This window comes from Thermaurantimonas aggregans (assembly GCF_003851885.1).
Taxonomy (GTDB): domain Bacteria; phylum Bacteroidota; class Bacteroidia; order Flavobacteriales; family Schleiferiaceae; genus Thermaurantimonas; species Thermaurantimonas aggregans.
This window is the reverse complement of record NZ_BHZE01000001.1, coordinates 57,672-115,342: the sequence shown is the minus strand read 5'-3', so window position 1 is coordinate 115,342 and position 57,671 is coordinate 57,672. Positions and strand designations below refer to the sequence as shown.

Below are 57,671 nucleotides of genomic sequence, written 5' to 3'. Positions count from 1 at the left end.
TATTAAATAAACATGTTTGAAAAATATTTTTTTTACATTCAGAAAAACTACAAAATATATTTAGATGAATTATCATTTTAAAATATAAATTATCTGAATCTAGCAATTTAGGAAATTAATTATGGCAAACATTCTTTTAATTTTTTGATCATTTAAAACACGAAAACATTTTTTAGGTCTGATAAATTATCAAAATGTTCATTGAGATGTAAATCGTGCTGTCTAAGATTTTTTAAATTTTAAGAGCAGAAATTGAAATTAAAAAAAGCCGGAATTTTTAGTTCCGGCTTGTTGTGTGTTTTGATTAGTTTATTTATTGTCAGTTACTTCTTCGTACTCTACATCAGATACCCCGTCAGTAGATGATGTGCTACTTGCACTTGACTGAGCCCCCTGAGTAGATGTTCCGGCATTGCTGTACATTGTGGAAGCAGCTTTTGACCATGCGTCGTTTAGCCGCTTCATAGCTACATCGATGCGTTCAATGTCTTGCACACTGTGGGCTTGCTTCAGCTCGGCAAGAGCGCTTTCGATTTCTGACTTCATAGCCGGATCGATCTTATCACCGTATTCCTTCAGTTGATTTTCAGTACTGAAGATGGTAGAGTCAGCAGCTACCAGCTTGTCAGCGCGCTCACGAGCCTTGCGGTCAGCTTCAGCGTTGAGTTCAGCTTCTCTGCGCATGCGCTCGATTTCTTCTTTTGTCAATCCAGAAGAAGCTTCGATGCGGATGCTCTGAGCACGGCCGGTTCCCATATCCTTAGCCGATACGTTCAAGATACCGTTGGCATCGATGTCAAAGGTCACTTCAATCTTAGGCACACCTCTTGGAGCCGGCGGTATGTTGTCGAGGTGGAAGCGACCGATGGTTTTGTTGTCTTTAGCCATTGGTCGTTCTCCTTGCAGCACGTGAATTTCAACAGAAGGTTGGTTATCTGTAGCTGTTGAGAAGATTTCGCTCTTGCGAGTAGGTATGGTAGTGTTTGCCTCGATCAGCTTAGTGAATACACCACCCAAGGTTTCGATACCCAATGAAAGCGGAGTTACGTCGAGCAGCAATACATCTTTTACATCACCGCTGAGTACACCACCTTGGATGGCAGCACCTATAGCTACTACTTCATCAGGGTTTACACCTTTTGAAGGTTCCTTGCCAAAGAATTTGCGTACGGCTTCTTGAATAGCAGGAATCCTTGTACTACCACCGACTAAAATTACTTCATCAATGTCATTTACAGTCAAGCCAGCCTTTTGAAGAGCAGTGCGGCATGGCTCGATTGTGCGCTGAATGAGGTGATGGGAAAGTTGCTCAAACTGAGCTCTTGTAAGTGTTTTTACAAGGTGTTTGGGGCCTGTATTAGTGGCAGTTATGTAAGGAAGATTGATTTCCGTAGTTGATGATGATGAAAGCTCGATCTTAGCTTTTTCAGCTGCATCTTTCAAGCGCTGTAAAGCCATCGGATCATTCCGGAGATCAATGCCTTCCTCTTGCTTGAAAGAGTCAGCCAACCAATCGATGATGACTTGGTCGAAGTCGTCACCACCTAAGTGTGTATCGCCATCTGTAGCGCGTACTTCAAACACGCCGTCGCCAAGCTCGAGTACTGATACGTCGTGAGTACCACCACCGCAGTCAAATACCACGATCTTCATATCCTTGCCTTTCTTATCAATACCGTAAGCAAGGGCTGCAGCAGTTGGTTCGTTGATAATTCGACGCACCTTCAGACCAGCAATTTCGCCGGCCTCCTTTGTTGCTTGACGCTGAGCGTCGTTGAAATATGCAGGTACGGTGATTACGGCTTCTGTTACGGTAGTTCCGAGATAATCCTCTGCTGTTTTTTTCATTTTCTGCAGAATCATGGCCGAAATCTCTTGTGGTGTATACTGACGGCCATCGATTTCCACACGAGGAGTGTTGTTGTCACCTTTTACTATTTTGTAGGGCACACGACTCGCTTCTGCCAGCGACTCATCATATGTGCGTCCCATAAATCTTTTGATGGAATAAATGGTCTTTTTGGGGTTGGTTATTGCCTGACGCTTAGCGGGATCACCCACTTTGCGCTCACCTCCTTCCACAAAAGCCACGACCGAAGGCGTCGTTCTCTTGCCCTCGCTGTTTGGAATTACTACCGGCTCATTACCCTCCATTACAGCGACGCATGAGTTGGTAGTACCTAAGTCAATACCTATTATTTTACTCATAATCCGATTGTTTTACAAAAATTTTTGTTTAAACTCGACAATACATGTGCCATCAGGTAAAATTTCAACAAAAATGACTTTTTGTCATCCGAATTGCTTTTTTGCCTTACAACCCTTGTCAGTCCTTTGCAGTAAAAAGTAATGGTCATCGGAATAGATAAAACAATTCAATCAAAAGCCGGTTTTTTTTCCAAAAAAATAGAAATGTTGCCTTTTAAGTCAAAAGCCCCTTTGTTCGAATTCACCAATCAACACAGCAAAAAATTGCATTTATCTGATTTTATAGGTCAAAAAATCATCGTGCTTTACTTCTATCCGAAAGATTTTACTCCGGGTTGTACCGCTCAAGCGTGTAGCTTTAGAGACGAATATGAAGAGTTTGTTGAACATGGAGCAGAGGTAATTGGCATTTCGGGCGACTCAAACGACTCTCATACTCAATTTTCAACCAGATACAGTTTGCCATTCCACTTAGCCACCGACGTCGATGGTTCCATTCGCCGAATGTACGACGTGCCAACTGGATTTTTTGGGGTACTTTTCTCCCGGATCACTTACATTATTGATTTAAATGGTCATATAGTCTGGTCTTATAAGAGTAACCTTGCTCCCAAATCGCATGTAGCTGAAGCGCTCAAGGTGATCAAATCGCTGAGCAAGCATCATTAAACAAATCTATCTCAAGTGTTAAAAATCTTTGAGGTGTCAATAAAAAAAGGGTTGGAACAGTTTTTGGCATAAATGCTTCAAAATTTCCAAAACTTTTTACTGCGATGAAAAAGACTCTTTTGCAGATTTCTTTTGCCATATTGACCGGAGCTGCTACACTGGCCGGATATAAACTCTTTTTCGAAAAGCCTGAAGTGCGTATCATTCGTGAAGAAGGATACAGTGGTGTAGTAAGGCCAGCTTCCGCTGCTCCTGAAGACGGCGACTTCATAGCAGCAGCTGAAATTACACTGCCAAGCGTGGTGCACGTAAAAACCTCTGCCACCATCCGCGGGCGTCAGCTCAGTCCGTTCGAAGAACTCTTTTTCGGACGCAGCCAGATGCCCGACCGCATACAGCAAGGTACTGGTAGTGGTGTGATCGTAACGAAAAATGGATATATAGTTACCAATAATCACGTAATCGCTAATGCCGATGAAATTACCGTTGTGCTGCACGACAACCGCGAATTAAGTGCTCGCGTGGTAGGTACAGACCCTGCTACTGATATTGCCTTGCTTAAAGTAGATGCTGACAATCTGTCATTTATAAAATTTGGCAACAGCGATGAGCTTCGCGTTGGCCAATGGGTACTCGCCGTGGGTAACCCCTTCAACTTAACAGGTACCGTGACTGCTGGTATCGTAAGTGCGAAAGGGCGCTCCATCAACATCATCGCCGACAAATTCCCCATTGAAGCTTTTATTCAAACAGATGCAGCAGTAAACCCAGGTAATAGCGGTGGCGCTTTGGTAAATACACGCGGAGAATTGGTCGGTATTAATACAGCTATTTCTTCTACTCGTGGTTCTTTTGAAGGATACAGCTTTGCAGTACCTTCTAACATTGTGAAGAAGGTAATGGAAGATTTGATCGAATATGGAAACGTGCAAAGGGCTTTTCTAGGAGTTTCTATTGCAGATCTGTCGCCTGCACTCGCGCGCGAACTCAACATCAAACAAACTAAGGGAGTATATATAAATGAAGTAAATGAAAACAGTGCCGCTGAAGCCGCAGGCATCAAAAAAGGCGACATCGTGATAGCTATGGATGGACGCGAAATCTCAAAAGTTTCAGAACTTCAAGAATTAATCGGTCGCAAAAGACCTGGCGATGAAGTCGTAGTAACCGTACTAAGAGACGATAAGCGCCGTGACTTCAAAGTAAAACTGCGCAACATTCACGGCAATACCAAAATTGTGAAAAAAGAAGATCTTGCTCTTGAAAACATTTTAGGGGCTAAGCTCGAAAACATCTCAAACGAAGATAAACGTCGTTTTAACATTCCTCATGGCGTTAAGGTAGTAAGCACTCAGCCAGGTGGAAAATTCCGCAAAATCGGGGTTCCTGACGGATTCATCATTACCTCTGCCAACAATCGCCCGGTGCGTTCCGTAGAGGAATTTAACTCTATGCTACAAGGTCTCAAGTCAGGTGAAGGTGTGCTAATTCAAGGCGTTCGCCCAGACGGAAGACCTGACTACTTTGGCTTTGGTTGGAATTAATAAATGACTTTTTCTTTTACTAAATTAGAGCCGCCTGATAGAGGCGGCTTTTCTTTTTCTCTTAAAGCTATGAAACCCACTATTATACTTGTGTTGTTTTTCTTTTTTACTCATGCTTCAGCCCAGCGTCTGACTCATATTGAACCTACCACTTCTCTACCCTATAAGGCCTTTACTATCGTGTACGATTCTATTAATCGAACAAGAAAACTACCGGTATTTTTTCCAAACTCGAACATTGGATTCACATATTGCAGCAATTATTACAAAAATGTTCCTGTAGCGGAACGCACGAAAGACGACCATGAACATCAACGCTCATACGTGCAAACTACCAGTGGTGCCATTTATTACTACGACGAAATCTATCGCATGGGCCGACGGTACTGAACAAATTTTTTTTCTTATCGCTTTAATGTAAAAGTGCAACTATGAACACCGTAGAACTAACTGCCATAGACTTCTCACACCTTCTGGAAAAACAAAAAAAGTACTTCTCTGAAGGTTACACCCTCGCCGTAAAAAGCAGACGCGAGGCTCTCTTGCGGCTTAAAAAGAGCATAGAACTCCATGAAAGTGAAATTCTTCGCGCGCTTCACACCGACCTGCGAAAATCGGAGTTCGAAGCTTGGGCTACAGAACTCGGCATCGTTTATCAGGAAATACAACTCCATTACAAAAACTTACCTAAATGGGCTAAAGGCAAACGCGTGCCCACTAATCAATTAATCCACTTTTGGTCAGTAAGTAGAATACTTCCACAGCCCTACGGACAAACCCTCATCATAGCCCCTTGGAATTATCCCTTTCAACTCGTAATGATGCCACTTATAGGCGCTCTGTCGGCTGGTAATACTGCAGTAATCAAACCTTCCGAATTTACACCTACCGTAGCATCCGTCATTGAAAAGATTATTTCAAAGACATTCGACGATTCCTACGTAAAAGTGCTCCCTGGTGGTCCGGAGGTATCAAAAGCACTACTGGAGTTAAAATGGGATAAAATCTTCTTCACAGGTAGCCCGCGAGTAGGTAAAATTGTGTACGAAGCAGCAGCCAAACATCTGACTCCTGTAGTACTCGAATTAGGTGGAAAGAGCCCAACCATCGTAACTGAAAAAGCAAACATCGATGTAGCAGCTCGCCGTATTGTTTGGGGCAAGTTTATCAATGCCGGACAAACGTGCATAGCACCCGATTACATCTTAGTACATCGTAGCATCAAAGAACCTTTAATCGAAAAACTCAAGGAGTATATACGCAAGTTTTATGGTCAAAACCCTGCTGAGAATGCAGAGTATCCGGCCATCGTAAACCGCAGCCATGCAGAGCGCATCACAAACTACATTCGTCACTCCAAAGTGCTTTACGGAGGACACGCTGACATTAATCGCCGATACATCGAGCCTACTGTAGTAGAAGCTACAGCCGATCAACCAGTGATGCAGGAAGAAATTTTCGGTCCAGTTTTACCTATTTTGACCTTTGAAACGGTTTATGAAGCCATTCAATTCATCAACGAAAGACCAAAACCACTGGCGCTCTACATTTTTTCTGAAGATTCAAAAGAGCAAGATTTAATCTTACAAAAAACCTCTTCTGGCTCAGCCGCCATTAATGAAGTAGTGATGCAAGTAGCAAACGACCATCTGCCCTTCGGAGGTGTAGGAAACAGCGGTATGGGAAATTACCACGGCAAGCGCAGCTTCGACTGCTTTTCGCACGAACGCAGCGTATTGTACAAATCTACCTGGATCGACATTCCCCTGCGCTACCCGCCTTTTGGCAACAAGATCAAATGGGTAAAAAATTTGCTGAAATAACGCTTAGCCCACCATCATACGAGCTTCGGGATATTTATAGGCATTGGCCCTGGTCTGCCTAAGTAGTGAATACGCAAGGGTCAATGGTCCTACCCTACCTATAAACATGGTAAACATTATGATGATCTTACCTGCTGTGCTGAGATGCGGTGTAATTCCCGTTGAAAGTCCTACCGTTGCAAAGGCACTTACCTGTTCAAATGATATCTGAATTAAGGAAAACTGTGGCTCAAACAACGAAAGGAGAAAAATACCCAGACTTATGATCGATATGGCGAATAGCATAATTGAGTAGGCCTTTAGTACTAAATCGTGCGGAATTGTACGCTTAAATAGCTCAAAGCGAGCACGACCTCTTATAATAGTGTATGTACCCAAGAATATGAGCACAAAAGTGTTAGTCTTAATACCACCCCCTGTAGAACCCGGTGAGGCTCCAATAAACATGAGAAAAATAAAAATGATTAGTGTGGACATCTGAAGCGACCCAATATCTACAGTATTAAATCCAGCTGTGCGCGTTGTAACTGATTGAAAAAAAGACGTAGTAATTCTAGCATAAAAATCCTTGTCAGAAAGGACATTTTTTTCTTCCAAAAAATAGAACAGAACACCTCCAAGAAGAATTAATATACTGCTTGCGTAAAGTGAAATTTTTGTATCTATTTTGAGCCCCAACCATGGCTTTTTTTGTTCTTTTCTGCGCCTTCTTATCGAGAATAAATCAAAAATATTTGAAAAGCCCAAACTACCAAAAATAATCAAAAAAGCTATCAGAATATGCAATACATATATGTTAGCAACTTCTTCTGAAGTAAATCCTCCAATATGGGTCGAAAAGCCAGCGTTGTTGAAAGCAGAAATGCTGTGAAAAAGAGCATTGAAAATATTGTTTCCCACACTTCCATCTGTACGTCCATAATATGATAAATACAACAAAGTAGCTCCAACCATTTCAAATAAAAACGTATAATAAAAAATCCTTTTTAAAAGACCCGAAGAGCTACTTAAAGAATCAGCTAACAGATTGTTTTGCATGATACTTTGCTGACGAATTCCAATATTATTTCGAGTAAAAAGTACCAATAATGTTGCAAAACTTATAATGCTCAATCCGCCAAATTGTATAAGTACCATTATAACAAATTGTCCCTTGACCGACCAAAATTCACCGGTATCAACCACCGTTAGGCCTGTAACACAACTGGCAGATATACTAGTAAAGAGGGCATCGATAAATCGGGGACTTTTGCCAACGGTATTCATCTCAGGCATCATCAGAAGGGCTGTACCGATGGATATTAAAATGATGAAGGAAAAAATAAAAAGTGTGCTAGGGCTTACATTTACCTTTTCAAGTACGGATGTTGCTTTGCCAACTTCTATTAAAAATACAATCAAAAAATACACCTGAATACCGACCTCAAAAAAGTGATTTATATCGCCGATATCAAACAAATTCCCCAGAAAAGTTAATACGTTAAAATTGAAAAAGTGTATGGTTAGCAAATTCACTAATATGAAGAGCATTAAAAAAGCCTCTGTAAGGGTACTTTTTATAAACTCAATAGGGTGAAAATCGTAGATAATTTTTACTATGTATTTCAACAAATAAAAAACCAAGGAAAAGCGAACGATTTGATACACCATTCGACGGTCTTCACCGCTGAGTTCGTAACCATAATTTATGACAAGAGCACATAAGGTAACGAGCGCTACAAAAAAGGAAGAATACCTCAAAAACAAAAGCACCCTTCTTTTGGAAGGGTACAACCGGATATTAATCCATTCACGTATTTGATTGAGAATCATCATTTTTATAGGGTATTCGAAACTCTACAACCCCATATTCACATAAAACATCCATTCGGAGAGGTCATCCGTATTTAAAAATTGATCAAACAACACTACCAAATCATCTAAAGAATAAGAGCTGAGTTTACGAACTTTCCGAAAGTGAATTTTTGCAGAGGCATTGTTGTCGTTGATCATGTATACAGCCGTTAAAACTATTCTAACATGGATATCGTCAGGGTGCATAGTAGTTAAAAATCGCAAGATTTTAATGGCCATTTTAAATCGGCTGGTGCCTATAAGCACACGTGTGAAGTAGAGCAATAGCTCTTTGTCGTGCTTCCGCTGGGCCATGAGTTCTTTCGTAAGCTTCATGGCCTCTACGTCAAATCGATGAGCAAAAAGGATTTTTGCAGCTAAGAGCTTGCTTTCAGCACTTGGCTCTAACTCCAGCAGCCTTTCTACGTGGGTTAAGAGAGCCTTGCGATTATAATCTTTATCCGAATAAAATTTTATTAAAGCAGCGTGTATTGCAGGGTTGTTTTCATCTTCTTCTAGGGCTTTTTTGTAGTAAAAAAGCGCTTTTTTATTGGAATTTAGAGCCTCGTAACACCTGCCAAGACATAAGTAGGAATGGGCTGTGAAGATGTCGATTTCTAAAGCTTGGTTGTAGATTTCAATGGCTTTTTCATAGTCGCCCACCGTTTCGTACGTGTAGCCAAGGTCGTAGTAGGGCGCTATGTAATTTTCATCGATCAGAATAGAGTATTCGTATGCCCAAATGGCTTTTTCGTAATTGCCCATTTTGGCATACATATTTCCCAAGTTGTGCCAGGCAACTTCGTTGTAAGGCACTCTGTCAATAATATTGTTTAACAGTTTAATCGCCTCCTCCTGGTCGCCCATTTCATCATAGCAAGTCACTAGATTGTGCAAGATGAAATGATCTTCTGGAAATTCATCTATCAGCTGACGATAGATGCTTATTGCTTGCTGATAGTTAGACACTACAGCATATTCACCAGCTAAAAAGGTCAATGCCTCTGTATCTTCAGGATACAGCTGTGTGAGTCTTTTCAGGTATTGAATGGCAAGCTGATGGTTGCCGGTTTTAGAATGTATTTCGGCGTGCAGATAAAGCACATCCGGATTATCAGGATCTATCTGTGCAGCTTTTTTCAATACTCTCCGCGATTCATCGATTCTGCCTAGATCCATGTAGATCTGTGCTTTGCGAATCGGAAACACTTCTGAAGAAGGAAATATCTCAGAGCCATAGTCGGCTACTTTCAGCGCTTTTTTGAGCTCCTCGCTGGCGTAGTAATAATCGATGATTATTTCAAGCTCATCAATGTCAAAGTACTCTTGACGATCCTCGGCAAGCATGCGCTCAAAACGCATCACTAAGCCGGTTGTTTCGTCGTATTCAAAATCAGGCATGGTAAGAAGAAGAAGTATTACTTCAAATTTGGCCACAAAATTACAACAAACACAGGGCCTACAGGCAATTTTATTAACAGGCCAAGAGCGGAAAAGTCCGGCATTATTGCCTTTTTTCTCTTAGGTTTGTCGGCAATTTGTTGAAATGAAACAATATTTTTTAACATTTTTAAAGGGAATGGGTATGGGTGCCGCTGATATTGTACCTGGTGTTTCGGGCGGCACCATTGCATTCATTACTGGTGTTTATGAAGATTTACTTGCGGGCATTAAAAATCTTGGTGGACCGGCTTGGCTCGAGTGGAAGTCGAATGGATTAAAAGCATTTGCTCAATCAGCAAGACTCGGTATTTTAATACCGCTTTTCCTTGGCATTGGCGTCTCCATAGCATCTCTGGCAAAAGCCATTCAATTCGCTTTGAGTGTTTTTCCATTGCTTACCTGGTCTTTCTTTTTTGGGTTGATTTTGGCGAGTTCCGTTTTGGTGATGAGAAAAATCAGAACCTGGACAGCTGCAGTAATCGCCTTATTCGTATTAGGATTTGCCGTCGCATTCCAAATTACACGGTCAATACCGGTCTCCTTGCCCGAGGGTAGTTTCTACATATTTCTAAGTGGATTTATTGCAATTTCAGCTATGATATTGCCTGGCATTTCGGGCAGTTTTATCTTGCTTTTGCTCGGAAAATACGAAACCATATTACAAGCGGTTACATCGCTTCAATTCGGAATTATCGTTCTTTTTGCTGTCGGATGTGGACTTGGGCTTTTGGTAATGGCAAACGTCCTTACTTGGCTCTTAAACAAATACCACGATGCTGCAGTAGGCTTGCTCAGTGGCTTTATGATCGGTGCCCTATACAAAGTATGGCCTTGGAAACAGGTATTACAGACGCGCATCAACAGCAAAGGCATAGAAGTTCCCTTTATCGAGCGCAGTATTTGGCCTACTCAGATGAAAGGCGATCCCATGATTTTAGAATGTATTGTGTTTTTCATTCTTGGAGCAGCTCTCGTAATTACCATTGAGATAATGGCAGCCAGACTGGTTAGCAAGCAAGGCAATGAGTAAAAAGGTAGGTCTGATAGGCTACCCCTTAAGTCACTCATATTCTCCAATGATTTGGCAAAAACTCTTTGAGCAAGAGGGTTTGACAGAGTTTTCGTATGAACTATTTGAAATTTCTGATATTCGACAAGTATTGAGGCTTCTAGATGATGAATCTGTTATTGGTTTTAATGTAACCATTCCATACAAAAGGGAAATCCTGAACTACTTGCAAGAACTTACTCCAGAGGCTCAGGGTGTGGGCGCCGTAAACACTGTTGTTAAAGCAACAGGAGGAAAGCTAATCGGTCACAATACAGATGCAGTGGCTTTTGAGTGCAGTCTGTTGAATTTTTTGAGCGGCAAAGTTCCAGCAGATGCTATGATACTTGGTACAGGAGGTAGTGCTGCAGCTGTAAAATATGTATTTGAAAAGCAGAGTATTCCTTATATTTCAGTGTCACGTTCAAAAAAGAGCACAAATGTCTTTACCTATGAAGAGATTAATCTAAGTGCATTTGAATACCCAAAACTCATAGTAAATACAACGCCCCTGGGAATGTATCCGAACGTCCATGAACATCCACCTATTGACTTTAAAAAAATCAAACCAAAAAGCTATTGTTTTGACTTAATTTACAATCCAGAGAAAACTCTTTTTTTACAAAAATGTGAAAACCAAAACGCCTTTGTGCACAATGGACTTGAAATGCTACATTTACAAGCCCGTAAAGCGTGGGAATTTATTTCAAAACATTCTTTGTAAAACATTGTTATTCTGATATTTACATAAAGACTATGAACAACGGACTGCACGAAAACGAAGTGGCTAAGACTGTAGATGATCAAAATGAAATAACCGTAACCTCTACTCCAGAAACGACTTCGATTCCTCAAAATGATGAATTGGATGACATAATCCAAGAGCATCATTCCGATGAAGATGACCATGAAGACGAAGCTTCGGAGTCAGATAGTCTATATAGTAAATACGCAGATTATACACCTGAACAACTCTATAAAGAAGCAGTTTCGCTACTGAAGCACAACCATGTGTCAGCCATCAAGCAGCACATGGAGGCCATAAAAAGGCATCTGCTCTACCATCTCGACGAAGAGCGCAAAGACAAGCTGCACGCCTTTATCGAAGAAGGTGGCAACGAGATTGACTTCAGCTATGAACAACCGCTTCGCATCAAATTCAAAGAACTTTACAAAGAATACAAAGACAAGCTAAACGCATATTATAAAGAAAAAAAGGAACAACTCGAAAACAACCTCCATCAAAAGCAGCTCATACTCGAAGAGCTCAAGGAACTTGCTATGAATGTAGATATTACGGAGGAAATTTTCGAAAAGGTCCGCACCTTACAAGAAAAGTGGAAAAAAATCGGCCCGATACCTTACAATATGGCCGAACACATCAATAGAACCTATTCTTTTTACCTCGACAGATTTTATGACAATCTCAAGCTAAATAAAGATTTTAGAGATCTTCACTTCAGAAAAAATCAAGAAATTAAGGAAGAAATCATTCAGCGAGCCCTCGAATTAGCAGATAAGACCTTTGAACGCATCGCTGACTTTAATAAAGCAGTAAGGGCGCTCGAAAAAGAGTGGAGAGAAACAGGACCTGTACCTTACGAAAATCGCGAAGCACTTGCAAAGGCTTTTTATGAAGCCATCGACAAAGTGCGTAGCAAAAAAAGTGAATTGGCTGAGCTCGTTAAAAAGGAAAAGGAAGAAAAAATCTCTCAGAAAAAAGCCATTCTCGAAGAGTTGCGCTCCATCAATCTAGATGAAATCAATACACATGAAGGCTGGCAGAATCTGACCCAAAGCTTGAGTTCGTACACCGAAAGATTTAAAAAAATCGGCAGAGTACTGCACGAAGAAAATGATAAAATCTGGGAAGAATTCAATGCAGCCATTCGTGAAATTAAAAAGCGCAAAAACGCTTTTTATAAGCAATTTAAACAGATACAGCAACAAAACCTTCAGAAGAAAAAAGAACTGATCGAGCTTGCCCGTCAGAATGCTGAAAGAACAGACTGGGAAGAAGGAGTAAACTTCTTCAAAAAATTGCAGGCTGATTGGAAAAATATCGGTCCTGTGCCGAGAAAATTTTCTGAATCAGTGTGGAATGAATTCAGAGAGTTTTGCAACTCTTTCTTCGACAGATATCATGCATACCTAAAAGAGAAAGAAGCTGAGCTTTACAAAAATTACGAAAACAAAAAGGCTCAGCTCGAAGAGTTAAAGACCACCCCATCAGACAACATCAGCGTCCCTTTCTTAAAAGAACAAATCGAAAAGTGGAAGGCGCTCGGAAAAGTACCCACTGAATATCGCGACATCGAAAAGGAATTTCAAAAACTAATAGACGCACTTTTTGAAAAACTCGATCTCGATAAGGAGAATATCTACCTGGTACGTTTCGAAGCAAAAATGCAAGCCCTCTGGGATGCTGACGACAAGCAAGCTGTGTACATAGAGCGCCAGAGACTCCTCCACCAGTACGACGACCTCAAAAAAGACCTTCAAAAACTGGAAAACAACATTAATCTTTTCTCCAATAAATCGAGCTCTAATCCCTTTATCAAAGAGGTTGAAAAAAACATTGCCCGACACAAAGCGAACCTCGAGCTCGTAGCTAAAAAATTGGAAATTTTAGACCAATTTCCACTTCATGAAGTAAAAATCGAACGCACTCAGAGAAGCGAAAGACAAAAACATCAGGGGAGAGATCGTAAAAACAAAAAGGGTAAAAGGCAAAACGACAAGAAGCGCTAATTACCCTTTTTTTGACCTTTCTGTTTAAGATTTACTGCGCATTGCAAGTCTAATTCCATTAGCAATCAGTAGCACAATTATAGTGGCAACCGATGCAAAGGCCATTGACCACTTTAGTATTTGCGCTGTTCGGGCTATTTGAAACAGTTGGTCGTCAAAATTGGGGTATTCGTAAGCGAGCAGAATAAAACCTGCATTCTCCACAAAATCTGAGAGCATACTGATAAGAGGCAAAAAAATCAGAATGCTCAATAAGCGCTTGCGGAAATTCCGAACCAGTAATGAAATGGTATAGGCAAAAAACAATCCATAAGAAAGCGGATAAAGCAAGTCGTATCTCATTAAAATGTTTGCATACGTCTCCCTACCTTCTTGACCGGCAATCTCATAGAAATTAATCAATTTCTCTTTTGAAATTCCAATGGATAAATCTGGCGGGTTTTTTCCATTTACCAAGGGTTTAAGGCGTTCTTCGCCTGCTGTACGAAGACTATTTTCTGAATAAATCAAAAAGCCCAATAGAAGTAACCAAATGGCTAGTCTCATAATTGCTGATTTTATCTTTGGACAAAAGTAAAATTTTGGCATTTTTTTAGAAGTTATTTGCACAAAGAAGTTTCTGCATGAAAATCAAAAGTGCCATTGCAATACTCTTAGTGCTCACTGCTGGGGCTCAATCATCCGTCCAAACCACTGAAAACACACCGAACATTCGCATCAGTTCAGTAAAACCCTTTGCCACAGGCGAGCGACTCGTGTATTCGATCTCTTACGGATTACTCACAGCAGGTGAAGCCATCATAAGCGTTGATAATATTCAGCAGCGCCAAGGGAAAAACATCGCCCATATGGTAGGTATAGGGTATTCAAAGGGAATGTTCGAATGGTTTTTCAGAGTGCGCGACAGATACGAAACCTACTACGATATCGATAATTTAGAGCCTATCGAATTCATAAGGGATGTGGACGAAGGTGGATACATCATAAAACATCACATCCTATTCGACCCCAAAACGAACACAGCTGTTGATATTCTGCTGGATAAAAATAAAGTCTTTCAGCTCGAAGAGCGCACACAAGACATTTTTTCCGCTTTTTACTATGCAAGGTTCACTGATATTAAATCACTAACGCCAGGAGCTGTCATCCAAATCCCAGTATTTCTCGATCATGAAATGTTTAAATTTCAGATCCGGTACATCGGAGAGGAAACCATTAAATCCAAATTTGGAAAAATCAATTGTCTTAAATTTAAACCGATTGTTCAAAAGGGACGTGTATTCAAAGAAAAAGACACAATGACCATTTGGGTGTCAAACGACGATAATAAGGTTCCTGTTTTAATTAAAACGGAATTATTAGTTGGTTCGCTGAAAGCTGAACTGATTCAATACGAAGGCTTAAAAAACAAAAGCATTCTTCCCTAAGGTCGAAGATTACCTTCATTACTCGCCTTCACCTTCCATGCGATTTACAAATCGGTTCATCTTGCCGCGGGTAGAAGTGGTATATGAGTAGGGCTGTTTGCCCTTCTCTTCCTTACGACGCGCATCGGGCTTAGTATTGGTAATCATGTCCATAAGCTCCTGGCGTGGAGAGTAAAACTCCATCAGATTGCGTCTGTACTGGAAGAAGTATACATCCTTGCTGCCCATATCTATATACAGTGTCACCTCGTCGCCACGGCGTTTTCGGGCAATTTCAAGTATGCCGTTAACGCGTTTATTGATTTGCACTTTTCCTATCGAACCTATACCGATGGGACCTTCAGAGTAGAACGAATTGGTCTCGGGATTCCACTTTAGCCTGATGTCGCTGAAGGTAATGGTGCTCTGAAAGGGTTTCGGCATTCGTTCGGGCAAGCCTGTTTTGCGCAGCTCATCGATAAATCGCTGGCGCTCACGGCCGTCAAGCATTTCGTTAACGGCCACTGTAAATGCCCTCCTGGCCAAATCAGCTGAGGGCAGATCAGCATCTTTTAGCGTCTGGGTAATGGCTTTAAGAACATCATCGTTAAAGTGAAAGTCGAAACCCATCCACATATCGATAGTAATTTCGTCATTGACCAGTTTATGGCGTATGGTTCCATAAGCATCTATTTCAACGAGGCCAGTGCGATCGCCAAATGAGAGACGGCCCTCGCCATACATTTCGCAAGTTTTGATGTTAAGCGCAAGGTAGTTTCCTTTTGCTTCCGGATTTTTTACCTTTTCAGCCGTAGTGATAATGTAACTGTTTTGAGCCTTGTCAAAATAGAGTTGACCTCCTGCCAAAATCAATTCGAGATCGGCTCTGCTACTTTCTTTAGACAGAAATGCGGAATAACCAGATGTAGAGTCATTTGCAATGTAAATTCCGTTAAAAATTCTGGCTCGGTTGAGTTCTTCAGCTGTTTCAGGTAAATCGATCACAATGTTTTTTGGATCGATGATTGACTTAAAGGGAAACCAGTCGGTTTGAATTCTGCTGCAGGTATGCTGAATGAGCGTATAGCCATCGAAAGTGAGTTGTTTTTCAGGCGCTGTTAATAATGCCTCGCCATAAAAAGCAAAATAGGTGCTGAGAAAGAAGGCATCGTCTTTTGAAATTTGAGCTCTGCCATTGGTTATACCCTGTCGGTTTACCTGAATTTGGTCGAAAAACAAAGGCCAAGCGGTATTGTCTTCATCTAAATATTGGTAATAGCCCGATCCTGTATAATTTTTCCTCGAGATGATGTTTGCGGTGGCTTTTTCAAAGGCGTGGTATTTCGTTTGGCGATTGGCGATGATTTTGGCATTTTTCAAAGTGCGCATTTGTGCCTGAGGATCGATTACCACGTAGCCTGTGTCGGGAAATATGGTAGCATCGGCCACCTCAATCTCAAAGGCTTTAAATACCTCTAAATAATTTTCAACCATTCGAAATTTCACACTGCCTGCCACAAACTGAAGGCTGTCTTGATCGCGATGGGTGCTAACCATACGCGATGATGGCAGAGCACTTTTCTTCATCACTTCGATAGACTTTTCTTTTATGTGCCAATCGGCATAATCCATATAAGCAATGTATTGATGCTCAGGAAAGTTCATATACTGAGCAGCTGAATGAAGGGTGAAGTTGCCCTTCATTTTGTCGAAATTCACATAAGAGGAAGCTGACAGTGTTTCAAACACCCACGGCCCTGAGTCATATGGGCGCACTCGGAAATTAGACGTATCAGCCGAAAATTCACGACGGCGGAAGGAGAAGTCGCGCGATTTCATCTCAGCGTTTTGAAAGGCTATAGCCGCATCACCTCTCAGCCCTTTAGGCGAAAGTGCCATTCTACCGTCAGCCCGCATGGCTATATCGTCATACATCGAAAAAGGGCTCAAGGTATTTTGTGTAAACATGATGTCTCTCTTGGGCTCCCAGTGAAGCACCACATTGTCGGCCAGTACATGTGGCACGTTGTATTTTGAATCTTCTGCAATTTCGTATGAGACATTCACTGCATTGGTAGAGTCTGGGAAGAAAAAGAATTCTTTTGCTTTAGCCACCGATGAGAGATAGTCTATTTGGCCATCACCGCGAAGGCCTTTATTAGAGAGAGAAAGTTTTTGAGTGAATTTTCCTTTGCCGCCATAAGCTGACAGTCCTGTGATGGGTGTTTCCATCTCAAAGCCCAAGGAATAGTCGCGCTGCACCTTAATGGTTTGTTGAATGTCGGGAAAGATACCTGCACTCACAAGCGTGCCGTCAAAGGATATGCCCTCTGTACGCTTATTGTCGAGACTGTCAATAGTAAAGGGTTCCAAGCGCACATAGAAGTCCTTTTTGTTGTACACCCCGTTGTGGATGCTTGGCTTATCGTAGTAGATGTAACTCTCTTTTAGAGATCTAAAAATGGGATATTCTGCATACGATTTCCGACCTGATTTGTTGTTCGGCTTGTCGATGTCAAGTTGACCGGTGAGATCGGCCAACACACTTTGGACATTAACCAAAGTGACTATTCCGGTGGCGTCTTTCTCAAAACTCTCAACAGCAAAGCGCATAGAGTCGATCGTAGGCATGTCTATGATAAAAGGCTCGTATTTAAACTTAAATTCTCGCCCCCAAAAGCTAAAACGCCCTGCCAAGATTCGACCCGTAAAATCGAAATTCAGATTTCGGTGCATTACGATTTTTCGATCAGCCGGAAATAGCCCAACCTGCTGCGAATCGCTCAAAGCAATACTGTTTACACCTTCAATCGTGAGATCGTACGAAAGCAAGCTAAGCGTAGCATTGGGTTTGCCACTCACTGACGATACAAACTGAATGACGTCGAAGTCTCTTTTGTCTAAATAATTGTTTACGTATTCATAGGTGCGCGGTAAGATGGTGGCTCTGTGGGTATTTAAATCGTATTTTAAAAAGCCTTCAACGGCCAAATTCATAAGAAATATTCTTCCGTTTTGAGGGTTGATGCGCAAGTATTCGGCTACTTTATCAGCATCGAGCACCTCTGAGCCGAAGTATTTGCTCATTTCAATGACTTCCATCAGAGGGTGTTTGTTACTGAGCCCTCTGAGTCGATCCATTCGCTCTTCGCGGTAGTATTGGGCTGATTCGAAAGTGGCAGGTATTTCCAGGCCCTGGTTCATGTTTGAGATCAAAATTTTCTCTTCGCCCAACTTCCACACCAAGGTCTGAAAACGCATGATCAACTTGTGGTACGAATCCACAAAAGGCGAAAGGCCAAGACCCTCTTCTTGACGAACCAAAGTGACTATTCGATCGTCAGGAATGAGCCTGTAATATAGTCGCGGATGATAGATGCTATCGCCATCCAACAACAATGAGAGCTGTACAGCCTCCGAAGTAAAAAGATTAGGTTTGAGTGAAAAGCGCTCACCTCGTACAATGAGCTGGGGTTTTTTATTGTGAAAATGGATAAATGATGCTGGTTTATCAGGCGTTCCTGAAGCATATACGCCACTACCCACTACTGAAAAACCGCCCACATAATCAACATCTTTAACTATATTTTTAATAACAATGTCTTTTCGATAGGCATAGAAACGCGGAAAATTCGCTGTTTCAGGGGTGTTCCTGCTGCTCAAACGTTCTTCCAGTCGACCTTTAACAGGTTCTTTCAAATAGACTTTAGTATAAAGAGTTACGCTGTCAGCCTCAAAAAAAGCTTTTGAAACATTGATTTGATATGTCTGAAAGCGAGCTGTGGCGGAATCTCGGCTCAGTCCAGTACGTTCCCAATAAATAAATCCATCCTGACCGTCCCAAACCAAACTTTTTGGATGAAAAGTTCCACGTGTTTTTTCGATAAAAGTGCTATCGCCTCTGAAGGTAGCATAAATGTCGGTGTTTGTGATTTTAAAAATAGGCTCTTTGTCGAACAAAAATTCAAAAGCACCGGTGTACACCCATCTCAGTTGACCGTCGTTGTAAAGCTCGCCTTTCAGAAAGACTCCGTGCATGACCGATAAATAGTCGCGTATGGCTTTGTTAGGATTCTTCTGCGTGTAGATTTCAAAATCTTGATGAAAGCTCAAGGCGTGTTTTGCATCTTCTTGTTCTGCAAGGTGAATTATCACTTTAAACCAGTCGTTCCATGCATCGAGGTCGAGTAGTCTTTTCTTAAGCAGTGTGTTACTAGTTTTAACGAGGTATTCAAAAGCTTCTTCGGATAGTTTCCCACTGTTTAGTACAGCACCAATATCACTAACCAGCTTAGCCGCCCTGTCTTTGTCTTGTTCTTTGAGAACTTCATAAACTTCAGTACGCCATTGTGCAGTATCGTTGATAAAAGAGCGAACTTTCTGCGATTGAGACAAAAAAGGCATCAAAGACAATAGACCAAAAACGTACCAGGCCAGTATGCGACTCATCCTAATTCTTTTTCTGAAAGTGAAGGGCAACCCAATCGTTCTTAGTAAAACGATCAACTAAGCGCAAATGGTGTGCTACACATACCGACTCAATGGCGGGAACATCATCTTGGTAAAATCCCGATACCAAAAGGCTTCCACCGTCAGACAAGTGCTTAACATACTCTGGTATATCAGCTAAGAGAACATTGCGCTGTATGTTGGCAAGAATTACGTCGTACACCCCAGAGATAGCGCGTACATCGCCTAGTTTTACCGGCATATCTACAGCGTTTAGGGTTGTATTTTCTTCGGTGTTTTGTACAGCCCATTCGTCGATATCGATGCCTTCAGCAGAGTGCGCACCCATTTTATAGGCTAAAATTCCCAGTACCCCTGTCCCACACCCCATGTCGAGCACACGTTTACCATTGAAATCGATATTTTGCATAAGCATGCACATGCCGTAGGTTGTAGAATGATGCCCAGTTCCAAAGGCCATTTTAGGCGCTATGACTATGGAATATTGAAACCCCTCTTTTGATTCGTGAAAGGGTGCCTGAATGCGCAAAAAGCCGGGAATCTCCACCGGATCAAAATTTTTTTCCCATTCCTGATTCCAATTTTGAACAGGAGTTTGCTCGACCCGAAGAGTGAAAGAAACTTTTTTTTCGTATGCTTCTAATAGCTTTAATGCTTTTGGTTGATCAATGTTTTCTTCTAAACCCCAGGCGACAAATCCATTATCTGTGTCTTCAAACATATCAAATCCCACTTCTCCCAGCTCACCTATTATCAAGTCTTTCCAAGGATGTACTTCAGAGAGTGTTACGTGAAATCCCAAATATTTCTGCTGTTTTTCCATGTAATGAGTTAATGTGAATGCCCGAAGACAAAGGTATTGAGTTTGAGTGGCTAAACTCCAGCAATAAAATAAATTAATCCATCGCTAAAGATTGACTAAGGATTAATTAAACGTTTTGGCACAAAACTTGTCCAATGTACAAAACGTTAACATATGAGAAATTTATTTGCCATACTAGCGGCCATTTTACTACCTGTGAGTGCTTTAATGGCTCAATTAGAGGAAGCGCCCACTCAATCACCTGAAAAGATTAAAGAGTTGGCGAAAAGAAACACTGATAGGCTCTCAAAAGAGCTCATGCTCAGCGAACAGCAATATCGGGAAGTTTCAAAAATCAACGATGAATTCGCTGAAAAAGCAATATCTTTAAATGAACAGCGAAAAAAGGCTATTCAAGAACGCGAAGAAAATCTGAAAAAAGTGCTGACTGAGGAACAATATAATAAGTTAAAAAGCGAACGCAAAAGCAGACGAGAAAAACTTAAAGAGCGGAGAAAAGCAAGAAACAAATAAGTAGTGACGCGTGATGAATAAAGGCCTGACCCGTGATGGTTTCAGGCCTTTTTCTTTATTAGGACAGTATGCTTTGTCGATACATGAATTCCAATTGTTCATTAATTCTTTGAAGCTTTCGCAGCAGTTCGGCGTTTTCTTTTTTAAGGCGATACATTTCATAAGCACTTTCAATGGCAGTGCGCATATCGTGCTCATGCCAGGGTTTGGTAATGTATCGAAACACATGACCCACATTTATTGCATCAATTACCGCCTTAATATCAGCATATCCTGTAAGAAGCATGCGTACAATATCCGGCTTTTTTTCATATAGAATTCCCAAAAATTCGGTTCCCTGCATTACGGGCATACGTTGATCACTTATTACCACATGTGCCTCATTTTCATCGAGCCACTCCAAAGCTTCAGTGGGATTAATAAATGTCTCTACCGTGTAGAAACGTCGAAAATTCGATTTAAATGCAGTGAGATTCGACATTTCATCATCTACATACACTACTTTGATGGATTTCAAATCTCTTTCGTTCATAGTATTTTGATTCAAGAATGCAAATAGAAGTACAATTTTTGATAATGACCTACTAGCTTTTCCAAACCACAAATAAACATCACAATTTTAAATTTAGATTAAATTTTTTAAACAAAAAACAGAAAGATTGAACAGTGTACTCCTTTGTCGAAAAAAATAATTTTTTTGCAAAACTTAGCTTCTTTTTTGTAAAATCGAAATTTTTCTATTTTAGCGCATCGCTCACAAGGTGGGCTTAAAAAAATTCCACACTATGAATTTAAATATTACTCCAATAGAAAATACCATCGAACATTGGCGTGCAGAATTTTTTACAAACGATGAATTTCAGAGCACACAAAAAGACTTTAAAAATCCCATTATTTACGACTTAAGAGAATCCATTTACCACGAATTATTTAAAATATTATATCCAGAAATCACCTCAAAACATCCTCTATTTAAACAAAAATCAAAAGATTTTATCCAACAAAAATTAGAAGAAAAATCAGATATTTGGGTATATTACCCTTGGAAAAACACAGCATGTCGAATTCCTTCAGAAGAAGACTTCGTTAAAGTACGAACATCGCGCAATCAGTACAAAATCACTCCACAAGAACAAAAAATTCTTTCATCTAAAAAAGTCGGAATCATCGGATTGTCAGTGGGACAAACAATCGCCATTACAATGGCTATGGAACGCTCAGCCACGGAATTCCGCTTAGCTGACTTCGACGAATTAGAACTGAGCAATATCAACCGCTTGCGTTCAGGCATAACCAACATTGGCTTAAAAAAGGTAATAATTGCAGCTCGAGAAATAGCGGAAATAGATCCTTTTATAAAAGTAAAAATCTACCCGGAAGGCATCACGCGTGAAAATCTCGATGACTTCTTACTCACTGATGGAAAAATCGACTTGCTCGTAGATGAATGCGACGGACTTGACATTAAAATCATCGCTCGTCATCGCGCCCGAGAGCTCGGTATTCCAGTATTGATGGACACCTCTGATAGAGGTATGCTCGATGTAGAGCGCTTCGACCTCGAACCTCTACGCCCAATACTCCATGGCCTGGCCGAAGGTCTAAATCCCGACACTATCACTGAACTCACAAACGAAGAGAAGATTCCCTATATACTCGATATGGTGAGCGCTGAACAGATGAGTGCTCGTCTGAAGGCAAGTATGCTCGAAGTGCAGCAAACCATCAACACCTGGCCTCAATTAGCATCGAGCGTATTTCTGGGCGGAGCTATGGGAGCTGATACGGCGCGAAGAATTTTTCTAAACCAATACACCCAAAGTGGTAGATACTATTTAGACTTTGAAGAGCTAATACCCGATAAATCAGCAGGCGAGGCAAAACCAACCATTCCTCAACCTCCTGACGAGCCAGATTGGAACCTCTACTTCCATCATTTTGTCAAACAATTGCCAAGGAAAAACGAGTACATAAGACTATCGACCGAAGAAATCGAATCCTTGATACGTGCAGCCGCAGTGGCCCCTTCCGGCGGAAACGTGCAACCCTGGAAGTGGTTGCTTTTCGAAGATACCTTTTATCTGTTTCTAAACCCAAAGAGAGCTTTTTCTTTCCTTGATGTCGATCATTTAGGCAGTTATTTGGCCTTAGGAGCAGCGCTCGAAAACTTTGAAACTGCTGCTAAGGCACTTCACCTTAAAACCCACCTTCAATTCGTTTCAAATCATGAATTCCCAAATCTGATTGCCTCCATACAAATTGTTGGGCGAACTGAAAACCATGATTTCACTTCAGTTGCTAAGGTGCATTATCTGTACGAGCGTCATACAAACCGATTAAAAGGAAGCATCGAAAAAATAGATGCTGACTTCCTTGAAGAAGCTGAAAATCAGCTTGCCCCCGGTCAAAAAATTAAACTCCTCACTCACAGATCCGACATCGAAGAATTTGCCAAGCTCGTCGGTCTTGCAGATCGCATCCGATTGACCCATCCGTGGGCTCATCACGACTTTATGAGCGAAACCCGTTGGAATGATGCACATGCCCGAGAAACTTGTGATGGAATAGACATCGAAACCTTAAATCCTACTGTAAGCGATAGAGCTGCCTTCAGAGTTCTACGCGATTGGAATGCCTTATCGCTTACTGCCGACTGGGGCTTAGGCAAAGGACTCGAAAAAATGAGCCGCGAAACCGTAGTGAAATCCGGAGCACTCATGATGGTTCAATCTCCCGGGTGCCAACGCGACCAAATGCTACAATTGGGCAAAACTGTGGAGAAAATTTGGATACTTGCAGCACAATACGAAATAGGCTTTCAACCAGTAAGTCCGATAACATTTTTGATGTACAGAAATAGATTGTACCCCAACACATACCATCGACCTTGGCAGAATGCCTTATTGACCGAGGCAGAGGATAAATTCAAAAAACTATTCCAATTGGATATAGATTACACCTTTGGATTTGTATTTCGATTGTTTAAATCTACCGATGTTGTGAAAAAATCCTATCGACTTCCAATTCATCAAATATTCACTCATTACACCGCATAAATCGATGAAGGAAGAAATCGACCTTAGAATTAGAGCCTTTCGTTCGATCGACGATCGAGAAGCCTGCATTAAATACGTAGAAGGTCACGAAAAAGTATTAGAGGAATACGGTGTTCCAAAAGTTACATCTGCCAAAGCCGAATGGGTAGATAATCCAGATGTGTATCCTATCGTGGCAGAGAGCAGTGATGGAATCAGAATATTTGGCGGAGCACGCATCCAAATAAAAAATGACTTTCAACCTCTACCAGTAGAAGAGGCTCTTCAGGATATTGAGCCTCGATTTCAAGAGTACATTCAACGAGAGCTTGATGCCGGACGTAAAGTAGCCGAACTATGCGGCTTATGGAACTCAAAAGCCATAGCCGGAAGAGGCGTATCTTGGTTGCTCACAAAGGCTTGCGTTGCAAAAGCTGGAGTAACTTTGGCTCAGCGTCTAAAAATAGACACCCTATTTGTATTCTGCTCCCCCTTTACAGTTCAAATGGTAAGAAATGTGGGCTTTGTGGTTGAAACATCCTTGGGTATGGAAGGAAAATTTGAGTACCCCAAGCCTGATATGCTCGCTACGCTTATGGTGTGCAACGATTTAGATACTCTAAAGGCTGCTGATGAAAACGACAGACAAGTTGTATTTTCACTAAGAGAAAAACCCAGACAAATACGCAAGGAAAAAGGACCAAAAGGAGAGTTATTTATCGAATATCAACTAGATTTTTAGTTATATGAAAACTTTTATAAAATTAGCGTTTTTAGTAATTAGTTTCAGTAGTATAAATAGTGCAAAATCAGAGCAAAATATTCCAATAATAGAATACCGAGGTGAAGATGTAATTGACATCAATAAGTTTTCACAATTTTACATTTCAAATGTGTATGGATTAAAATTAAAGGATGTTGTAAATAAACCTTTTGAATCACCAACAGATAATCGCATTAATTTTGGAAATATAAATGGAGAATTATGGGTGCGATTTAAAGTAAAAAATTACAGTACTCGGGATTCCATAAAATTAAGAATTGCAAATCCTATTTTACACAGCTCAAAAATTTACATACTTTCTGAAAAAGATACAATAGAAAAAACATGTAATACGCATATTACCATTGACAAAAGAGATGTGCGCAGTACTGACCATGTGTATCGTTTAATTTTTTATGATTCTAATGAATTAGAGGTGTATATTCAGATTCACAATGAAGAGCAAATGCTCGTGCCACTAAAGTTAGAATCGATTGAATACAACAGAGATATCGAGAGAAATTATTTGCTCATAAATGGTCTATATGTAGGGCTAATCGCTTCAATGTTTTTGTACAATCTCTTTCTGCTCATTACTATTCGAGATAAATCCTATTTATGGTATGTCATTCACACATTATTTGTGGGAGTGGCTCAATCGAGTTTTAACGGATTACATCTGCTGTATTTTCAATTTTCTCCATTTTTAATGGAGATTTCACCAACGCTTTTTTCAGCTCTGGCCAGTATTACCGGAATCCTTTTCATGATTAGCTTTCTCCATATTAAAGAATACAGCAAAAACTTTTACTTTATATTAAATTTATTTATATACCAATATGTTTTAGTGATTTTAATTACTCTCTTTTCATCGATTAAAATAGGCTATCAAATTCTACTTCCTGCACAGGGATTAGTAGCTATTATCATACTTTACATTTCAATCAGAATGGCCATTTCAGGTATACGTTCGGCCAAATTTTATCTAATAGCATGGAGTATTTTTATGGTGGGGATTTTTGTATTTTCCATGAAAGATTTTGGAATTCTTCCTTACAACAATTTTACAAAATATACCATGTTCATCGGCTCAGGCATTGAAGTACTATTACTATCATTTGCCCTAGCAGATAAGATAAAAGTTTTACAGCGAGAAAAAGAATATTCACAGCTTCAAGCCCTATTAAAAGCTGAAGAAAACGAAAAACTTATACGTGAACAAAACATCATCCTTGAAGAAAAAGTACAAAAACGCACAGAAGAACTCTCAAAGACCAATCAAAAATTGGAAAAAACCCTACAGGAATTAAAAGAAGCTCAATCGCAATTAGTGGATAAAGAAAAAATGGCAAGCTTGGGTCAGCTAACCGCCGGCATTGCCCATGAGATCAACAATCCGGTCAACTTTATCACAAGTGGCATTCAACCTCTCAAACTCGACATAAACGATCTGCTGGAAATACTTGAAGCATATGAAAAAACCTTTGACAACCATCCGGAAGCTAAAGAAATCGTTTCTTTAAAAAAGCAGGTCGATTTAGAATACATTAAAAAGGAAATTTACGACTTGCTTAAAGGAATTGAAGAAGGTGCCAAACGTACCACTGAAATTGTAGTTGGCCTTCGTACTTTTAGTCGTTTGGATGAAGACGCGTTAAAATTTACTAACATTAATGAAAATATTGAAGCCACACTTGTGCTGCTAAACAATAAAATTAAAAACAGAATTATTGTTGAAAAAGACTATTGCAAAGAATCAGACATCGAATGCTATCCTGGTAAATTAAATCAAGTTTTTATGAACATCTTTTCAAATGCAATAGATGCCATAAATGCAAAAGCTTATGAGGCAAACGATTTTGGAAAAATAACAATTAAAACATATCACGAAAATGAATATTTTGTAGTTGAAATTAGTGATAATGGCATTGGAATGACTGAAGATGTTAAAAAGAGAATTTTTGAACCCTTTTTTACGACCAAAAAAGTAGGTGAAGGGACTGGTCTTGGAATGTCAATCGTTTATAAAATCATTGAAAAACACTATGGACGAATTTGGGTTGATTCCGAATATGGTAAAGGTACTACATTCAAACTGTACATTTATAAAAAACTCGCAGAAATACCCGAAATACTTGAAACACAATGAGAAAAATAAAAATACTTTATTTAGACGACGAACTTGGCAACTTGCAGTCATTCCTTGCTGCCTTTAGAAGAAAGTATGAAGTTTTTGTAACACACGATCAGCAAGAAGCCATTGATATCATCAAAAGAGAAAAGCCAGAAATAATCATCACTGATCAAAGAATGCCCATTGTAACGGGTGTTGAATTCTTATATACGGCATCTCAACTACATCCAGATGCCATTAAAATTCTGACCTCTGCTTATTCTGATATCAGTGCAGTAATCGATGCTGTAAACAAAGGACATATTTACAACTACATAAAAAAACCTTGGGACCTGAACGATGTTGCTTTGATTCTTGATAATGCAGTGAAATATTATTTAGCCGGTGAAACCATACGCGAACAAATTAAAAAACTTGAGAAAACTAATGAAGAATTGAATAGATTCATATATTCTGCCTCTCACGATTTGCGAGCCCCAATTACTACGATTAAAGGGCTATTAAATATGGCTAGAGAGGATGTAACCGACCCGTTGAGTATCCAGTATTTCTCAATGATCGAAGATAGCGTCATTAGGCTAGATTCTTTCATTCGTTCAATAGTTCAATATTATCAAAACGGGAAGGATGTGTTCGATTACCAGGCTATTGATTTTAAGTGTTTTATTGAATCTGTTTTGAAAGAATTTTCTTTTGAAATACATCAAAACAACATAAAGACATCCGTCAGCATCTATTCTAAGTGTGACTTCGTTACGGATACGTTTAGATTGAGAATTATTCTCGGGAATTTAATTTCGAACGCCATTAAATTTAGACGCAAAGACATAACAAATCCCGAGGTAAATATCGAAGTATTTTCAGATGAAAAAGAGGCGAAAATCATAATACGCGACAATGGAGAAGGCATAGTGAATGAATTACAGGAAAAAGTCTTTAACATGTTTTTCCGCGTTTCACCAGAAATTTCTGGAAACGGAGTTGGGCTTTATTTAGTAAAAGAAGCTGTAGAAAAGTTGGAAGGTCACATAGAGCTGAGTTCAGAAGTTTCTGTGGGTACTACTGTTTGCATAACTTTGCCAAACAAAAAACATCTACTTGAAATTCAAGAACATTAAATTCATTATTAGCCTAAATTCGATAGCACTTTTTGGGGTGATAATCATTCAAGTTTTATGGATGAATGCTGCCCTAAAGCTATCAGAAACCAACTTAGATCGAGATGTAAACGAGGCATTAAACCGAGTAGCAGAAAAAATAGACAACAGCGAAAAATTTCGGAAAATCATCCAAAAACTCAATCTTCAAAAATCCACTGATGAAAATGAATTAGTAGAGTCGATCGACGAGGTATTTGAAAACATGCCTGGCACAGGTCAGTCGGGCTCAGAACAATTAGACAAAACTGATATCGCGCAGAGCTTTAATAAATCTTTGAAAAAATTTTATCAGCGCCGAATTCAAGTAGTCGATTCGCTTGTAAAAGAACTGATGATGACTGATTTTTTCACCTTTCAATCAATTGATGAACGATTGGAAGGAATCAATCTTGATTCGTTGATCAAAAGCGAATTAGCATTTAAAAACATCAATACTCCCTTTGAGTACGGAATCTATGAGAAACAACAATTGACTAAAATTCGATCAAAAAATTTTGACCCAGCTCGAGTAGAATACAAGACTATGCTCCTTCGATACGATGTGATGTCGCCACCTGTATGGCTTTTTCTTTATTTTCCAAAAAAGAAATCGTTTCTCTACAAAAGTGTATTTTGGCTTATTGCGTTGACTTTCTTTTTGATCCTGATCATAATTATTACTTTTTATATCACAGTCGATCAAATGCTTACACAAAAGGAAATCTCAAGGATTAAATCGGATTTCATAAACAATATGACCCATGAATTTAAAACCCCAATTGCTACCATAGGGCTGACTACAGATCTGATGAGCAATCCGAAAGTGATTTCCGATCCTGAGCGATTAATGAAATACGTCAATAAAATCAAAGAAGAAAATAAACGCATGAATCAGCAAGTTGAAATCGTACTTCGACTTGCTCAGCTCGACAGAAAACAACTTCAATTAAAACTCGAAAACTTCGACTTACTCGAAGTAACGGAAGAAGCTATACATCACATGAAGTACATCATTGAGAGCAAAAACGGAAACATTAGGTTGATCAACAATGCATCGAATACAAGAATTTTTGGAGATAAAGAACACATTAAAAATGTTATCATAAATTTGCTGGATAATGCAATTAAGTATTCACCTGAAATCTTAGACATTCAAATAGAACTCTTTACACCTAAACCAAACGAAGTTTCGATAGCAGTAAAAGACAAAGGAATTGGCATGACCCCAGAAGTACAAAAAAGAGTTTTCGATCGATTCTACCGACAAACCACCGGAAACATTCATGACGTAAAGGGTCATGGCCTCGGACTTAGCTACGTACAAGAAATCGTAAAACTTCACAACGGAGATATAAAAGTGAAAAGTGAACTCAACAAGGGGAGCATTTTCACGGTAACCTTCAAAAACAATTAAAAACACGACAAAATGAGCACAAAAAAAATCTTATTGGTAGAAGATGATACCAACTTCGGATTGGTACTAAAGGATTACCTTGAAATAAACAACTTTGAAGTGACCTTAGCCCGTGATGGAATCATGGGTCTTAATCTTTTTAAATCTAACAACTACGACATCATCATTCTCGATGTGATGATGCCAAAAAAAGACGGCTTTTCTCTCGCTGCAGATATTCGGGCGATCGACAAGGTAACACCGATCATTTTCTTAACAGCTAAGGCACTTAAAGACGATGTGATCAAAGGATATCAGTCAGGTGCTGACGACTACATCATCAAACCGTTTGACTCAGAAATTCTATTGCACAAGATCTACGCTCTGCTTAATCGCAAGGAAATCGACAACAAAGACAGCGAAATCCCCGAAGTGCTTACCGCTGGAAATTGCACTATCAATACCCGACTAAGAGAGCTCAAAATTTTTGATAAAGCCCGCACGCTTTCGCCTAAAGAAATTGCATTGCTTGCACTGCTTTTTAAGCACAAAAACGACCTCGTTAAGAGAACGGATGCGCTCTTGAAAATCTGGAAAGACGACAGTTACTTCACAGCTCGAAGCATGGATGTGTATATGGCAAAAATTCGCAAGTACATTAAAGAGGATCCAAGCCTCGAGATAATCAATATTCACGGCGAAGGTTTCCGCCTGATCGAAAAGCAATCCAACAACGGTTAGTGAACCTTTTTAAGCTTATTAGCGAATCTTCTTCGGTAAACTGCCGATGCTATAAAGAACAGGATTCCCTGTACACTGGCAATGGAGCCGCTGATGGAAACATCGAATACATCAGCGACTCCAGTACCCACTAAAGAACTCACAATTGCCACCATAACTGCTAATCGAAGCATTCCATTGATTCGGGCAGAAAATAACCACGCAATAGCTGACGGCGCTACTAAAAGCGATACAATTAAAACAGCTCCTACTAATTCAAAACCTATAACAACTACTACAGATATAAGAATGCTGTAGAGCTGCTGCCACTTTTTCGAAGGAATGCCAATCGCATTAGCATATTCTGTATCAAAAGTTACGACAGATAATAGAGACCTAAAGAAATGGAGAAATAAACCCACAAACACTAATAAGCCAGCTGAAATCCAAACTCCTTTAGCACCTAAATCTATTCCACCAACAATCCATCGCTCGAAGGGAACAAATGCAATTTCGCCAAAGAGAACGCACTCTTGGTCAAGATCTACTCCAGCAGCAGGACCACTTATAAAAATTATTCCCAAAGCAAAAAAAACTACAAAAACTGCTCCTATAGCTGCATCTGATGGTATTCCTCTTATGTGTTGAAGATGTTCAATCAAATAAGAAACTACTATTGCCGTTAGGATAGCTCCTACCAATGAACCCCCAAAAGAGCGCTCACCTGTGAGAAGGTACATGAGCACAATGCCCGGCAATACAGCATGTGAAAGAGCGTCGCCAAACATCGATCTTCCGCTCAGAACTAAAAAAGAACCGGCCAAAGCTGCAGCCGAAGAAAGGAACAATGCTGTGAGAAGAATCTCAATGTCCATCATAGGGTATGTTTTTGCCGTGTGGATCTTTCTGAGGCTGTTGGAGTTCTTGTATCAGCATTTCCTCCACGTTTTTTGGAATGATGTGCTCGATGGTTTCAGCGCTTGCATGAATGGCTTCCACTCTTTTGCCGAGTTTTGATGCTTGATACACCTCCCACAACCGGTGAAGGCGCACAATTCTCATTGCCTCCGATAGCCCCATATCTGTCAAGGCAATCAAGTTTCCTTTTCGGGAGATCATACCGCGGTCAATGGCGCGATGGATCGTTCGTCTAACTTCAGTTTTGTTTTTAAAAAGTCCTTTTTTACCCAATAGCGAAGAAATCAAAAGGTTGATTTCAACCCTAGTATTTTCTTCGATTTCGAGTTTGTACAAGTGTTTTAATAAATCCTCGAGCTGAATTTGTCTGGCGCTTCTTAGCTGCAATAGGTATTTTCTGATTTTTAAGCGCAAATTCTTTATGACAATTATGAGGATCAAAATACCACCGCCTACTATCACCATCACCGGACCTGTGGGCATATTTGAGTAATAATAACTGACTGTTGAGCCAACAAGGGCCATGAATACCCCTGAAAGCGCAGCAATTAGCTTCATTCGATTATAATTATCTACAAGCAACCGGGCAATAAAGGGTGGTAAGATTATAAATGCCGACATCAGCACTACACCCACTGCTTTTACACCGAGCACTACAGCACTGATGATCAAAGCCACGATAATGTTATGAATGGCATGGACATTCATACCGGCAGCTTCAGCAAATAGAGAATCGAATGAAATGGTGATAAGTGGACGTTCAATGATTCTTAGAATGCCTAAAATTATTAAAGCCAAAATGGCATAAGCCTGAACATCTCCAGGGGTAAGAGCAGCAGCTCTCCCAAACAAAAAGGTATCTAAACCGGCTTGATTGCCTAAAGGAAGCTTGTTAGCATACGTAAGCAGAACAATTCCAAAGCCATAAAAAGCTGTCAGTACCACTGCCATCGAAACATCCGGTTTAATGAAAGTGACGCTTAGCACCCATTGCATCACAACTACAGACAATAATCCACTTAAAAAGGAACCCACAAACAGTACTGTGAAACTCTTCTGACCAAAGAGCAAAAAAGCAAGAACCACCCCAGGCAATAAAGCATGTGATATTACGTCGCCCGAAAGAGATTTTTTCTGTAAAAAGTAATGCGTGCCAACAGCAGAAGAGGCCAAAGAAAGAAAAATGCTGCCAGCTGTGACCCACAAAAAATTAGGCTCAAGCATCTGCCACATCGCGATTGATTTCAGTTGTGGTGCGCTTTAACTCATCAGCCCCTATCAGTTCGCTGATTTTGCTTAAAATCGATAGCCTGCTTCCGTATGCTTCTTGTAGATACCTTTTGTTGAAAGCTTGTTCTTTGGGTGCAGCTACTACCAGCCGCGAATTCAGCATTACAATAAAGTCGAAAAAATCGTAAGCAGTCTGTAAATCATGATGTACTATGACAACCGTTTTACCTTCTTTTTTCATCTCCTGAAGAAGTTTTAAAATCGCATCTTCAGTAACAGCATCTACCCCGACAAAGGGCTCGTCCATGATGTATAGATCGGCTTGTTGTGCCAAAGCGCGAGCTAAAAAGACCCTCTGCTGCTGACCTCCGCTCAGCTGACTGATGTGTCGGTCTTTATATTCTAAAAGATTAACCTTCGCCAAAGCTTCTAAAGCAATTTCTTTATCGGCAGTAGTAATCTTTGAAAAGATGCTTTTTCTGGAATAAACGCCCATAAGGGCTACATCCATCACACTAACCGGAAAATGCCAATCAACCGACTCCCTTTGCGGAACATAGCTCACGCGCATTCGCACCTGATCAATTGGTTTACCAAAAACGCGAACACTCCCGGTATCGGGTTTTATCAGGCCCATAATTGTTTTCAGTAATGTCGATTTACCTGATCCATTCGGTCCTATAATGCCACAAAGTACGCCTTCAGGAATTCTCAAATCGACATCCCAGAGAGCAGGTTTATGAGTATAACTTACTGTTAGATTGTTTACCTCAATAGCAAAGGATGAGTCGATTTCCATTAAGAACCAGCTTTTAAGGATTGATAAATCATCTCTACATTGTGGCGAAAAGCTCCATATAAGGTATGATGGCCTGACCCCTTGGGTCCTAAGGCATCAGAATAAAGAGTGCCACCGAGTTTCAGAGTATGACCTTTTGATTTACAGCCTTCAATTACGGCTTTTACAGTGTGGTCTGATACAGTACTTTCGATGAAAATGGCTGGAATCTTTCGTTCGGTGATAAAGTGAATCATTTCTACCACGTCTTTCAGTCCGAATTCAGAAGCAGTACTTATGCCTTGTAAGCCAATTACTTCTACCCCATATACTCTGCCAAAATAATTGAAAGCATCGTGAGCTGTGATGACAACTCGCTGTTCCTGAGGTATTTCAGCAAACTTTCTCAAAGCTTCGTGATGTGCCTCTGTTAGTTCCAAAAAGTACTTCTCTGCATTTTTCTCTATAAATTGAATTTGCTGAGCTGAAAGTTGATTTTGAAAGCGCTTTAAAATTTCGTCTAAAGTGTTTCTAATGCAATACTGCCAAAGAGGCAAATCAAACCAGATATGCGGATCGGGAATAGTTCCATCGGTATAAATCAAATCCGACTCTTTCAAATATTTCGTCACAGCTAATGCTTTATCCGTTTTTGAAATTTCATCTAACGTTTCTGAAAATTTTCCTTCTAAATTTAAACCATTATATACAACTAAATCCGCTTTTTTCAGTTGCTTTAAATCTCCAGCTGAGGCCTTATAAGTATGTGGATCGATGCCTGGTTGCATCAATGTAGATACATACATTGTGGTATCGAGTATTTGCGACAGTGCGTCATAAATCATAGTAGTCGTACAAACTATAGATGGTTTATTCGCATCAGTCTGGTGATTAGAAGTACAGGAATAAATGTATGTTGCTACAATTATCAAAGTAATCCGATGCAATGCTTTCATATCCGTTCAATAAGTAACAATTCTGCAGTTTTTTGTGAAATATTTGTACTTTTTGTGCGATTTATCTCTATTTTTAAACTGCTATCATGAGGATATTTCTTTAAAATTTTTACTATACATCCAAGGCAAACATTTTCTGTATCCAAGTATTGAAGAAAATCGGTTGTATCGCACGTTACTGCCCGCAGTACACCTGAATCACCTTCGTTCATCAGGCTTAGCTTTTCGTAGTTATTTCGGGCGATGTTTCCATTGCGGTCAGGAATGGGTTCACCGTGAGGATCAAACTTTGGAAATCCTAAATATTCATCCAGTTTTTCGATGAGGGCATCGCTTTGAATGTGCTCCATTTGCTCGGCAATCGAATGCACCTCATCCCAGCCCATGCCCAGATTTTGTACCAAAAAGACTTCCCACAGGCGATGTTTTCGCACGATGCGCACGGCAAGATGCCTTCCTTGCTCTGTCAATAAGCAACCCTGGTATTTTTCATATACCGTAAGCCCTTTGTCAGTGAGTTTTTTGATCATTTCAGTCACTGACGGGGGCTTAGCATCTAAAGCAGCAGCGATGGCAGAAGTACTCACAGGCGTAGTACCTCCGTTGCTTAAATCAAAAATGGTTTTGAGATAATTTTCTTCAGAAAGACTGTACACCTTTGCCCCTTTTCAGAGCAAAAGTAATACGTGAATTTTAGCTTCGAAACTATTTTTTAGGTGAGCCTAAATAGTTTTTTATATGTAGCTTGTCGCTGATATACATGTGTACTTCATTAATTGGCAATCGGATTTGTTCTAACGAATCTCTGTCGCGTAATGTTACCGTGTTATCATCGAGTGTTTGGTGATCAATTGTGACGCAGAAAGGTGTACCTGTAGCATCCTGTCGTCTGTAGCGACGGCCGATGGAATCCTTATCGTCGTAAGCGCACATAAAATCCCATTTCAGTAGTTCGAGTACCTCTTTCGCTTTTTCAGGAAGTCCATCTTTTTTTACGAGCGGAAGTACGGCTACTTTAATGGGTGCCAATATATAGGGTAATTTCAAGTGTACCCGTGTACTTCCATCGGCTAGAGTTTCTTCACGAAGTGCGAAGCTCATAATTGCCAGGAAACTGCGATCGAGGCCGATGGATGTTTCAATTACATAAGGAATGTAGCTCTCGTTTGTTTCTGGATCGAAGTATTGAATTTTTTTTCCACTGTATTTTTCATGATTGGCAAGGTCGAAATCAGTACGTGAGTGTATGCCTTCGAGCTCTTTAAATCCAAACGGGAAGTTGAACTGTATGTCGCAAGCGGCATTGGCGTAATGAGCCAGTTTATCGTGGTCGTGAAAGCGATAATATTCAGCCGGAATTCCCAGCGAAAGATGCCATTTCATCCGCTCTTCCTTCCAATAGTGATACCACTCCATTTCAGTACCCGGCTTTACAAAGAATTGCATCTCCATCTGTTCAAACTCCCTCATACGGAAAATGAACTGGCGAGCAACGATTTCGTTTCTAAAGGCTTTTCCGGTTTGAGCAATGCCAAAAGGCACTTTCATTCTACCGGTTTTGTAGACATTAAGAAAATTAACAAAAATGCCTTGAGCTGTTTCAGGACGCAGATAGATAAGTGAAGCCTCTTCAGCCACAGAGCCCAACTTGGTTTCAAACATTAAGTTGAAATAGCGAACCTCTGTCCAGTTGCGCGTGCCTGAAATCGGACATACGATCTCCTCGTCTAAGATGATTTGTCGCAATTCCTCCAAGTTGTTCTCTTCCATAGCCTTCACATACCGCTTGTGAAGGGCATCGCGCTTGCTGGCAATTTCTTGTATTCTTGGGTTTGTCGAAATAAAAAGCTCTCTGTCAAAAGATTCGCCAAAGCGTTTCTGCGCTTTTTCTACCTCTTTTTTGATTTTTTCGTTGTATTTCTCAATCTGCTCTTCGATCAACACATCGGCTCTGTATCGCTTTTTTGAATCTTTGTTGTCGATCAATGGATCGCTAAAAGCATCCACATGCCCTGAAGCTTTCCAAGTGAGTGGATGCATAAAAATGGCGGCATCAATTCCGACAATATTTTGATGCAGCCTTGTCATGGCATTCCACCAATAATTGCGAAGGTTGTTTTTTAATTCAACACCAAGTTGGCCATAGTCGTACACTGCGGCCAGTCCATCGTAAATTTCACTTGATGGGAAGATAAAACCATATTCTTTACAATGAGCGATTAAATCTTTGAGAGCAGTATCTTGATTCATTCTTGTCTTTAATAAAGTCAGACGGCAAAACTATAAATTTAATGTGAGCCAATTACCAAAAGTGTTTTAATATTTGCATATTACATTCTTTTAAGACACCAAACATATCTATCAAAGTTTTTTATTTTTTTCATGTCAAAATTTTATTCTTCACATTTTTCCATAACTCTTTTACTGCTTTTACCAAATCTTATCAGTTTAAATCTTAAATCACAAATCCCCATACACGAGCGATTTGATGTTTCAAAAGGACTGCACGATAATACAGCATACGATATAAGCCTTGATTATAATGGATTTTTATGGATAACTACCGATGAAGGCATACAACGATTTGATGGAAACAAATTTTTATCATTTATCTACACCGATAATATAAATAAATCTGGTAGTTGTATTCAATTCGATTATAGAGGACGTGTATGGTATCAATCATTTGATGGTCATTTATTCTACGTAGAAAACGATACGGTTAAAACTCTTCAACATTTTAAAGCAAAAAATTTCACTACATTCAGGATAATTGATAGCATTTTAACATTTTACAATGGAAATTCATTGGTAAAAGTAAATTTAAAAACACTGAATATTATTGATCAACTATTTTTACCAAATGCGGAAATATCTTCAATAGTATTTTTTAAAAATTCTTATTATATTTCTGGAAATGGAATTTTTAGAATTAATGTAGATTTTAAAAAAATAGATACTTTAGATACACGGCCTGGAATCATCTCGATATTTACAAATGATAATGAACTTTTTTATCAAACCAAGTCGGATATATCATATGAAGTTTATAAACTAGCCGATACAACTAAAATACTTTTTTATTCAGATGTAGTTAGAATAAATTGGATTGATCTGAAAAACAATACTTATTACATTTCAACTAATCTCGGGCTTCAAATACAAGAAAGAAATAAAAAAAATTATTTAATGACCGATTATAAATTTTCGAAAACATTTTTTGACAACTATGGACAACTTATAGCAAGTACCCTTAACGCAGGCATTCTAATTATTCCCAATGAAAACGACATTAAATATTTCCATAACTTAAAAGAAAATTTCACAAGTACGATATTTACTCAAAATAAAATATTTCTTGCCACTGGATTAGGAAAGATATTTGAATTTGATATTACAAACAAAAAATCAAAATTGCTATATGCAGATGTGTATAAAAGGCAGATAAATCATTTTATTTTTAACCCAAATTACAATGAATTTGTAATAATTCTCAACAATGAAGTTAAAATTATTCATCCTGATGGTCGGGAGATATTTAGTGTTGAAAATGTAGCGCCTAAAAGTGTGACCATAATTGATGATAAATACTATTTTGTAACAGCGACAGGTGGAAATGGTTTTTTGGAACATGTATTTAATCCATTAAAAAAATCTATTTGGGATTCCTTATACGATGCATCTGAAAAAGTAAACAAATTTCGAAAGTTTACAAATTTGTATAGAAATAGAGATGTAATATTCTCATCAATTCATAAAAAAATTTTTATTTCAACAAACACTGGAGTAATAATAGCTGGAAGTAACGGTGACATTTCAGCACCCAACCCAAATTTATTTTTGAAAGAATTATTTCAAATAAAGGATGATATTTATGGAATTGACTTTAAAAATCAACTATACAAATACGATTATAAAAGAAATATCTTTAATCCGATTAAAATACCCTATTCGAAAAATGATGTTCGATTTATTCTTAGCAATAATTCCATATTTTTTTTAATTTTTAATCGGATTTATGAGTTAAAAGAAGGTAAGCCAGTAGAAACAGACCTTGTCTCAAATCAAAACATTAAATACATATATAAATTTAACGACATTTTTTTGGAAATTTCGAATTCCCACTTGAGTTACATAAACAACATAAGTGAAAGAAGAATAAATTTTCCAAAAAAAATCATCATAAACCATGTTAATGGGAAAAGGCCAAACGACACTGAAAACATTGAGATAAAATACGAGAAAGGACAAGATGTACGAGTAAACTACACTTTTCTGAATTTAGACAAACGCTCAACATCGAGGCTCTATTATCGCATCAACCAGGGGCAATGGAATCCGATACTTTCAGGTACTGATTATTTGCTTTTTCCGTCGCTAAAACCCGATAAATATACCATTGATTTTGCCATAAAAGAATTTGGGAAGTTAGATATCATAAAAGCCTTTAATATTATTGTTACAACGCCTATTTACAAACAAACCTGGTTTTTAATACTGTTTCAATTTTTTATTTTGATTTTGTTTGTTCTTTATGTACTATGGCAAATTCGATTGCTTAGCAAAAAAAACAAGCTTGTGACTGAAAAAGCAGAGATTGAAAAAAATCTGGCATTAATGACCTTAAAATCCATTAAAGCACAAATGAATCCACATTTTTTCTTTAATGCATTAAACACCATCCAAGCCTTTATTTACGCCAACGACAAACTAAGTGCTACCCAATATCTCTCAAAATTTAGTAAGTTAACACGTCTAATCCTTGAAAATTCAGAGGCCGAACAAATAGACTTAGCTAGCGAGCTGAAGACAATTGCTATATATCTTGAACTAGAAAAAATGCGCTTTGTAAACAACTTTGAATTTGACATCTGTACATGTGACGACATAGATACAGAAAGTATCTATATACCTACAATGTTAATACAGCCTTACGTAGAGAATGCTATAAAACACGGATTGTTACATAAAAAAGGTGAGAAGTTTTTGAGAATATACATTCAAAAAATTTCAGACAATCAAATAGCTGTTGAAATCACCGACAACGGCATTGGTCTAACAAAGAGTCAAGAAATCAATTCGAAGAAATCCTTTGCTCATAAGTCCTTCTCGTCTTTAGCAAATGATAAAAGAATTGTCTTGTTAAATAAAATTAAAGGGGGAAATTATAAAATTGAAATCGAAGAGCTTTTTGATCAAAACCATATTTCCAAAGGAACACGTGTTAGAATTTTAATTCCATATACTGCATGAGAAAGCCAATTCGGGCCATCATCGTTGACGATGAACCTATGGCCAGACAATTGTTACAAGGTTTGATAACTGAGAATACCCCTGATGTGCAACTCGTTGATATGTGCGAAGACATCCCTTCGGCTGTCAAGTCTATCAATAAATTAAAACCCGATTTGGTTTTTTTAGATATAGAGATGCCCGGCCACAGTGGATTAGAGTTGTTGAACTTTTTTAACTCAGACGAAATCGACTTTCACATCATCTTCACCACAGCGTATCATCAGTATGCCATTCAGGCTTTTAAACTCAGTGCCGTTGACTACCTCCTTAAACCCATCGAAGCCTATGAGCTCAAAGAAGCCGTGGATCGCTATATGGGATTGGAAGAAAAAATTTTCCGAAAGTACGACGTATTGGTTAGCAACTTTCAAAACAGCAATCCAAAAAAGTTAGCGGTAAGTACTACCTCGATTATACGCTACATCGATGTAGATCAAATCCACTACATACAGGCCGATGGGGCTTACTCACGCGTAGTGTACGGGAACAACGAAAGCATCTATTCAAGCAAGTCGCTGAAGTATTACGACGAAATTTTTTCGAAGCATCCGCACTTTATGCGTACACATAAGAGTTATCTGGTGAACCTTAATCACGTACACGAATACGTGCGGGCTGATGGTGGATCGATTAAAATGAAAAACGGAGATTCCGTTGGTATTTCTACCGAAAAGTTTTCGGACTTCATGAAGGCAATGAGCGATATAAAAACCACTTAAATAGCAAAGCCTAAATTCCTCTTAGTGCGAAGGTTTATCTGGCACTGGGGCTGAGGCGTGGTAGTGTTCTTTTACGATTGCTGCATATTTATCCAGAAGCTCTAAAACTCTACCTTGCTTTTCAGAATGTACGATGAGAGCCACATGGTGCTCTTCGGGTATGTGACAGTACACTTCAGGGTCATTGAAGGGCGACATATCTGGATGTTTTTGTCGGGCAAGAGAAATTAATATGCCTGAGTAGTGCTTTTTAACGGGAGGCAACTCATAGGTTTCACCACGCAGCAGGCAAGATTCTAATCTTGCCCATTCGCTCCAAAGATTAATGCCCGAGGCTGCTTCTACCATTGTACCTAAATGGGCGCCACCTACTCGAGCAGATGTTTCGAGAAAGTAAAATTGTCCGTCTTCATAGCACTTGATATATTCTGTGTGAGAAGCACTGTTTCGCATGCCAAAGGCTTTCATCACTTCTGAATTGAACTTTTTTAGCACCTTGTCGTCAGCAGAGTTGTGCTCTAAGGTCATCGAACGAAAGATTCCAGCTCCATGCGCTACGTCAAATGGGGTAGCGAGATATTTTGATGTCCAATTAAAGAGCATCTTGCCTCCTACAGTTAGAGCATCGACATGATAAACATCTCCAGGCTTAAATTGCTCTACAAGAAACATATGCCTGCGATCGCCTAAGTTGTTTATTACATCCCACAATTGTTGCTTATCGTACACTTTTTTGATGCCTGTAGCTGAAGCTTCGCTTCTAGGCTTTACCAACCAAGGTGCTGGAATGGTGTCTGCATAGTGATTGATTTCATCGTCGTTAAAAAGGGGGGAGAAGGCCGGAACTCTCAAACCGGCATCGCGGGCTTGTATCCGCATAGCCAACTTGTCTCTGAAATAGCGGGCTGTAGTCTGTCCCATGCCAGGAATGCGAAATTCCTCACGTATGGCTGCAGCCTTTTCTACATCAAAATCGTCAAGGGCTACGACGCGGTCTATTTTGTGCTTTCGCATGAGCCAGGCTACACCTAAAATGATGTTTGCAATGTTTTCAGGGGTGTTTTCATCGTTTTCCATATAAAAAACATCATCGATGCTCTCCCAAGGCCAAGGCTTGTTTTCGAGTTTCTTTTTGGTGAGCAGAAAAACAGTGTTGCCTTCTTTTTTACACTGTTTCAGAAATTCTACGCCTTTGTAGTAAAAAGTAATGCAGAGAAAGGTATACTTTTTCATTGTTGAGAATTTTACGCGTTTTCTGAAATGTTCTTAATCAAGTGATACAATAAAACCACCCCAAAACCAGATGCGTTTCGCTGCTTGCCGAATTCTGAAGAAGTGTAAGCCGTACCGGCAATGTCGATATGAGCCCAGTGCCGAGTCTTTTCTACAAACTCTTGTAAGAAGAGTGCTGCACTAATAGCACCAGCAGTAGGCTTGTTAGAGTAATTTGCTAAATCGGCGATATCAGAGTGCAAATCTTCACGATAATCTTCGTCTAGCGGCATGGGCCACACTTTTTCGCCGGTGTTCTTTCCGATCTGCAAAAGGGAGGCAGTTAGTTCATCGGAATTTGAAAATAGTGCTGCGTAGTGCTGTCCTAAGGCCCTGGCAGCCGAACCGGTGAGCGTAGCAATATCAATGAGATAATCTGGCGAATAATTTCTACACACATAACTTATCGCATCGGCCAGGCAAAGGCGGCCCTCAGCATCGGTATCAATGACTTCAATGGTTTTGCCGTTGTAAGAACCAATGACATCTCCAGGTTTGGTGCTTTTGGCATCAATCGCATTATCAGTAAGGGGCACAGCCACTAAAAGTCTAATGTTCAATTTCGAATGTGCCACAGCCTCTATTGCGCTGAGCACTGCGGCAGCACCACACATATCGCTTTTCATCAGAAACAAATTATCGGATGGCTTAAGATTAATGCCTCCGGTATCGAAAAGCACCCCCTTGCCCACCAATGCTACAAGTGGACGATCAGTAGCCGACATATTGTATTTGAGCAAGATAAATTTTGCAGGATACTCACTTCCTCTATTCACAGCTAGCAGCGCCCTAAAGCCTTCGATCTCAAGGCGTTCTTTGTGAAAAATTTCGATTTCGACACCTGTCTTTCTGGCCAATACTTCACAGTAAGCCGCCATGTAGTTTACATCTTTTTTGTTCGATGGAGCATTGCCTAGATTCATAGCAGTGAGGTGGGCCTTCGCTAAGTTTTTGAATTCTTCAGTCTTGGATTTTAATTGCTCAGAATACGCAGATACCACAGTTAATGAGGCATCCTTTTCACATAGGCTGTGCTCGAAGTCAATGATTGTTTTGTTTTTTCCAATGTTTTGGGTTGAAGTAATGAGACCGTGAATAAACGCCTGAGCAAGTTTTTCGCAAGTATCTGATGACTGTATGTGCAAAAGACTCAACACCCAGGATTTGGTAGGAAAATCCTTGTAATTTCTCGCAGCTTTGCGAAATTTTTGCATCACGGGCACAAACGCTTCTGATGCATCTGTCTTTAGAAAGACGTAAAGTACCGAACCTGTGACTGTAGTAAATTCTCTGGTCGTTTTCTTTGATAAAAATTCACTGAAATTAGTGCTGTTTATTCCGAAACGCTCTAAAAGAACTGTGAGATCTTGATCATCATTGCCTATTGGAACAAAACACAATGTAACTTCTGAAGGAAAATGATCAGAGAAGTGGACATTCATAACAAAACATTTCACATTAGTGGCGGTAAATCTAATGGAAATGTTTTAGATTTATTAATGAAATTTAAAAGCGGCTATGTCTTTTAAATCAAAATGCCTACAATAGTGGCAGTAAACATGGAGGCGAGGTTTCCGCCGATTAGCGCATAAATGCCCAACTTGCTCAAATCGCTCTTTCTGTTTGGGGCTAAGGCACCAATCCCGCCAATCTGAATGCCAATGCTTGCAAAATTGGCAAATCCGCACAGGATATAGGTGGCAATTACGATAGACTTCGGATTTGTAAAACCACCAGCCTGGATGATTTGGCTCATAGATACATAGGCTACAAACTCGTTTAAAATGGATTTTTCGCCGAGCAACTGACCCACCAAAACAATGTCAGGACCATTTACCCCCATGAGCCACGTGAGCGGTGCAAGGGTGTAACCTAAAATGAATTGTAGAGAAAGTCCTTTGTACTGGCCGTTGGTAAGCTTTTGAATGCCTTCATTAATTCCGCCGATTTCGCCAATGGCGTTCATCAGAATGTAGTTAAACAAAGCGATCATTGAAATAAATACCAAAAGCATCGCTGCCACATTTACAGCTAAGCGAAGACCATCGGTAGTGCCATTGGCTATGGCTTCAAGGGCATTTGATCCGATTTTGCTCTTTTCTATGTTCATCTCTTCCGAGAATTTTTCGGTTTCTGGAAGAAGCAATTTAGAAGCGACAATTGCTCCGGGGGCCGCCATTACAGATGCCGTAATAAGATGCTTGGCAAAAAACACCTGAAGCACTGGATCATTTCCACCTAAAAAACCGATATAAGCGGCCAAAACTCCTCCAGCAATAGTAGCCATTCCGCCGGTCATCACACAAAGCAACTCTGAGCGGGTCATTCGACTGATGTAGGGCTTTACAAGGAGGGGAGACTCCGTTTGACCCAAAAAAATATTGCCTGCTGCTGATAAACTTTCGGCACCGCTAAGCTTAAGTGTATATTTCATAAACCAGGCAAAGGCGTAAACGACTTTTTGTAAAATGCCGTAATAGAAGAGAAGACTTGTAAGTGCTGAAAAAAAGATTACGGTAGGAAGCACCTGAAAAGCGAATATAAAGCCAAAAGATTCTGTATTTTCTATAATGCTGCCAAAGAGAAATTTTGCACCGTTTTGCGTAAAAGACAGCAGCAATACAAACTTTTGACTAATAAAATCAACCGCCTGCTGCACCCATGGCAGCTTGAGTACAGATACTGCTATTACGATTTGTATAAAAAGGCCTTTAGCAATTAATGCCCAATTGATGTTCTTTCGATCCTTAGAAAATAAAGCGCCTATTATCAATAAAACAGTAAGCCCAAGAATACCCCTCGCAAGCGAAGTCAATGAAAAGCCATCTGATTCTAAGGACTTAATGGCTGACGATAAATCCTTTTTTTCCAATTTTTGACCTTCAGCTAGTGAATCTACTTCCTCTTGCTCTATGGTTTGAACAGCAATGGCAGAAGTATCTGAAGATCTACTAACAGCTGACTTGGGAACTAAAAACAAAAAAAATACAGCGAAAAGAATCGCTGTGATTTTCACAATACTTTTTTGCATTGGGCTGTGGCTCTTGTTCATGTAAAAACAGGAATGCAAAAGAAGGCAAAATATTACATTCCTGAATACCCTCTTTTACTCATTTCGTCTCTGATGCGGGCCGCATATTCATAGTCTTCAGCATCTACGGCCTTTTGAAGCATTTTTTTGAGTTGTTCGATAGATTTATTGCTAAGGTTTGAAGAAGACGATTCATCGCTAGTAGCCTTTTGAGCAGGTTTTGACTTGGGCTTGTCCGGATCGTCGATTACCACTCCGGCCTTAGCCAAAATTTCTTCTGTTGTGTAAATCGGACAATTAAAGCGTATTGCCAAAGCAACAGCATCTGAAGGACGGGCGTCGAGAATCTCTTCTCGGTCGCCCATCGTACAAACGATGTAGGAGTAAAATACCCCTTCTTCAAGCTTATGGATGACTACTTCGACGATTTCTATTCCAAATGTTTCTGCAAATTTTTTGAATAGGTCGTGTGTCAGAGGCCTAGGGACCTTCATTTCGTTTTCTACAGCCATAGCAATGCTCTGAGCTTCAAACCCGCCGATGATGATAGGCAGGCGGATGTTTTGCTCATCTTCGCCAAGCACCAGCGCATAGGCACCGGAGTGAGTCTGGCTGTAAGACAGACCTTTCAAAAAGAGCTGCACCTTAGTCATGGTGCAAAGTTAATTCATTTATTGTGCTTTATACTTTCTAATCGCTTCAGTCAATGCCGGTACTACTTTGAATGCATCGCCCACTACTCCGTAATCAGCCGCTTTGAAGAAAGGTGCCTCTGGATCGCTGTTGATTACTACAATGGTCTTTGAGCCACTTACTCCGGCAAGATGCTGAATGGCACCTGAAATACCAACAGCTATGTACAATTGAGGATTGATGGTAATACCCGTCTGTCCTACGTGTTCGCTGTGCGGACGCCAGTGCATATCGCTCACAGGCTTTGAGCAGGCTGTACTGGCACCGAGCACTTCAGCCAGTTCTTCAATCATTCCCCAGTTTTCAGGGCCTTTTAAGCCTCTACCGGCTGATACTACAATTTCTGCCTCTGGCAGAGGAATTTTTCCTTTTGCGCGATCTATTTCGACTACCTCAACTTGAACAGGCGTAGTGGGAGTGAAGTCTAACTTCTTCACCTCGCCTTTTCCACTGTGCTCGGTAATGCCCAATGCATTAGGAACTATGGAGATGATAGCTGTTTCAGCTAAACTTTCATAGTACACATACCCTTTGTTAGAAAAAGCACTGCGTTTAACTTTTAAAGGAGATGTGCTCTCAGGGTCGGCCACCGCATTTGTAATCAAAGCGGCCTTGTGGTGTACTGCTAGTAGAGGAGCTATCATTTTTCCGGTGAAAGTACCTGAAAGCACTAGGACTTTAGCTCCTGATTCCTTTGCTGCTGTTGTAATGGCCTCAGCCATTTTGTAATTGTTAAAACTCGAAAGCTCGTTGCTTTCAATTGCATATACAGTGTCGATACCATATTTTCCAAGTACAGATGCATCGTCAGCAACATTTATCACCACAGCATGGGCTTGCACACCAAGTTTAGCGGCAAGGCGTGCGCCGTATGAAGCAGCTTCATAAGAAGCTTTTTTGAGCTTTCCGTCCCAATTTTCTATAAATACCAAAACACTCATGTCTTCAAAAATTTATTGATTAAAAAAGAATTAGATAACCTTCGCTTCTTCGTGCAAAAGACGCACTAACTCATCCATATTTTCAGGATCTACCATTTTTACGGCAGCTTTTGGAGCAGGTTTTTCGTATGCTACTGCCTTGGTTAGGTAATCAGATGATGTAGGCGAAACCACGCGCAGCGGTTTTGTACGCGCTTGCATGATGCCTCGCATATTTGGAATGCGCAGATCGCTCTCTTCCACCAAGCCTTTTTGGCCTGCAATGACAGCTGGCAGCGAAACCACTGATTTTTCCTTACCACCATCAATTTCTCGGATTACTGTTGCTTTGTTTCCCTCGATTTCGAGTCCCACGCAAGCGTTTACGAAGGGCCAACCAAGCATAGCGGCTATCATTCCTGGTACTTGCGAACCGTTGTAATCGATCGATTCACGACCAGCAATGATGAGGTCATAACCACCTTCACGTGCTTGAGCTGCGATTTCAGATGCCACAAAATAAGCGTCGGTTGGTTCAGCATCTACTCTGATGGCATCATTAGCACCGATGGCTAAGGCTTTGCGCAGCGTAGGCTCGGTTTCTGCTTTTCCAACATTGATTACGGTGACGTGAGCGCCTTGCTTTTCTTGAAGCCAAATGGCTCGAGTAAGCCCAAATTCATCGTAAGGGTTTATTACGAAGGTCACTCCGTTTTTATCAAACTCAGTATTGTTATTGGTAAAGTTGATTTTCGAAGTTGTGTCAGGCACATGACTAATACATACCAAAACTTTCATTTGTCACACTTTTAATGGATTACTAATCGTTGCGAAGGTATTACGCAAGAAGGGAACTTCAAAATTTTATGCATGCATAATATTTTTAAAACAGCTTTTTATCGCTTTTTCAAATCGTGAACAGTGACCAGTACTGGCGCTAATCCGTAATACTGCACCAGCACAAAGAGTTCTTGCCCTTTGTCGTTAGAAATAAACGCATGAAGACGATCGGGGTCATACTTGCCCAAATTGGTGTAAAACTCAACAGCATCTTCATTGGCCTTTATGTGATAGGTTGTGAGTTTTTTCCAGCTGCCATCTCTTTTCCATGCAGTGAGTTCAAAGGCAGGTATAGAGGCTTTCAAAGAATCTTGTCTTTTGTAAATAGGGTCTTCGGGCAAAATGACACCCTCGTATTCTACCGTTCTGAAACCAGCCAGAAAAACAGCAGCCTTAATGCTATCAGCTTTCAAAGGCTGACCGGTTGCATTAGTCAGTTGATAACCGTTGTCAATGGTCAGTGTGAAAGAATTTTCGGGTGTATCAAAGTCTTTATACTCTACTTTTGAGATGTCGAGATTGTCAAATGCCCAAATTGTTTTTCGCAACCAAAGCGCCTCGTTTGCAAAAAATCGGGTGGACAAGAATCCGTTGAAACCGGGTATAAACATGGCATACGGATTTTTACCATCCTTCAACATCATGTAGGTACCCATTTCATCCATTGTTTCAGTACCGACATAGAAGTGACGAATAAGCTTATTGCCCGCATATACCTTCACTTCTTTTCCGGCACTGGCCATTCGGCGCAACACATTGTCACGAGCCGTTTCGGGCACAAAATTTTTTAAGCGCACACGATTCAGAGTTTCGAGCAGTGTTTGAATGGCATCCAATCGTACCGGATTGCCACTTTCAGTCTCCCAACCGTTTTTTGTGCGAACCAAGGTCACTGATTTAGGTGTTTTGTCAGATATAATGATTTTGGTGATGGAAGCAGTGTCTTCGATGTGGATAGTATAATCAGCTTTTAATGCCTCTAAATCGTCTTTTGGTCTATTAAAAATAAATAATACAACAACGACTACTATTAATGCCGCTATAACAAAAACAACAATTTTGTTTTTCACTTCTCTTGCCATTTTCTTCACTGGCTAAAATACGGCCTGTTAAAAGGTGTAAAATGCAAACACAATGTTAAGTGCAAATGCTATTTGTATCGGATAGCAATCTTTGCCTTGCCGTTGTTGAGAGTTCGTGTAGAATTATCAGAAACATTTATTAAAGTGCAAGAAAAGCTAATCTCAGCTTCGTAGTAAAATTTGTTGGAAATCTGAACTTTTCTAGATTGTAGAATTTTAATTTTATTTTGGAGATTTAAATTAGTTATTGAACTTGCTGTTAAAGTGCGATTTTCTAAAAATTCGATCACCGATTTACCGGATGATATATAATCAACAGTTTCAAAAAATATCTCCCTGTTCGACTGAAAAAGTTCTTCTAAATCTTGCTCTATTTGAACAGCTGATTTTTCGCTTGCAAGCGATATACGAATAAAGTTGTTGTCATTTATGTAAAATTCATGAACAAATACCCTATTTTCATCAGAATTTAATACAGTGAAACTTCTGGAATACAAAGCATTCTCGCCAACTTTATATCTATGGGATATTCCATCTTCATCCCAACTAATAGTCAGAGGCTCAAAGTAGGCATCTTGAGGTAGGCTATCTAATTTTCTACAAGAAAACGATAAAAAAATATATGCGAGAATCGAAGCAAAATATTTAAACATAAGGTATCAGAAGTAATATCGCCAATCTACACCCAAATCCCAACCGTAATTTCTTTGAATATTAGCATTTGGGGCTCCACTGTAAGGACTCACTTTTGAGAAGATATTTATTGAACTTTTTGGGTTTAAATAGACACCCGCTTCTACACGAATGCCAAAATTAATTTTTGGAATGCCTGATTCGTAATTCCAAGCTCTTTTTCTTTGTTCTTCAGTCTGAAAGCTAAAAGCTGGTACTACTGTTTTAACGCCCAATTCGGCTGTTTGGTGTAGAAAAATATCGGACGTGACGTATCCACCTACAAAAATTTTTCTATTTGGCAGGTAATATTGAACTCCAATCGGAATTTCTAACCAATGCGTTCCATTTACATAAAGGGTGTAAAGATTAATTTGTTCTAGGTCGTAAATTTCTTTGGTTTTTGAGTAGGCAGCGTAATCCATGTTACCTCGATGCAAATACCGAGCACCTGCAGTAATCTGTAGGTTTGGTTTAATGTTTTTTGAGACTAAGACTCCGATACTTGGCAAATTATTTCCCATAAAATCACCGCCAACAACCCAGTGATTATGTAATAGAAAACCAATTGTAAAAGTCCATTGAAAATCTGATTTATCCTTGGTTATTTCTTCTTCATCGTAAATCTGATATTTCAATAAATTTTCATCTCGAAGACAAAGATTTTTGTATTCAAAATAAATTTTTTGTTCATCTATTTTACTATTAACTTCAATCTCACTAAATGAAACATTATTTTCTATTAAAGTAGAAGGTTTATTTTGAAAAGTTGCTTCATTTGTTATTTCTATATCCTCTTTGTTCGAGTGTTCACTTTCTGCGATATTATTTGTGCTTTTTTCTACTTCAGACACGATTTGTTGAGCGCTTATTGTTTCACGATTATTTTCTTGTTGAAGCAACATCGGTTTAATAAAGCCTATAAATCCAATAAAGAGAATAAAATTTGCAAGAATATGGGTAACAAGTAGAAAAGTTTTTTGTCTCCTTTTAATGAGTTTATGCTGCATGCTACTCCAAGCCTGATTTACAGGTGGCGTTTCTCTTATCGCTTGTTCAAAAGCTTCTCTGAACAGATTATCTATGTCATTGTTCTCTCCTTGCATCGTCAAGCTTTTTTGTTCAATTTGCTCTGGAGAAATTTTCTTGCTTCATGAAGCAAAAGTTTGCTGTTGCTTTCTGAAATGTTCAATGTTTCAGCGATTTCTTTATGCGAAAATCCCTCGATGGCATAGAGCATAAAGACCATTCTTTTTCGCTGCGGTAGCTGATGAACTAATTGTATCAAATAGTCGTATTCAAATGCACTGTCAGCTGCAGCAGTTACTGGTATTTTTTTTAAATCATCTTCGATAGGCTGAAGATTGACTTTATGTCTTTTGTTGGTACGAAGAAAATCTAATGCCGTATTAATGATGATTTTCTTGATCCAACTTTCAATTTTCTCGTAATCGTCGAGTGATTTAATGTGTTTAAACACTTTAACCATGGCCGAGTTGAAAATCTCGATGGCGTCGTCATGGTTGTTTACATATCTGTACGCTACGGCGTATTGCTTTTGGTAAATGTATTTATAGATCTCTTCTTCAGCCCTGTACTCGCCTTTGAGCAAACGCTCGATCCAGCCCAATAAACCCGCCGAAGAGGATTGGCGCTGTTCGAGAACAAGATTGATGGATGTGCCGTCCAAATTTTCTTTGTTTAACTCAGCCATTAAATAGACGGTTGAAGGAGCTAAATGGTTAGAACAGTGTACAAAGTTAAGTCAGGCGTTTAGTCTTTTCATCATTATTTAGGATACGTAATTCGACTGTGGTAAATGTTGATTATTTTTTTCTTAAGCGTCTTTTTTACTTCGGATATTTCAGCGAGGGTAATGTTGGCATTGTCAAACTGGCGCTGTTCCATGAGCGACTCAAAAATGACATCTATTTGAGCTTCCATTTGAAATCTATCAGCGCCCATCTGCGCAAGGCTGCGACAAGCAGCCTCAACGCTATCAGCCAACATCAAAATGGCTGTTTCTTTTGAAAAAGGTGTTGGACCTTGATATCGAAAACGCTCTTCTACTTTAGGATCTTCAGGAAAATTTTTTAAGTACATTTTGTAGAAATACTGTACAGCAGTGGTTCCGTGATGGGTGCGTATAAAGTCGATGATGGATTCGGGCAGCTTGCGCTCACGAGCCAGGGTGATGCCTTCTTTTACGTGTTCGATGATTACCCGAGCACTTTCCTCGAAGGAAAGTTCATCATGTGGATTATAACCGCTCACCTGATTTTCTATAAAAAACTGAGGGTGTTTCATCTTTCCGATGTCGTGATACAAAGCTGCTGTGCGCACCAGCAATGTGTTAGCACCTATGACGGCTGCTGCACTCTCTGCTAAACTCGACACCTGAATACTGTGCTGAAAAGTGCCTGGTGCCTTTTCTGCAAGTTCCTTAAGCAACGGCATATTGGTATCAGAGAGCTCGAGTAAGCTGAGGTCTGACACCATGCCAAAAATTCTCTCAATGCCGTAAATGATGGGAAAAGCCAATAAAATGAGGAAGGAATTAATCGTTAATTTCAAATATGTATCGGTTGATGAAGCAAAAGATTGTCCAGTAGTGAGTTGTAGAGAAAAAAACACAAATAGATATACGGCTATAATTTTAAAAACGGATGTAAAAAGTTGACTTCTTTTGTAAATTGATTCAACAGTAATAATGGAAAAAACACCGCTGGTAAAATGCAATAGAAAAAACGTGTAAACATCACTAATGTAAATGCCTATAAGCAACAGCAATAAGAAGTGTGTAAAGAGAGCTAATCGCGTGTCATAAAAAGCTTTTAAGACAATAGGAACTATGGGCATTGGTACAAAGTAAATCCACTCTTCATTTCTTTTGGCCATCTGAGTACTTACGAAAAAAAAGATTAAGACAAAAGAAAGTATCATTAAGATTTTTGAGCTATCTTCAAACACATTAGGTCTGAAAAAAACCAAAAATTGGTACAACATAAATAATATGATCGACACCAAAATCCATTTGCCTAAAAATGAATAAAATCTGTTTAAACCAAACGGATAACCAGTTTTGTAAATATCTCGATAAAAACGCAATCTATAATGTGTCTTCTGATCGATTATCTGTCCCTTTTTTACGAGTACATCACCCTGCTGTATCAACTCACTTTTAGATACGTGTAAAAAATTTAATTCAGTTAAATTTTCTTGTTTAAATAATTTTAGATTAGGCAAGACTATAATTGAAACATCTTGAGGTGAAAAACCCTTGTATAAAAAAGCACTGTCTAGTGACTTTTTTAACTCCCTCTGAACATGTGATGCGAGCAAAATATTTTTGCAATCGATAGCAAGCGTGTCTGATTCTTTTAAAATAAAACATGAATTTTTTTCATTGCTTATTTCATTTATTTTTTCGTTGGCAATTAACTTAACTTCAAACGCTTTTATAATTTGATCTGAAATCTCATCACCGATAAAGTTTTTTACCGAAGAATCAGAAAAATGTAGTTCAATTTGAGGTCTTAGTTGTATTAGTTGAAAATACACTATTTTTTGATGGATGCTGTCCTGTTGTCCGAAAAGTTCATCGTCGGAGAGAGGCCTAACAAAGGAAAATTCAGCGATCAGATCATCGTATTTCCAAGTCGAGTTTTTTTTCCAATCGTGTGGAAATCTTCTTCCCTCTGGATAGAGCAACGCTATTAAAACAGACGCAATAAAAAACAGAACTAACTCTCTGTTTTTTACAAGGACATTTTTTAAAAATTTAAATACATTTAAAAGTATTTTCATGAATTATCGATCTGAGATTTGTTCGGTTAAAGAAGCGAATTGAATCTCAAACAATTTGCTGTAATAGCCTTTGTTTTTCAACAACTCTTGGTGCGTACCTTCTTCAATGATTTTTCCTTTTTTGAGTACAAGTATTTTATCAGCATGCAAGATGGTGCTCAATCGGTGGGCGATGATGATGCTTGTACGGCCGCGTGTAATGTGTTCAATGGCTCTTTGTACCATCTGTTCGGTTTGGCTATCAATGTTTGAGGTGGCCTCATCGAGAATAAAAATTTTAGGTCGGACCAAATACGCTCGCAAAAAGGCGATTAACTGCCTTTGACCTGTGCTGAGCGTAGCACCCCTCTCGCGCACATTGTAATCCCAACCACCAGGCAATGAACGAATGAAAGGCAAAATGCCAATTCTGTCTGCAGCTTCTTCTACCTCAGCAAGTGTGTAAGGCTGCCCGAGCGTAATGTTTTTGTAAATGGTGTCAGAAAAAAGAAAGACATCTTGAAGCACTACGGCCATCTGACTTCTGAGCGACTGAAGCGCTACGTGAGAAATATTGATATTATCTATAAAAATAGTGCCTGACTGCGGCTCATAATAGCGCGAAAGCAGCTGGATGATGGTGGACTTGCCAGCGCCGGTAGCGCCAACTATTGCCAGGGTTTTGCCCGCTTCGATGTCGAAGGAAATGTTGTGCAAGACCGTTTCGTCGGGCTTGTAGCCAAAAGTCACTTTTTCGAAACGAACATGGCCGACGATCGGTGGCATTGTTGCGGTTGAATCATCTACTTCTAAAAGTTTTACATCGTCGAGCAGAGCAAATACGCGATTAGAAGCCACAATACCCATTTGAAGCGAATTGACACGGTCTGCCAGCTGCCGAAGTGGTCTGAAGATCATGTTGATAAACATGATTAGAGAGGTTAATTCACCGAGAGAAATATCCTGTCCACTTACTGCCCACCATGATCCTGCACTTACTACTAATGCAATAGAAATAGCTGAAATCAGATCGAGAAGCGGTAAAAAGATGCTGAAGTACCATATGCCCTTGATGTTAGCATCTCGATGTCGAGCATTGATGATTTTGAATTTTTCAAATTCAGCTTTTTCGCGGCCAAAGATCTGAACGACACTCATTCCGGTGAGGCGTTCTTGCACAAAGGCATTCAAATTGGCCACCTCGTTGCGCACCTGTTGAAAGGAAATTTTTATGTTCTTCTGGAACCACCTTGTAGCTATGAATAAAAAAGGCAAAACGGATAGCGCTATGATATTCAATCGCCAGTCGATGAAATAAAACATGGCAATTAGCATAGCTACTACCTTCAGCATGTCACCAATGATAACAAGTAATCCCTCAGAAAAAATTTCGGAGATAACTTCAATGTCAGATATTGCCCGAGTTACGAGATTGCCTACGGGTGTGCGGTCGTAAAATTCAAGTTTAAAGTGCATCAAACGCTTGTAAAGCGAGGCGCGTATGTCTTTGATGATATTTTGACCTAGAAAATTTGCCAGATAGGAGTAAAAGTATTGGGCAATGCTTTCGAAAACCATCAAGGCTAATATTAAGGTGCTCAGCTGAATGAGCAATGTTTTGTCACGTATAAGGATGGATTCATCTATGGCCTTTTGGATGAGTACAGGACGTGCCGATGTGATGATTGACAAAAAAATGACCAACCCCATACCGTAAAAAAATTCCTTTTTATAAGGCCCTATGAATCTGAAAACCTTGCGAAGTGCTGAAATGTCTAAGGCTTTGGATGTTCCGGATGATTCACTCATTAGCAATAAAAATTGTGTCGGGATAACAAACTTGAGTCAGATAAAGTGCATAAGGCGGAACAGAAGCTCCTGCCTGACGGCGATCTCCGCTTTCGAGAATGGAGGCAAATTCAACTTCCGAAAGTTTCCCAGAGCCATAATCGAGTAGAGTGCCCACTATAGCGCGCACCATGTTTCGCAAAAAGCGATTAGCGCGAATTGTAAAACGAATACCCACATCCGTCTCTGTCCATTTTGCTAATCGCACCTGGCAAAAGGAGTGTTTGTTGTTACCTCCAGTTTTTTCGAAGCAAGAAAAATCCTTTTCGCCTAAGAGACGTTGGCTGATTCTATTAAGGTCAGCTACCTCAAATGGCTGCCAAAGCCATAAGAGGCTGCGCTGATAGAGAAAGGGATTGTGCTTGTAGTGAATATCATACTGGTACTCGCGTTCTGTAGCGCTGAATCGTGCATGAGCATCGTCGCGCACCCTCAGCACCTGATTTACTGCAATGTTAGGATAAAGAATACCATTCAGTGAGCGTGTCAACCTCTCAAGATCATCAATTGGCTCTGAGGTGTCAAAATGTGCAAACATTTGTCGGGCATGCACACCAGTATCCGTTCGACCGGCACCTACTGCATACACATCATGTCTCAGCACTGTACTCAATGCCTCGTTCAGGGTTTGCTGTACGGTTATGGAGTTGGGCTGAATTTGCCATCCGTGAAAAGCCATTCCATTATAAGCAAACTCTATGAAATATCGCAAGGCACACTTGTATTTACTTTTGCAAAGGTACATGTAATCGATAGCGGGTATTAAACGGATATTTTTACTTTCAGACACACATGGTTACGTGGATGATGCCATATGCCGATATGCAGCCCAAGCTGATGAAGTATGGCATGCCGGCGATATTGGCTCTGAAAATGTACTCGAAAGTCTATCGCAAAGCAGCATCACACTTCGTGCAGTATTTGGCAACATCGACGATACCTCTCTACGAAAAAAATGGCCTGAGGATGCTGTTTTTGAAATAGAAGGACTAAAGGTGTGGATCACGCACATCGGCGGCTATCCCGGCAAATACGTTAGACGTGTACAACAAAAGTGGAATTCCATCAAACCTGGACTATTTATTTGTGGACATTCGCACATTTTAAAAGTGATGTACGACTCTAAAAATGCATGCTTACACATGAATCCAGGTGCTGCCGGAATTCACGGATTTCACCAGGTTCGCACTGCTTTGCGTTTTCAAGTCAGGGCAGGAAAAGTGGAAAATCTCGAGGTCATCGAATTCGGAAAACGCGCTCAACCGCTGTGAAAATTGCTGTAGTTGGACCGGAATCTACCGGTAAATCCGTCTTATGTAAAAAACTTGCTCTGTATTACAACGGATTATGGGTGCCGGAATTTGCTCGATATTTCTTATTAACCCAATCAAATTCATATACCTACGCAGATTTAGAAAAAATAGCCGTTGGGCAACTCTTCTGGGAACGACTTTACGAAAGCTGTAATAAAAATACTTGGCTGTTTTACGATACTACACTATTGACCATTAAAATTTGGAGTGAGTGGAAATACGGTAAGACAGCTAAATTGATTGAGAATAACTATTGCAGCCCAAAGTATGATTTGATTTTGTTATCAGATATAGATCTACCTTGGACATACGATCCACAGCGCGAAAACCCTCACGATCGAAAGGAGTTGTTTGATTTTCACATAGAAACTTTAAAAAATTGCAACTATTCATTTGAAATAGTTTCAGGTTTCGGACAAGAAAGGCTTGTTAATGCCTTGAAAATCCTAGAAAATCTTAAATCGCCTAACATTTATTAGATTTTTTTTTATTGCTTTGTACAAAATTGGTTAGATATGAAAAAAATTTACCTCTTCGCAGTTGCTCTAAGCATAGGCTTATCGACACAGGCACAACAAAAAATTGCAGGAAAACCTGTTGTTAAGATTGCTCCTAATTTATCACATTATTTTTCAGCGGCAGGTACCGAAATTGTAAACGACACCCTCTCCCCTACGCTTCTTGCCGGGTGTACAGTTGGTCCACAGCTTCTTAGTTCAAGCAATGGTGGATTTGTAGCTGGTAGTAACGGATATGGAGACCTTGAGAAAGCTCAAAGAATTGCTACCAACACTTTGGGTAATATTCACTCAGTGCTTGTGGCTTTCGGAGCTAAAAGAATTGTTGGCACTGCTGATGACTATAACGTTATAATTTACAATGTAAATGCAGCAAATGGATCACCCTCTGGTACCGGTGTAGCCACTTCAGCCAGCGTATCATCATCCAATATTGATACTTCTGGTCAATTCACCAAATTCACCTTTACCACACCTGTAAATTACTCAGGACCTTTCTTTGCTAGTGTAGTTGTAGGTGGCAGTAATATAAACGATACTGTTGGCATCTTACACACAGGTGGAAATTGTGGTGGTGGCTCAGCATGGGAAAAATGGGATACAGGTCAGTGGTATGCTTTCAACGATCCACAAGCCTGGGGCACACAAGTCGATGTAGTACTTTATATTCTCGCTGAGGTAGAAAGAACTGGAACTATCGGCCTGGACAATGACTTCCTTCTTACTAAAAATACAGTGAAGGTGTTTCCAAATCCTGCTTCTGATATTGTAACCGTTTCATACAGCCTCGCACAAAACAGCAGAGCCCAGTTCAGCATTCATGACTTGACTGGCAAGACTGTACACAGCGAAGAACTTGTAGCTGTATACCAAGGAGCAAATGCTAAAAACATCCGCATTGGTCATTTGCCTGCAGGTGTTTACACCTACACACTGCGCACTGCTACTGAATCTGTAAGCGGCAAGCTGGTAGTTCGATAATTTTTTTGTTTTAGGGTTAGACACTCCTCTAAGACGAAGCCCGGGATTCGTTCCCGGGTTTTTTATTTTGGTGCAATTCGATATAAATAAACTCCCACTACAGCAAATATCACATTTGGCACCCAAAGAGCTATGAAAGGCGAAAGATTGCCATTGGTACTGAAAACGACCGATACCCTTTGAAAAAAAACATAAGTAACACAAAGTCCTAAGCCAAGAGCAATGTTTAATCCCATGCCGCCACGACGCTTCTGACTACTCAAACTTACAGCAATAAGAACAAGTATGACTGTGGCGAAGGGCCAAGCGGTGCGCTGATGCAGTTCAAGCAAATACATATTTATTTTTTCCGAACCCCTCACTTTTTCTGCTCGAATAAATTCTATCAGTCGTGGCGTATTCATCATGGTGACGCTGTAGAGCTTAGGGCTTAGTTCATTGGGTTTAAAATCAAAAACCGTATCGAGCTGCCTACCGATTACGAGCCGATCACCTTCCTCCTGTATAAATCGAATGGTGTAATTGTCGAGCCTCCATTTAGATTGGACAGTGTCGAAACTGATGAAATCAGAGGAAAGCTTAGAAATAAGACGCTGACCATCAAATACTTCATACGTAAATCGATACCCGCTCATACGGTCGGGGTTGTAGTTTTCCAGATAAATCAGGTGGCCAGGTTTAATCTGACGATGTAAGTCGTTGTTCCGCTCGCCTGATGTAACATTGATGTAGAGATTTTCGAAGTGAAGTCTGTGCACATTGCTGATGGGAATTACAAAATGCGCCAAGAGCATACTGATTACCGTGACAATGATGGTGCCTACGGCATATGGAAACATTAGCCGACGAAAACTCATTCCCCCTGTCAGAATAGCGACTATCTCTGTGCGATTCGTCAGCATGCTCGTGAAAAAGATGGTTGAAATAAACACAATCATGCTGGTGAACATATTGCCATAGTACACAATAAAGTTTAAGTAGTAATCGAAGATGATCTCGCGGGCTGAGGCTCCTTTTGTGATAAAATCTTCGATCTTTTCTGAAATATCAAAAACTATAGCAATGAGTAAAATGAGCACGAGCGTCAAAAAAAACGTGCCCAGA

47 protein-coding genes (1 of these 47 only partly in view) are annotated in these 57,671 nt (G+C 39.8%); 20 read left to right on the top strand and 27 right to left on the bottom strand.

The genetic code is table 11. From position 1 onward, the window contains the following. Positions 1 to 309: 309 nt before the first annotated feature. Positions 310 to 2,208 (bottom strand): molecular chaperone DnaK, encoded by a 1,899-nt coding sequence (gene dnaK / locus EIP89_RS00500; RefSeq protein ID WP_124396697.1) that lies wholly within the window; start codon positions 2,206 to 2,208, stop codon positions 310 to 312. Between the two features lie 141 nt (positions 2,209 to 2,349). Between dnaK and EIP89_RS00495 the strand changes: the two genes are divergently transcribed. The 4 genes from EIP89_RS00495 (at position 2,350) to EIP89_RS00480 (ending at position 6,244) form a co-directional block, all read left to right on the top strand. Further along, complete coding sequence (locus EIP89_RS00495) at positions 2,350 to 2,877, top strand: peroxiredoxin (protein WP_218019301.1); 528 nt, start codon at positions 2,350 to 2,352, stop codon at positions 2,875 to 2,877. A 104-nt stretch (positions 2,878 to 2,981) separates the two neighbouring features. Further along, entirely contained in the window at positions 2,982 to 4,421 is a 1,440-nt protein-coding gene (locus EIP89_RS00490) for a Do family serine endopeptidase (protein WP_124396696.1), read from the top strand. A 69-nt stretch (positions 4,422 to 4,490) separates the two neighbouring features. Beyond that, positions 4,491 to 4,811: a hypothetical protein gene (locus EIP89_RS00485; RefSeq protein WP_124396695.1), complete on the top strand. Its 321-nt coding sequence runs from the start codon at positions 4,491 to 4,493 to the stop codon at positions 4,809 to 4,811. 41 nt (positions 4,812 to 4,852) lie between these two features. Next, entirely contained in the window at positions 4,853 to 6,244 is a 1,392-nt protein-coding gene (locus tag EIP89_RS00480) for an aldehyde dehydrogenase (protein WP_124396694.1), read from the top strand. Positions 6,245 to 6,247: 3 nt separating this feature from the next. On the opposite strand, the gene EIP89_RS00475 is transcribed toward EIP89_RS00480, so the two are convergent. Then, on the bottom strand, positions 6,248 to 8,059 hold the full coding sequence (locus EIP89_RS00475) for a TrkH family potassium uptake protein (RefSeq protein WP_124396693.1): 1,812 nt from the start codon (positions 8,057 to 8,059) through the stop codon (positions 6,248 to 6,250). A gap of 21 nt (positions 8,060 to 8,080) precedes the next feature. Beyond that, entirely contained in the window at positions 8,081 to 9,514 is a 1,434-nt protein-coding gene (locus EIP89_RS00470) for a tetratricopeptide repeat protein (RefSeq protein ID WP_124396692.1), read from the bottom strand. Positions 9,515 to 9,623: 109 nt separating this feature from the next. On the opposite strand from EIP89_RS00470, the gene EIP89_RS00465 reads away from it, so the two are divergent. The 3 genes from EIP89_RS00465 to EIP89_RS00455 are packed head-to-tail and all read left to right on the top strand — an operon-like array spanning position 9,624 to position 13,319. Then, complete coding sequence (locus EIP89_RS00465; protein WP_124396691.1) at positions 9,624 to 10,550, top strand: DUF368 domain-containing protein; 927 nt, start codon at positions 9,624 to 9,626, stop codon at positions 10,548 to 10,550. Continuing rightward, positions 10,543 to 11,292 carry a shikimate dehydrogenase family protein gene (locus EIP89_RS00460; protein WP_124396690.1) on the top strand — a complete coding sequence of 250 codons (750 nt, stop codon included), beginning with the start codon at positions 10,543 to 10,545 and terminating at the stop codon, positions 11,290 to 11,292. Before EIP89_RS00465 ends, EIP89_RS00460 begins: the two co-directional genes overlap by 8 nt. Before the next feature lie 32 nt (positions 11,293 to 11,324). Then, on the top strand, positions 11,325 to 13,319 hold the full coding sequence (locus EIP89_RS00455) for a DUF349 domain-containing protein (protein WP_124396689.1): 1,995 nt from the start codon (positions 11,325 to 11,327) through the stop codon (positions 13,317 to 13,319). A 24-nt stretch (positions 13,320 to 13,343) separates the two neighbouring features. On the opposite strand, the gene EIP89_RS00450 is transcribed toward EIP89_RS00455, so the two are convergent. Continuing rightward, positions 13,344 to 13,865, bottom strand: coding sequence for a hypothetical protein (locus tag EIP89_RS00450; protein WP_124396688.1), 522 nt, complete (start codon positions 13,863 to 13,865; stop codon positions 13,344 to 13,346). Between the two features lie 77 nt (positions 13,866 to 13,942). Here EIP89_RS00450 and EIP89_RS00445 point away from each other — a divergent pair, with 77 nt between their 5' ends. Further along, a complete protein-coding gene (locus tag EIP89_RS00445; RefSeq protein ID WP_124396687.1) occupies positions 13,943 to 14,746 on the top strand; it encodes a DUF3108 domain-containing protein in 804 nt (267 codons plus the stop codon). 18 nt (positions 14,747 to 14,764) lie between these two features. Here EIP89_RS00445 and EIP89_RS00440 read toward each other — a convergent pair whose 3' ends face one another. Beyond that, entirely contained in the window at positions 14,765 to 19,174 is a 4,410-nt protein-coding gene (locus tag EIP89_RS00440; RefSeq protein WP_124396686.1) for a hypothetical protein, read from the bottom strand. A gap of 1 nt (position 19,175) precedes the next feature. Further along, positions 19,176 to 20,018 (bottom strand): 50S ribosomal protein L11 methyltransferase, encoded by an 843-nt coding sequence (gene prmA, locus EIP89_RS00435; protein WP_124396685.1) that lies wholly within the window; start codon positions 20,016 to 20,018, stop codon positions 19,176 to 19,178. Between the two features lie 153 nt (positions 20,019 to 20,171). On the opposite strand from prmA, the gene EIP89_RS00430 reads away from it, so the two are divergent. Continuing rightward, positions 20,172 to 20,531, top strand: coding sequence for a DUF4890 domain-containing protein (locus tag EIP89_RS00430; RefSeq protein WP_124396684.1), 360 nt, complete (start codon positions 20,172 to 20,174; stop codon positions 20,529 to 20,531). 58 nt (positions 20,532 to 20,589) lie between these two features. Here the strand turns inward: EIP89_RS00430 and EIP89_RS00425 are convergent, their stop codons facing one another. Then, complete coding sequence (locus EIP89_RS00425; protein WP_124396683.1) at positions 20,590 to 21,063, bottom strand: response regulator; 474 nt, start codon at positions 21,061 to 21,063, stop codon at positions 20,590 to 20,592. Positions 21,064 to 21,316: 253 nt separating this feature from the next. Here EIP89_RS00425 and EIP89_RS00420 point away from each other — a divergent pair, with 253 nt between their 5' ends. From EIP89_RS00420 to EIP89_RS00395, 6 genes are read left to right on the top strand one after another with little or no spacing between them, the layout of a single operon-like run. Beyond that, complete coding sequence (locus EIP89_RS00420) at positions 21,317 to 23,587, top strand: Rv1355c family protein (RefSeq protein ID WP_124396682.1); 2,271 nt, start codon at positions 21,317 to 21,319, stop codon at positions 23,585 to 23,587. 4 nt (positions 23,588 to 23,591) lie between these two features. After that, positions 23,592 to 24,308, top strand: coding sequence for a hypothetical protein (locus EIP89_RS00415; RefSeq protein WP_124396681.1), 717 nt, complete (start codon positions 23,592 to 23,594; stop codon positions 24,306 to 24,308). A gap of 4 nt (positions 24,309 to 24,312) precedes the next feature. Continuing rightward, positions 24,313 to 26,478: a sensor histidine kinase gene (locus EIP89_RS00410; RefSeq protein ID WP_124396680.1), complete on the top strand. Its 2,166-nt coding sequence runs from the start codon at positions 24,313 to 24,315 to the stop codon at positions 26,476 to 26,478. Further along, positions 26,475 to 27,581, top strand: a complete 1,107-nt coding sequence (locus EIP89_RS00405) for a hybrid sensor histidine kinase/response regulator (protein ID WP_124396679.1) — start codon at positions 26,475 to 26,477, stop codon at positions 27,579 to 27,581. Before EIP89_RS00410 ends, EIP89_RS00405 begins: the two co-directional genes overlap by 4 nt. Beyond that, a complete protein-coding gene (locus tag EIP89_RS00400) occupies positions 27,562 to 29,016 on the top strand; it encodes a sensor histidine kinase (RefSeq protein WP_124396678.1) in 1,455 nt (484 codons plus the stop codon). The genes EIP89_RS00405 and EIP89_RS00400 overlap by 20 nt, the downstream gene beginning before the upstream one ends. Before the next feature lie 12 nt (positions 29,017 to 29,028). Further along, positions 29,029 to 29,736, top strand: coding sequence for a response regulator transcription factor (locus EIP89_RS00395; protein WP_124396677.1), 708 nt, complete (start codon positions 29,029 to 29,031; stop codon positions 29,734 to 29,736). Here the strand turns inward: EIP89_RS00395 and EIP89_RS00390 are convergent. The 6 genes from EIP89_RS00390 to EIP89_RS00365 are packed head-to-tail and all read right to left on the bottom strand — an operon-like array spanning position 29,733 to position 35,847. After that, entirely contained in the window at positions 29,733 to 30,593 is an 861-nt protein-coding gene (locus tag EIP89_RS00390; RefSeq protein ID WP_124396676.1) for a metal ABC transporter permease, read from the bottom strand. The two genes, EIP89_RS00395 and EIP89_RS00390, sit on opposite strands and share 4 nt — an antisense overlap. Then, on the bottom strand, positions 30,580 to 31,857 hold the full coding sequence (locus EIP89_RS00385) for a metal ABC transporter permease (protein ID WP_160160467.1): 1,278 nt from the start codon (positions 31,855 to 31,857) through the stop codon (positions 30,580 to 30,582). The genes EIP89_RS00390 and EIP89_RS00385 overlap by 14 nt, the downstream gene beginning before the upstream one ends. Next, positions 31,850 to 32,662 carry a metal ABC transporter ATP-binding protein gene (locus EIP89_RS00380; RefSeq protein ID WP_124396674.1) on the bottom strand — a complete coding sequence of 271 codons (813 nt, stop codon included), beginning with the start codon at positions 32,660 to 32,662 and terminating at the stop codon, positions 31,850 to 31,852. The genes EIP89_RS00385 and EIP89_RS00380 overlap by 8 nt, the downstream gene beginning before the upstream one ends. After that, entirely contained in the window at positions 32,662 to 33,597 is a 936-nt protein-coding gene (locus EIP89_RS00375) for a metal ABC transporter solute-binding protein, Zn/Mn family (RefSeq protein WP_124396673.1), read from the bottom strand. The genes EIP89_RS00380 and EIP89_RS00375 overlap by 1 nt, the downstream gene beginning before the upstream one ends. Next, entirely contained in the window at positions 33,594 to 34,253 is a 660-nt protein-coding gene (locus EIP89_RS00370; protein ID WP_124396672.1) for a metal-dependent transcriptional regulator, read from the bottom strand. Before EIP89_RS00370 ends, EIP89_RS00375 begins: the two co-directional genes overlap by 4 nt. Before the next feature lie 49 nt (positions 34,254 to 34,302). After that, positions 34,303 to 35,847, bottom strand: coding sequence for a glycine--tRNA ligase (locus EIP89_RS00365; RefSeq protein ID WP_124396671.1), 1,545 nt, complete (start codon positions 35,845 to 35,847; stop codon positions 34,303 to 34,305). Positions 35,848 to 35,979: 132 nt separating this feature from the next. Between EIP89_RS00365 and EIP89_RS00360 the strand changes: the two genes are divergently transcribed. Then, positions 35,980 to 38,850, top strand: coding sequence for a sensor histidine kinase (locus EIP89_RS00360; protein WP_124396670.1), 2,871 nt, complete (start codon positions 35,980 to 35,982; stop codon positions 38,848 to 38,850). Continuing rightward, a complete protein-coding gene (locus tag EIP89_RS00355) occupies positions 38,847 to 39,611 on the top strand; it encodes a LytR/AlgR family response regulator transcription factor (protein WP_124396669.1) in 765 nt (254 codons plus the stop codon). The genes EIP89_RS00360 and EIP89_RS00355 overlap by 4 nt, the downstream gene beginning before the upstream one ends. Before the next feature lie 21 nt (positions 39,612 to 39,632). Here the strand turns inward: EIP89_RS00355 and EIP89_RS00350 are convergent, their stop codons facing one another. The 13 genes from EIP89_RS00350 to truA all read right to left on the bottom strand — a co-directional run bounded on the left by EIP89_RS00350 (position 39,633) and on the right by truA (position 54,500). Next, positions 39,633 to 40,844, bottom strand: a complete 1,212-nt coding sequence (locus EIP89_RS00350) for an ATP-grasp domain-containing protein (protein ID WP_124396668.1) — start codon at positions 40,842 to 40,844, stop codon at positions 39,633 to 39,635. Positions 40,845 to 40,855: 11 nt separating this feature from the next. Beyond that, complete coding sequence (locus EIP89_RS00345; RefSeq protein ID WP_124396667.1) at positions 40,856 to 42,325, bottom strand: leucyl aminopeptidase family protein; 1,470 nt, start codon at positions 42,323 to 42,325, stop codon at positions 40,856 to 40,858. A gap of 83 nt (positions 42,326 to 42,408) precedes the next feature. After that, the gene (locus tag EIP89_RS00340; RefSeq protein WP_245966073.1) at positions 42,409 to 43,899 is read right to left on the bottom strand and encodes a NupC/NupG family nucleoside CNT transporter; all 1,491 of its coding nucleotides are present in this window, start codon (positions 43,897 to 43,899) and stop codon (positions 42,409 to 42,411) included. Between the two features lie 68 nt (positions 43,900 to 43,967). After that, complete coding sequence (locus tag EIP89_RS00335; protein WP_124396665.1) at positions 43,968 to 44,567, bottom strand: bifunctional nuclease family protein; 600 nt, start codon at positions 44,565 to 44,567, stop codon at positions 43,968 to 43,970. An 18-nt stretch (positions 44,568 to 44,585) separates the two neighbouring features. Beyond that, entirely contained in the window at positions 44,586 to 45,548 is a 963-nt protein-coding gene (locus EIP89_RS00330) for an electron transfer flavoprotein subunit alpha/FixB family protein (protein WP_124396664.1), read from the bottom strand. A 30-nt stretch (positions 45,549 to 45,578) separates the two neighbouring features. Continuing rightward, a complete protein-coding gene (locus tag EIP89_RS00325; RefSeq protein WP_124396663.1) occupies positions 45,579 to 46,325 on the bottom strand; it encodes an electron transfer flavoprotein subunit beta/FixA family protein in 747 nt (248 codons plus the stop codon). 98 nt (positions 46,326 to 46,423) lie between these two features. Continuing rightward, positions 46,424 to 47,437, bottom strand: a complete 1,014-nt coding sequence (locus EIP89_RS00320) for a hypothetical protein (RefSeq protein WP_124396662.1) — start codon at positions 47,435 to 47,437, stop codon at positions 46,424 to 46,426. A gap of 80 nt (positions 47,438 to 47,517) precedes the next feature. Next, positions 47,518 to 48,102 (bottom strand): hypothetical protein, encoded by a 585-nt coding sequence (locus EIP89_RS00315; RefSeq protein WP_124396661.1) that lies wholly within the window; start codon positions 48,100 to 48,102, stop codon positions 47,518 to 47,520. A 6-nt stretch (positions 48,103 to 48,108) separates the two neighbouring features. Further along, positions 48,109 to 49,227: a hypothetical protein gene (locus tag EIP89_RS00310; RefSeq protein WP_124396660.1), complete on the bottom strand. Its 1,119-nt coding sequence runs from the start codon at positions 49,225 to 49,227 to the stop codon at positions 48,109 to 48,111. A 2-nt stretch (positions 49,228 to 49,229) separates the two neighbouring features. Further along, positions 49,230 to 49,835, bottom strand: coding sequence for an RNA polymerase sigma factor (locus tag EIP89_RS00305; protein WP_124396659.1), 606 nt, complete (start codon positions 49,833 to 49,835; stop codon positions 49,230 to 49,232). Positions 49,836 to 49,909: 74 nt separating this feature from the next. Continuing rightward, positions 49,910 to 51,928 (bottom strand): HD family phosphohydrolase, encoded by a 2,019-nt coding sequence (locus tag EIP89_RS00300; protein ID WP_124396658.1) that lies wholly within the window; start codon positions 51,926 to 51,928, stop codon positions 49,910 to 49,912. Positions 51,929 to 51,931: 3 nt separating this feature from the next. After that, complete coding sequence (locus EIP89_RS00295) at positions 51,932 to 53,716, bottom strand: ABC transporter ATP-binding protein (RefSeq protein WP_124396657.1); 1,785 nt, start codon at positions 53,714 to 53,716, stop codon at positions 51,932 to 51,934. Beyond that, positions 53,709 to 54,500: a tRNA pseudouridine(38-40) synthase TruA gene (gene truA, locus EIP89_RS00290; protein ID WP_307718660.1), complete on the bottom strand. Its 792-nt coding sequence runs from the start codon at positions 54,498 to 54,500 to the stop codon at positions 53,709 to 53,711. The genes EIP89_RS00295 and truA overlap by 8 nt, the downstream gene beginning before the upstream one ends. A 7-nt stretch (positions 54,501 to 54,507) precedes the next feature. On the opposite strand from truA, the gene EIP89_RS00285 reads away from it, so the two are divergent. The 3 genes from EIP89_RS00285 to EIP89_RS00275 are packed head-to-tail and all read left to right on the top strand — an operon-like array spanning position 54,508 to position 56,567. After that, positions 54,508 to 55,026, top strand: a complete 519-nt coding sequence (locus EIP89_RS00285; protein WP_307718661.1) for a metallophosphoesterase family protein — start codon at positions 54,508 to 54,510, stop codon at positions 55,024 to 55,026. After that, positions 55,023 to 55,547 (top strand): AAA family ATPase, encoded by a 525-nt coding sequence (locus EIP89_RS00280; RefSeq protein ID WP_160160466.1) that lies wholly within the window; start codon positions 55,023 to 55,025, stop codon positions 55,545 to 55,547. The genes EIP89_RS00285 and EIP89_RS00280 overlap by 4 nt, the downstream gene beginning before the upstream one ends. Before the next feature lie 36 nt (positions 55,548 to 55,583). Then, positions 55,584 to 56,567: a T9SS type A sorting domain-containing protein gene (locus EIP89_RS00275; RefSeq protein WP_124396653.1), complete on the top strand. Its 984-nt coding sequence runs from the start codon at positions 55,584 to 55,586 to the stop codon at positions 56,565 to 56,567. A gap of 62 nt (positions 56,568 to 56,629) precedes the next feature. Here EIP89_RS00275 and EIP89_RS00270 read toward each other — a convergent pair whose 3' ends face one another. Further along, a protein-coding gene (locus EIP89_RS00270; protein ID WP_124396652.1) for an LptF/LptG family permease crosses the window boundary here: on the bottom strand, positions 56,630 to 57,671 show its 3' portion. It continues 41 nt past the right edge of the window; only the last 1,042 of its 1,083 coding nucleotides appear in the window; its start codon lies beyond the right edge, outside the window; the stop codon is at positions 56,630 to 56,632.

Coding starts and splice junctions, on each gene's coding strand:
- dnaK (WP_124396697.1), bottom strand. CDS start 2,208: ATGAGTAAAATAATAGGTATTGACTTAGGTACTACCAACTCATGCGTC.
- EIP89_RS00495 (WP_218019301.1), top strand. CDS start 2,350: ATGGTCATCGGAATAGATAAAACAATTCAATCAAAAGCCGGTTTTTTT.
- EIP89_RS00490 (WP_124396696.1), top strand. CDS start 2,982: ATGAAAAAGACTCTTTTGCAGATTTCTTTTGCCATATTGACCGGAGCT.
- EIP89_RS00485 (WP_124396695.1), top strand. CDS start 4,491: ATGAAACCCACTATTATACTTGTGTTGTTTTTCTTTTTTACTCATGCT.
- EIP89_RS00480 (WP_124396694.1), top strand. CDS start 4,853: ATGAACACCGTAGAACTAACTGCCATAGACTTCTCACACCTTCTGGAA.
- EIP89_RS00475 (WP_124396693.1), bottom strand. CDS start 8,059: ATGATGATTCTCAATCAAATACGTGAATGGATTAATATCCGGTTGTAC.
- EIP89_RS00465 (WP_124396691.1), top strand. CDS start 9,624: ATGAAACAATATTTTTTAACATTTTTAAAGGGAATGGGTATGGGTGCC.
- EIP89_RS00460 (WP_124396690.1), top strand. CDS start 10,543: ATGAGTAAAAAGGTAGGTCTGATAGGCTACCCCTTAAGTCACTCATAT.
- EIP89_RS00455 (WP_124396689.1), top strand. CDS start 11,325: ATGAACAACGGACTGCACGAAAACGAAGTGGCTAAGACTGTAGATGAT.
- EIP89_RS00450 (WP_124396688.1), bottom strand. CDS start 13,865: ATGAGACTAGCCATTTGGTTACTTCTATTGGGCTTTTTGATTTATTCA.
- EIP89_RS00445 (WP_124396687.1), top strand. CDS start 13,943: ATGAAAATCAAAAGTGCCATTGCAATACTCTTAGTGCTCACTGCTGGG.
- EIP89_RS00440 (WP_124396686.1), bottom strand. CDS start 19,174: ATGAGTCGCATACTGGCCTGGTACGTTTTTGGTCTATTGTCTTTGATG.
- prmA (WP_124396685.1), bottom strand. CDS start 20,018: ATGGAAAAACAGCAGAAATATTTGGGATTTCACGTAACACTCTCTGAA.
- EIP89_RS00430 (WP_124396684.1), top strand. CDS start 20,172: ATGAGAAATTTATTTGCCATACTAGCGGCCATTTTACTACCTGTGAGT.
- EIP89_RS00425 (WP_124396683.1), bottom strand. CDS start 21,063: ATGAACGAAAGAGATTTGAAATCCATCAAAGTAGTGTATGTAGATGAT.
- EIP89_RS00420 (WP_124396682.1), top strand. CDS start 21,317: ATGAATTTAAATATTACTCCAATAGAAAATACCATCGAACATTGGCGT.
- EIP89_RS00415 (WP_124396681.1), top strand. CDS start 23,592: ATGAAGGAAGAAATCGACCTTAGAATTAGAGCCTTTCGTTCGATCGAC.
- EIP89_RS00410 (WP_124396680.1), top strand. CDS start 24,313: ATGAAAACTTTTATAAAATTAGCGTTTTTAGTAATTAGTTTCAGTAGT.
- EIP89_RS00405 (WP_124396679.1), top strand. CDS start 26,475: ATGAGAAAAATAAAAATACTTTATTTAGACGACGAACTTGGCAACTTG.
- EIP89_RS00395 (WP_124396677.1), top strand. CDS start 29,029: ATGAGCACAAAAAAAATCTTATTGGTAGAAGATGATACCAACTTCGGA.
- EIP89_RS00390 (WP_124396676.1), bottom strand. CDS start 30,593: ATGATGGACATTGAGATTCTTCTCACAGCATTGTTCCTTTCTTCGGCT.
- EIP89_RS00385 (WP_160160467.1), bottom strand. CDS start 31,857: ATGCTTGAGCCTAATTTTTTGTGGGTCACAGCTGGCAGCATTTTTCTT.
- EIP89_RS00380 (WP_124396674.1), bottom strand. CDS start 32,662: ATGGAAATCGACTCATCCTTTGCTATTGAGGTAAACAATCTAACAGTA.
- EIP89_RS00375 (WP_124396673.1), bottom strand. CDS start 33,597: ATGAAAGCATTGCATCGGATTACTTTGATAATTGTAGCAACATACATT.
- EIP89_RS00365 (WP_124396671.1), bottom strand. CDS start 35,847: ATGAATCAAGATACTGCTCTCAAAGATTTAATCGCTCATTGTAAAGAA.
- EIP89_RS00360 (WP_124396670.1), top strand. CDS start 35,980: ATGTCAAAATTTTATTCTTCACATTTTTCCATAACTCTTTTACTGCTT.
- EIP89_RS00355 (WP_124396669.1), top strand. CDS start 38,847: ATGAGAAAGCCAATTCGGGCCATCATCGTTGACGATGAACCTATGGCC.
- EIP89_RS00350 (WP_124396668.1), bottom strand. CDS start 40,844: ATGAAAAAGTATACCTTTCTCTGCATTACTTTTTACTACAAAGGCGTA.
- EIP89_RS00345 (WP_124396667.1), bottom strand. CDS start 42,325: ATGAATGTCCACTTCTCTGATCATTTTCCTTCAGAAGTTACATTGTGT.
- EIP89_RS00335 (WP_124396665.1), bottom strand. CDS start 44,567: ATGACTAAGGTGCAGCTCTTTTTGAAAGGTCTGTCTTACAGCCAGACT.
- EIP89_RS00330 (WP_124396664.1), bottom strand. CDS start 45,548: ATGAGTGTTTTGGTATTTATAGAAAATTGGGACGGAAAGCTCAAAAAA.
- EIP89_RS00325 (WP_124396663.1), bottom strand. CDS start 46,325: ATGAAAGTTTTGGTATGTATTAGTCATGTGCCTGACACAACTTCGAAA.
- EIP89_RS00315 (WP_124396661.1), bottom strand. CDS start 48,102: ATGTTTAAATATTTTGCTTCGATTCTCGCATATATTTTTTTATCGTTT.
- EIP89_RS00310 (WP_124396660.1), bottom strand. CDS start 49,227: ATGCAAGGAGAGAACAATGACATAGATAATCTGTTCAGAGAAGCTTTT.
- EIP89_RS00305 (WP_124396659.1), bottom strand. CDS start 49,835: ATGGCTGAGTTAAACAAAGAAAATTTGGACGGCACATCCATCAATCTT.
- EIP89_RS00300 (WP_124396658.1), bottom strand. CDS start 51,928: ATGAAAATACTTTTAAATGTATTTAAATTTTTAAAAAATGTCCTTGTA.
- EIP89_RS00295 (WP_124396657.1), bottom strand. CDS start 53,716: ATGAGTGAATCATCCGGAACATCCAAAGCCTTAGACATTTCAGCACTT.
- truA (WP_307718660.1), bottom strand. CDS start 54,500: ATGTACCTTTGCAAAAGTAAATACAAGTGTGCCTTGCGATATTTCATA.
- EIP89_RS00275 (WP_124396653.1), top strand. CDS start 55,584: ATGAAAAAAATTTACCTCTTCGCAGTTGCTCTAAGCATAGGCTTATCG.